This is a genomic window from Novosphingobium sp., assembly GCF_049240505.1.
In the GTDB taxonomy this organism is placed as follows: domain Bacteria; phylum Pseudomonadota; class Alphaproteobacteria; order Sphingomonadales; family Sphingomonadaceae; genus Novosphingobium.
On sequence record NZ_JBMLSM010000234.1, the window covers coordinates 1 to 55,339 of the forward strand.

The following is a 55,339-nucleotide window of genomic DNA, read 5'->3' on the forward strand; positions in this document are numbered from 1 at the left end:
CTCCTTCCCTTGTCACGGACTCGCCGGTGGTCTTCGGGCCATCGACAAACGTAGCCGACTGCCCGGTTCGCGCCGTGCAGTCATTTGTGAAGGAAAAAGGCATGGATCGTTCGCAGAAAGCCGAATCGGTCGCGTTCCTGAACGGCGTCTTCAACGAGGCTGGCGCGGTGGTGATCACCCGCAACCTCGGCATGACGGTGGCCCAGTCCACCGCCCTGCGCACGAAGATCCGCGAAGCGGGCGCGACCTACAAGGTTGCGAAGAACAGTCTTGCCAAGCTTGCCATCGCAGGCACCGATTACGAAGGTCTGGGTGATCTCTTCACCGGTCCGACCGCAATCGCTGCATCGGTCGATCCGGTTGCTGCCGCCAAGGCAGTGGTCGAATTCGCCAAGACCACCGACAAGATCGAAATCGTCGGTGGTGCAATGGGTTCGCAGGTTCTCAACGAAGCTGGCGTCAAGGCACTTGCCTCCATGCCCAGCCTCGACGAACTGCGTGGCACGCTCATCGGCCTCATCCAGGCACCGGCAACGAAGATCGCCCAGCTCACCACTGCTCCGGCAGCGAAGCTGGCTCGCGTCTTCGGCGCCTACGCCAAGGAAGCCGCATAAGACTGTCCTTTCGATTTACGCTCGCTGCGCCAATCGGGCGTGCGGGCACCACAAGATCAGGAGTGAAATATCATGGCCGATATCGCCAAGCTCGTTGAAGAACTTTCGAAGCTGACCGTCCTCGAAGCCGCTGACCTCGCCAAGGCTCTCGAAGAAGCATGGGGCGTTAGCGCCGCTGCTGCTGTTGCTGTTGCCGCTGCACCTGCTGGTGCTGCTGCTGAAGCTGCTGAAGAAAAGACCGAATTTGACGTGATCCTCACCGGCGACGGTGGCAAGAAGATCCAGGTCATCAAGGAAGTCCGCGCGATCACCTCGCTGGGCCTGACCGAAGCCAAGGCTCTGGTCGAAGGCGCTCCGAAGGCGATCAAGGAAGGCGTGTCGAAGGCTGAAGCCGAAGACATCAAGAAGAAGATCGAAGAAGCCGGCGGCACCGTCGAAGTCAAGTAATCTTCTTTCCGGTCTTCCGGGCAGAATTACAGGAAAGGGCGGCTCCGCAAGGGGCCGCCCTTTTTGTTTGTCCTTTTCAATATTCCCCCATTCAACCGGCTTCGTCGCTCCGCGCGACAGGAACGGTCACCGTCACTTCCAGCCCGCCTTCCGCACCTCTGGCAAAGGCAAGCGCCCCGCCAAAGCGCTGAAGCAGGCGATGCGCCGTGGGAATGCCCAAGCCAAATCCCGCCGTATCTCTCGCGCGCGCCTCGTCGATGCGATAGAATGGTGCAAGGATGCGCTCGAACTGGTCTTCGGGAATACCGGGGCCGGTATCGGTGACGATCACCTGCCAGCGCCCGTCACTGTCTGGCTTCACCGCAATGCGCGCACGGCCACCGTGGTGTACGGCATTCTCGATCAACGGATGTAGTGCCAGCAACAGCGGTTCACGCCAGGTGCGCACAACCGCGCCAGGTGCTGCATCGATCGTGACCTTGCCATGCCACGCGCCTTCGCACAGATCGGTCACCGCCAGGCCAAGATCCATCATCGTTGGAATCGCAGTGATATGCTGCGCCCGCAGATATTGCTGCAACGACATCAGCATGGCTTCCATTTCGTGCGTGCTGTCGCGCACCAATCCCGCGATTTCGGCATCTTCGATCAGGTCCGCTGCAATCGTCACGCGCGCAAGCGGCGTGCGCAGATCGTGGCTGATGGCTTCAAATGACCGCGCCTGATCTTCCATCGTCGCGGCAATGCGCGCCTGCATTCCGTTCATCGAACGCGCAAGGCTGCGCAAATCGTCAGGTCCGCTTTCCCGCACAGGCACCACCATACCCTGACCGATGGCATCCGCCGCATCGGTCAGTTCCCGCAGGGGCCGCGTGATGATGCGCAAGGACAATAGCGCAAGCGCGAAACCGACCACTGCCGTGATCAGCGTAAGTACGGTAGCGCGCAAGGCAATCGGCCAGCCCGATGTGATGTCGAGCGAACGGAAGTTCAGCCAGTGGCCATTGGGCAACTGCATTGCCCCCACAAGATTGCCATAGCCGAAGCGCGAAGGCTCCAGCCCCAAAATCAGCCGCTTTCCGGCCAACGTGGGCTCCCAATGCAGGATGTGAGCATGGATTTCGCCGACCATCTCCTCGCTCGTCCCCGATATGGCGCGGGGGACGTGGGACAGTTCCACCTCAAGATGGCTGGTGCTCATCGTGCGCGCCAGATCATCGGGCGCGATTTCGTGCAGGCGATTGCTCACGACCAGCAATTCCGCCACCCGCCGCGCGTGATCCTCGCGCAGTGTCTCCTTGTCGATCACGTTGTAGAACGCGAGGCTGGCAATCGCTTGAACCGCTGCAAGCACCAGCAGAAGCGTTGCCGCGCGCACCGCCAATCGCGACAGCCTTGGGCCGTGATGCCAGTCACGCCCCATCGCGATCCGCCTGATCGCAGCGGACAACTGGCTTCGGGCGCTTGAACGCACGTCGGCCGCAGCCTTCGGCCCTTCGGCAGCATCCTGCGCTCTATCGGCGACTCTCTCCATGTTCATCAGGCTGTCACTGCATGACAATACGGTCAACAGGCATAGGGCGACGGACACGATTTGTGACACGCTGCCATTCTGCGCCTCTTCAGCTTTATCGGACGATCCAGCTTTCCATGCCGTGCTGCGCCGCCTATGCCCCGCCCCCTATGTTCGAGAAACCGCCCCATAATTGGTCCCATGAACTGCGCGCAATGCTTCGCCTTGCCGCGCCGCTGGTGGGTGCCAATCTGTTGCAGATGGCGGTTTTCGCAGTCGACGTCGTGTTTGTCGCCCGCCTCGGCCCCGAAGCGCTGGCGGCTTCCTCGCTCTCGGTTTCGCTGTTCGGCCTGTTGATATGGTCGATGACCGGGCTGGTCGGCGCGGCATCCCCTCTTATCGCCGCAGAGCTTGGCCAGCGCCGCCATGCGGTGCGCGAAGTTCGCCGCACCGTGCGCATGGCGGGATGGGCAGGCCTGCTCGCCGCCCTCTTCGCAATGGGCATCTGCCTGCTGGGCGGACCATTGATGCGCCTGACCGGGCAGGATCCCGGCGTAATCGCCCGCGCAGTGCCGTTCCTCGCCGTTCTCAGCCTTGCCTCGATTCCTGCGGTGCTATCTGCGCTTTTGCGCACGGTGGTTGCAACGCTGGGCAAGCCGGGCATCGGCACGGCGATCACCGGCATGGCCGTGGCGGTCAACGCGCTGGGGAACTGGGCATTCGTGTTCGGAAATCTCGGCGCGCCGGAACTGGGCCTGCAAGGCTCTGCGATATCCAGCGTGATCACCAGCACCGCCATGCTGGTCGCGTTCGCGCTGGTCATCCGCTTCGACCGCCAATTGCACCGCTATCACCTGCTGGGCCGGTGGTGGAAGCCCGAATGGACGCGCTTTGCCGAAGTGCTGCGCATCGGCCTGCCCATCTGCGGGACTATCGTTGCCGAGGCAGGCATGTTCAACGGCGCGGCCTTCGTCATGGGCCGTATTGGCGAGGTGGAACTGGCCGCTCACACGGTTGCCCTGCAATTTGCCGCAATCGCCTTTCAGGTGCCGTTTGGCGTAGGCCAGGCCGCCACGATCCGCGTCGGCCTCGCTTTCGGGGCGCGTGACAGTGCCGCCATCGCGCTTGCCGGAAAGGTCGCTACACAGCTTGGCATCGGGTTCATGGCGCTCTCTGCCGGCGTAATGCTGGCATTCCCCTACCCGCTGCTACACCTCTATATCGATCCCGCCGCGGCAGAGAACGCGCGGATGGTCACCCTTGCGCTGCAGTACATGGTGGTCGCCGCCGCCTTCCAACTGTTCGATGGTGCGCAAGCGGTCGCCGCCGGGATGCTGCGTGGTCTTCAGGATACGCGGATGCCCATGCTGATCGCGATTTTTGGCTATTGGGTGCCCGGCGTCGGTGCCGCACTGTTGCTGGGCCTTTTGACACCCATCGGAGGCCTTGGCGTGTGGATCGGTTTGCTCGTCGGCCTCGTGTTCGTCGCGGGATTGCTGCACTGGCGCTGGCATCAGCGTGCACGGCTCGGCCTTCTCCCGCATTGAAAAGGCGCTTCGCCGCATCTTTCATTTCCCTGAAAAGAATCTGCGCCACACCCATTGACGGTCCAGCGCCATAATCCCATATCCGCGCCGCTGGCACTCTCTGGGTGAGAGTGCCAAGCCCCATTTTTTAGTATGGAAGAGGGAACAAACCCATGACTTTCCGTCCTCTGCACGACCGCGTGCTGGTGCGCCGCGTCGAAGCTGAAGAAAAGACCGCAGGCGGGATCATCATCCCCGATAGCGCCAAGGAAAAGCCCGCTGAAGGCGAAATCGTCGCCACCGGCACTGGCGCACGCGCTGAAAACGGCACGATCACCCCGTTGGACGTCAAGGTTGGCGACCGCGTGCTGTTCGGCAAGTGGTCGGGCACCGAAGTCAAGGTTGGCGGCGAAGACCTGCTGATCATGAAGGAATCGGACATCCTTGGCGTGATCGGCTGATCACTGCTGCTGTCCTGAACCCAATTCAAGATATTCAAAGGAACACAACATGGCTGCCAAGGACGTAAAGTTCGGCCGTGACGCCCGTGAACGCATTCTGCGCGGCGTCGACATTCTCGCTGATGCCGTGAAGGTTACCCTCGGTCCCAAGGGCCGCAACGTGGTGATCGACAAGAGCTTCGGCGCGCCCCGCATCACCAAGGACGGTGTTTCGGTCGCCAAGGAAATCGAACTTAAGGACAAGTTCGAGAACATGGGCGCCCAGATGCTGCGCGAAGTGGCCTCGAAGGCCAACGACGCAGCCGGTGACGGCACCACCACTGCCACCGTTCTGGCGCAGGCAATTGTCCGCGAAGGCATGACCGCGGTTGCTGCCGGCATGAACCCGATGGACCTGAAGCGCGGCATCGACATCGCGGTCGGCAAGGTCGTCGAAAACCTCAAGGCCCGTTCGACCCCGGTCGCAGGTTCTTCGGAAATCGCGCAGGTCGGCATCATCTCGGCCAATGGCGACATCGAAGTTGGCCAGAAGATCGCTGAAGCGATGGAAAAGGTCGGCAAGGAAGGCGTCATCACCGTGGAAGAGGCCAAGGGCCTCGAATTCGAACTCGATGTCGTTGAAGGCATGCAGTTCGACCGCGGCTACCTGTCGCCCTACTTCATCACCAACCCGGAAAAGATGACGGTCGAACTCGAAAACCCGTACATCCTGATCCACGAGAAGAAGCTGTCGTCGCTGCAGGCGATGCTGCCGATCCTCGAAGCGGTTGTGCAGTCGGGCCGTCCCCTGCTGATCATCGCAGAAGACATCGAAGGCGAAGCGCTGGCGACCCTCGTGGTCAACAAGCTGCGCGGTGGCCTGAAGATCGCTGCTGTAAAGGCTCCGGGCTTCGGTGACCGTCGCAAGGCGATGCTGGGCGATATCGCCACGCTGACCGCTGGCGAAATGATCTCCGAAGATCTCGGCATCAAGCTGGAAACCGTCACGCTCGCCATGCTCGGTCAGGCCAAGAAGGTCACGATCGACAAGGACAACACCACGATCGTCGACGGCGCCGGTTCGGCTGACGAAATCAAGGGCCGTGTCGACCAGATCCGCGCTCAGATCGAAGTCACCACCAGCGACTACGACCGTGAAAAGCTGCAGGAACGTCTGGCCAAGCTGGCTGGCGGCGTTGCCGTGATCAAGGTTGGCGGTGCGACCGAAGTCGAAGTGAAGGAACGCAAGGACCGCGTTGATGACGCGCTCCACGCTACCCGCGCTGCGGTTGAAGAAGGCATCGTTTCGGGCGGCGGTACGGCCCTGCTCTATGCAACCAAGGCGCTGGAAGGCGTCAAGGGCGCGAACGACGATCAGACCAAGGGCATCGACATCGTGCGTCGCGCGATCCAGGCGCCGATCCGTCAGATCGCCGCAAACGCTGGCCATGACGGCGCTGTGGTTTCGGGCAACCTGCTGCGTGAAGACGATGAAAATCAGGGCTTCAACGCTGCAACCGACACCTATGAAAACCTGAAGGCCGCTGGCGTGATCGACCCGACCAAGGTCGTGCGCACCGCGCTTCAGGATGCAGCTTCGGTCTCGGGCCTGCTGATCACCACCGAAGCGGCGATCAGCGAACGTCCTGACGACAAGCCCGCGATGCCCCCGATGGGTGGCGGCATGGGCGGTATGGGTGGCATGGACTTCTAAGTCCAAGCCAGCCTACGCTGAAAAAATCAGAGCCGGAAGGAGCGATCCTTCCGGCTCTTTTTATATCAATTTAATGTTCGGGAACCGGGTGCGTCGAATTGCGTTTTACCTGCGATGAACTGTGCCCGCCCTTCAAAAGCAGCCGAACTTCGGCCATGATGGAGCGGGCGGCAGCGGCGTATCCATCGCTCCGCCCAGCGGCCGTGGATCGCGAAATCTATCGCATCCTGTTCGAAAATATGGATGATGGCTTTTGCGTGATCGAGTTTCTCGATGGTCCGCACGGCCCATTAAGCGATTATGTCCACGTCCTCGCCAATCCCGCCTATGAACGCCACACCGGCATCCCGAACGTGGTCGGGCAACACTTGCGCGAAATGGTGCCGGACGAGGCGGACGACTGGATTGCGTTTTACGGCAAGGTGCTGCGCACGGGCGAGCCTATCCGGTTTCGCAACGAACTCGTCGCAACCGGACGCCATCTTGAAGTCTCATCTTTCCGCATCGGAGCGTTCGAAGATCGCCTTGTGGCCGTCCTGTTCAAGGACGTGACCGAGAGGGTCACCGCCGAAAGCGCCCTTCATCAGCTTAATGAAACGCTCGAACAGCGCGTTGCCGAAGAACTGGATCAGCGCGAACGCGCTGAATCCGCGCTGCGGCAGGCGCAGAAGATGGAAGCGGTCGGCCAACTTACCGGTGGCCTTGCCCACGATTTCAATAATCTGCTGGCTGGGATTACCGGTGCGCTGGAAATGATCGGGCGGCGGGTTGATCAGGGCCGCGTGGCCGATCTGCCACGTTATGTGGAAGCGGGGCTGGGCGCTGCGCACCGCGCCGCCGCGCTTACCCATCGCCTGCTCGCCTTTTCACGCCGCCAGACGCTTTCACCGCGCCCCACACACGCCAATCGACTGCTGGAAGAGTTCATCGATCTGGTTCGTCGCACGACGGGCCCCTCCATAACGGTGAAGGTGCACGCCGACCCCGCACTATGGCCAACGCTGGTGGATGCCAACCAGCTTGAAAACGCCCTGCTCAACCTGTGCATCAACGCGCGTGATGCCATGCCCGATGGCGGAACGCTGACGATAACCACGCAGAACGCTTCGCTTTACGATGCCGAGGCCAGCAAGCGCGGGCTGGAACCGGGCGATTACGTCACGATCATGGTCGGCGACGATGGCGTGGGCATCGCACCCGAAGATATCGATCGCGTTTTCGAGCCGTTTTTCACCACGAAGCCGACCGGACAGGGCACCGGGCTGGGCCTGTCGATGGTCTATGGCTTCGCGCGGCAAAGCAACGGGCTGGTCCGTGTCCGGTCACGGCATGGACAGGGCACCGATGTGCGCATCTACCTGCCACGCCATAAGGGCGAGATCGAAGCGACAGTCCCTGCCGACGCGGCCAGTGCACCACACGCCCTGCCTGATGCGACGGTGCTGGTTGTGGACGATGAACCCACCGTGCGCATGATGATGATCGACGGACTGGGCCTGCTCGGCATTCATTGCGTTGCTGCGGCAGACGGCGCCTCGGCTCTCACCCTGCTTGATCGGATGCCACCAATCGATCTTCTGGTAACCGATGTCGGCCTGCCCGGCGGTCTGAACGGACGGCAGGTGGCTGACGAAGCACGGCGGCGCCAACCTGAACTCGGCGTGCTTTTCGTCACCGGCTATGCCGATAATGTGGTGCTTCAGAAAGGCAACGTGGAGCCGGGGATCGACGTGCTGACCAAGCCTTTCCCGATAGAGGAATTGCAACGACGGGTTGCCAACCTCCTCGCCCGAAAAACGGCTTAGAGCACTTTCAGCTCGAACAGATCGACGACCGCCCCGTCATCCAGCGGATGCTCGTCATAGCGCAAGAAACCAAGTCTTTCGGCCAGGGCTACCGACGCAGTGTTGCCGCGCTCGATCATGCAGGCGATGCGCCTGGCATCGTGCGTGCGGCCAAACCAGTCCAGCGCGGCCCGCATACCTTCCTGCGCATAGCCCTTGCCCCAATGTTCGCGCGCCACGATCCAGCCCGCCTCGACCACATCGTCCATCCCTTTGCCGAAACCACGCATGGAATGGAACATGCCCAGCTGGCCGACGAAGCCACCACTCTCCCGCTCAAACGCCAGAAACAGGCCATAGCCGTAAAGCTGCCACGATCCTGCGGCGCGCAAGGCCCGGCTGAACATGTCGGTGGTTGGATCATTCGGGCGCGGCCCCAGAAACCGATGCACCAGCGGGTCGGCCACCAGATCGCGCAGCAGGAGGTAATCCTCAGGGCCGGGCAGCCTGAGCAGAAGCCTGTCGGTTTCAATCCGTGGCGTATCGGTGTTCACAAGGTCACATCCAGCACATGCAGGAACAGGCCAACAAGGCCGCCCACCAGCGTGCCATTGATACGGATGAACTGCAGATCGCGCCCTACCGCGCCTTCGATGCGGTCGGTCACCGTGCGGGCATCCCAACGCTTCACCGTTTCGGAAACAAGGCGCACGATCTGCGCGCCATATCGGGTCGATACGCCCACCATCGTTCGCCGGGCAAAGCGGTTGACCATGCGCTGCAGACGCACATCCCGCTGCAGCGCATTGCCGAGTTCGGCCACACTTGCGCCAAGCTGCCCGCCCAAGGCACCGCCGGGATTGCGGACCATTTGCAGCAACTTGATCCTTCCACGTTCCCACAGGGCGTCAAGCCAACGCGCAAATGCCGGGTTGGCCAGCACTTCCTGCTTCATCCGTTCCACGCGCGCGCGCATTTCCGCATCGTGGACCAGATCATGCGCCAACGTCGCCAGCCCTTCCTCGATCTTCCGGCGCAGCGGATGATCAGGAACGACCAGCGTTTCCGCGAGCAATTTGTACAGTCCATCAAGGATGGCGTTTGCCAGCTTTTCGTCCAGCCCGGTCCAGCGCAGGATTGTGTTGGCGCGTTCGTGAATCGTGGATTGGATCAGAGCCTCATTGGCCTCGATCGTCTCCGCCGTCTTGCGGATCAGGCTTTCGATCACCGGCATGTGCCGCCCATCGGCAATTGCCGCGCCAAGCAACTGACCAAGCAAGGGTGAAAGCTCCAGCTTTTCAAGCTGCGCGCGCAACGCACCCTTGGCGAGGCCCCCCAGCTCTTCAGGATCGAGCGATTCCAGGACATCGGCCACCAGCCCTGCCGCGCCATCGCGCAACCGGCTTTCGCCCGTGCGCGGATCGGCAAGGAACCCGCCCAGTGCCACCGCTGCGTTGACCGCTCCCATGCGCCGCGCAACAACGGCGGGCGTGAGAAAATTGTTCTGCAGGAACGCTGCCATCGTATCGGCAATGCGATCCTTGTTTTCCGGGATGATCGCCGTGTGCGGGATCGGCAAACCCAGCGGATGGCGGAACAGTGCCGTAACCGCAAACCAATCTGCCAGACCGCCAACCATCGCCGCTTCGGCAAAAGCGCGTACGAAGCCCAGTGCCGGATGGACGCCTTCGTAATGACGTGTCACCGCATAGATGACAGCCATCGCCAGCAGCAGGCTTGTGGCAACCACGCGCATCCGCCGCGCCCTGTCTACTGGCGCACCTGTTCCCAAAGGAAGGGCGCGTCCGAACAGAGTGCGGTTCGGTCCGCGCGGGGCCGGAGCCAAAGCCCCGGCCGTATCTGAAGGTTCAGCGGTCACTCCGCCGGAAATGCCTCATGTTGCGGTTCGTTCCGCCGCGCAGGTATTGCCGGGACCGGAGCGGCTACTGGCGCCGGTTCGGGTTCATGCCCGAGGACATGCCGCGCCAGCCACGGGCCGATACGCTTTTCCAACCCGTCGGCAAGGCTGAAGCCCGCTGGCACGATCAGCAGGGTCAGCGCGGTCGAAAGCGTCAGGCCACCGATCACCACGATGCCCATCGGCGCGCGCCATCCGCCATCGCCGCCAACCGAAACCGCCGTCGGGATCATGCCCGCAACCATCGCCACGGTGGTCATGATGATCGGCTGCGCACGCTTGTGCCCCGCCTCGGTGATGGCCTCCAACTTGTTCTTGCCCGTAGCCATCTCTTCCAGCGCAAAGTCGATCAGCAGGATCGAGTTCTTGGCGACGATGCCGAACAGCATCAGGATGCCGATGAACACCGGCAGAGACAGCGCCCCCCCGGTCAGGGCAACAGCGATCAGGCCACCCAGAGGGGCAAGGAACAGCGACCCCATGTTGACAAGCGGCGAGATGAACCGGTGGTAAAGCAGCACAAGCACCGAGAAAACCAGCAGGATGCCAGCGGCCACGGCGATCATGAAGTTGTTCAGCATTTCGGCCTGGAACTTGTCTTCGCCAGCCGCGGTGTTCGAAACGCCTTGTGGCAGGTTCTGCATCACCGGCAGTTTCATGATCGCGGTCATTGCATCACCCTTGACCACGCCCGGTGGCAAGTCGGCACCTACAAAGACGCGGCGGCTCTGATTATAACGCTGGATCTGCGTCGGACCGGATCCGAAGCTGATTTCGGCCACGCGCGAAAGTGGGACCGAACCCGTGGTGGTCGGCACCGGCAGGTTGGCGATCGTCGAAAGATCGCGGCGCGATTCTTCAGGCAGCTTTACCCGGATCGGCACCTGCCGGTCGGAAAGCGAGAACTTGGCGCTGTTCTGATCGATTTCGCCCTGCGTCGCGATGCGGATCACCTGGCTCAGCGTCTGCGTCGTTACGCCCAGATTTGCGGCAAGATCAAGACGCGGCGTGATGATCACTTCAGGACGGCGCAAGTCCGCACTGATACGCGGCGCGACGACCAGTGACAGCCCACTCATCTGATCGACCAGCGTCTGCGCGGTCTTCTGCAGCAGATCGGGATCAGACCCGGCCAGCATGATGCTGATCGGACGCCCCGAACCGCCGCCCGGCCCGCCCGGCCCCTGCGCTTGGAAGTTGACTCGGACGTCCGCGATCTTCTGCAACTGCGGCGTCAGTTCGCGTTCAAAATCAAGGCTGCTGCGCACCCGGTCCTTGCGCAAGTTGACATAGATGTTGCCACGCGCCTCCCGCACGGACGCGAGTTGGGATTCCACCTCCTGCTGCTTTGCCAGCAGCGCCGAAATCTCGGCAACCTTGCGCTCGGTCTGTACCAGAGTCGTGCCCGGCACCATTTCGATGGTCACCGTGCTAGAATCGCTGTCAGTGTCAGGGAAGAATTGTGCCGGTATCGTGGCGAACATCACGAAGGTGAGCATCAGCGCAGCAAAGCCGATGCCCATCATCCACAGGCGATGGTCACGCAGTCTTGCCCGGAACCGGCGGCGCGGATGCTCGGCGCGATAGGCCTTGGCTTTCGACGTATCGAGCGACCAGCCCAGCACCTTCATGTACTTGTCCATCCACGGCCCGCCACCGTGTTCTGCCTCGCCATGTGCCTTCAGGAAATAGGCGGCGACCATCGGTGTGATCATGCGCGCCACCAGCAGCGAGAACAGCACCGAGATGACGACGGTGAGGCCGAAGTTCTTGAAAAACTGGCCCGATACGCCCGGCATAAGCGCCACGGGGAAGAACACCGCAACGATAGAGAATGTCGTCGCCACAACGGCAAGGCCGATTTCGTCGGCGGCATCGATGGAGGCCTGATAGGCCGTCTTGCCCATCCTCATATGCCGGACGATATTCTCGATCTCCACGATCGCATCGTCCACCAACACGCCTGCGACCAACCCCAAGGCCAACAGCGACATCTGGTTGAGCGTGAAGCCCATCAGATCAAGAACCCAGAACGTCGGGATCGAGGACAGCGGAATGGCGATTGCCGAAACGATCGTCGCGCGCCAGTCGCGCAGGAAGAAGAACACGACGATAACCGCCAGCACCGCGCCTTCGACCATCGCATTCATCGATGAACGGTACTGGTCCTTGGTGTAGCCTACCGAAGTGAACAGCAGTTCGAAATGAATCTTGCCGCCCTGTTCCTTCTCCAGCTTCGCCATCTCCTCAAGCGCGCCTTCGTAGACCGAGACGTCGGATTCACCGCGCGCGCGCGACATCGAGAAAGTAACGACCTGCTTGCCGTTGAACTTGGCATTGGATGTCAGTTCGCTGTAGCTGTCGCGCACGTCGGCAACATCGGCCACGCGAATGCGGCGATTGGCGCCCAGCGTGATTTCGGTCTGCGACAGGTCATAGGCCGATTGCGCATTGCCCAGCACGCGCACCGACTGGCGCGATCCGGCCACTTCGGTCTTGCCGCCCGCCGCGTTGATATTGACCTGACGCAGCGCTGCGTTGACCTGACTGGCCGTCACGCCGAGCGCATTCATCTTCGCAGGGTTGAGCGTAACCGCGATCTCGCGGCTCACCCCGCCCGAGCGGCTTACTTCGGCCATGCCGGGTACGGTCAGCAGTCGCTTGGCAATGGTATCGTCGATGAACCATGAAAGCTGCTCGATCGTCATGTCGTCAGCCGCGACCGCGAAATAGGCAATCGGATTCGACGATGTTTCGACCTTGAATACTTGCGGCTCAAGAATGCCTTCGGGCAGATCCGAACGGATCTGGTCGACCTGATTCTTCACCTCATTAACGGCAGCGTTGATATCCTGCCCGATCTTGAACTGGACCTGCGTCTGGCTGCTGCCTTCCGAAGCGGTCGAGGTCAGCGTATCGACCCCGGCGATCGAACGCACCGCAGATTCAACGCGCTGCGTGATCTGGTTCTCGATTTCGGTCGGCGCAGCACCCGGTTGCGAGATCTGGACGATCACGATCGGGAATTCGATGTCGGGATTGTCCTGCACCTTCATCTGCATGAAGGACACCAGACCCGCCAGCGTCAGGCCAAGAAAGATGACAATCGGGACGACCGGATTGCGGATGCACCAGGCCGATATGTTCTGAAAGTTCATATCCGAACCCTACTTCGCCAGTACCGGCTGAACCTTGTCGCCCGGATTGAGGAATCCGCCCGCACGCAACACAATGCGCTCGCGCCCGTTCAGACCTTCCATCACGGCAATCCCGCGCTGGCTGACCTCGCCGGTCTTCACCGCGCGACGCTGCGCCTTGTTGTCAGCATCGACCACATAGACGAACGAGCCTTTTTCGTCGCTCAGGATCGCGGATTCGGGAAGAAGCGGGGCAGTGATCGTGCCTGCGCGCAGTTGCGCCGTGGCAAACCCGCCGGGACGCAGATCCTTGTCATAGGACAGCGCGATGCGGGCAATACCTTCGCGCGTGGTCTGATCAATCGTGGGGGAAACCTGCCACACCTCACCCTTGAAGCTGCGGGTCGCCCCTACCGGTGTGATCTCGGCGGTGGCCCCCACCGAAAGCCGCGCAAGATCGGCTTCGGACAGGCGCGCCTGCATTTCCATCTGCCCGTCCCGCGCCATCGAGAACAGCACACCAGCGCTGGGGCTGACGATCTGGCCCGGCTCAGCCGCGCGCGTCAGCACAAGGCCCGCCGCCGGAGCAACGATGTTCAGCCGCGCGGCACGTTCGCGCAGTTCGCCAAGCCCGGCACGCGCCACGCCCACACGAGCCACGGCCGCATCACGGGTTGCGGTCAACCGATCCACATCAGCCTTGGAGATGAAGCCGCGCTCCACCAGTTTGAGCGCACGATCCAGATTCGCCTGCGCCAGCCGCGCATCGGCGGCAGCCACTTCGACGTTCGCAGCCTGGCTGGCAATCTGCTGGCCCTGCACCGCGCGGTCGATCACGGCCAGCACTTGGCCCGCCTGAACCCAGTCACCAGCATCCACCAGAACCCGCAGAACTTGCCCGCCTTCGCCCGCAACGCCAACCGGCATTTCGCGGCGAGCGGCGATCGTGCCGCTGGCAGTGATGGTGTTGGCAATCGTCGTCTGGCCAGGAACCACCACGGTCACGACCTGCGCCTGCGCGGCACCACCGTTCTGCGTGGTTGCAGAGTTGCTATCATGCATGAAGTACCAGGCAATCACCAGCACAGCCAGCACCACACCAGCAATCAGCCAGTTGCGCCGCCTCGCGGACTTTGCCTCGTCATCACCACCGTCAAAAGTGTTGATTTCGCGTGCTGCATCGGCGTCAATGGTCGATTCGTAGTTCATGCTTTTCTCTGCCATCCCCCCGCTACGGCAATCTACCACTTTGGCATCTTGCCGCGCTGGCATCTTAACCGCACCGGAGCGAAGGCTGGCCCCTTCTGCTCAAGTTGGTGTGTTACATTCATAACGCACTAGCCGCAAGCATTGCGGCACTGCCCCTATGGCAGGTCGGACAACAGCAATAGACTTCGATCCGACGAGGCGCAATTCAGTCTCGACGAGGGACTTACGCCAAAACGGAGCGCGTGTCTTTCTTGCACCTGTAACTTTCTGTAACGCTGAAGGCCGTGCTTTTCAGCTGATCGCATTGACCTTTCCAGATGCCCCAAAGAACAACGGCCGCCTCCCGAAGGAGACGGCCGCCGCGGATGGAGCTGGTGAAAGCGATCAGTATTTGAGCTGGCGCTCGTACAGATCACGGTAATGCTGGATACGGGTCACACGCAGCCCCTGCATCCCCGAACGGTCTACCGCGCGCTGCCATGAGGCAAATTCCTCGAGCGTCAGGCTGTAGCGTTCACAAACTTCGTCGATCGTCAGCAGACCACCGTTAACGGCAGCCACGACTTCGGCCTTCCGGCGAACGACCCAGCGGGTGGTGCTCGGCGGCGGCAGGCTGTCGACTGTCAGCGGCTCGCCGAGCGGGCCGATCACTTGTGCCGGGCGGATTTTCTGGTTCTCGATCATGTCAATCTCGTGCTTCAGCGCGGTCCGTCCAGACCCCGGTCATTGCGTCATCCGATTTGGCAAAAAGGGCTTTGCCATTCACTGAAGAGTTTGGGTTAACAGGACCTTCATACATTGCCTCCTGCGCCGGAATGCCCGAAAACCCGGCTGCAATGAGTTTGGCGGTTCCGGCATCGAAGCTGCTGGTCACTCCTGCCTCAGTCTGCACGGGCGTGTGTGCCAGCGCACGGCGCAAGTCCTGCATGGCCGTGATCTGCGCACACAGGCCGTGCCACGTCACCGGACGCAGCCCGTATGTTGCGTCGGGCGCAACATCGTTCAGTGCCCAGGCGGCAGGATTCTCAAAGCTCATGTCCATCGCCAAGCCTTCTAGGGGCGAGATGGCTAAGGTCCGGTAAAGGCCGCACTTACCTTTTGTTCAGGTCATCGCATTTTTGTGTCGCCCCAAAGGGTTGCTTCTTCGATTTTGCGCTAGGGAGGGAATCCGCCTATGGCGCGCCGATGTTCGCAGACTCCGATACCTCCAGCCTTTTCGATCTCGCCGGCCCGCTTGCCGCGCGGCGCATCGTCGTTGCCATGTCCGGCGGGGTCGATAGCTCGGTCGTTGCGGGCATGGCTGCAGCCACGGGCGCAGAAGTCATCGGCGTAACGCTGCAGCTTTACGATTACGGTGCCGCCACCGGGCGCAAGGGCGCGTGCTGCGCAGGCGATGATATCCGCGATGCACGGGCCGTGGCCGACCGACTCGGTATCGCGCATTACGTGTTCGACCACGAATCGAGCTTCCGTGAGGAAGTGGTCGAACGCTTCGCCGATGATTACCTCAATGGCCGCACCCCGATCCCCTGCGTCCGCTGCAACATGGGGCCGAAGTTCACGGACCTGCTGGCAATGGCGCGCGAACTCGGCGCAGATTGCCTCGCCACCGGGCATTACGTGCGCCGCGTGATGGCTGCTCATGGCCCCGAACTGCACCGCGCCGCCGATCCTGCGCGCGACCAGTCCTATTTCCTCTATGGCACAACCGCGGAACAGCTTGCCTTCCTGCGCTTCCCCTTGGGCGGCCTGCCCAAGACCGAAACGCGCCGCATGGCCGAAGCGATGGGCCTTGTCGTTGCTGCCAAGCCGGACAGTCAGGATATCTGCTTCGTGCCCGATGGCGATTATGCCAAGATCGTCCGCGCCGTCCGTCCCGAAGGCGAAGCGCCGGGCGAGATCGTCCACGCGGCAACCGGCGACGTGCTGGGCACCCATCGCGGAATCATTCACTATACCGTGGGTCAGCGCCGGGGCCTTGAAATCGGCGGCCAGCCAGAACCGCTCTATGTGATCGGCCTTGATGCCCCGTCGCGCCGCGTGCTGGTCGGCCCGCGCCCGATGCTGGCAGTCGGCAGCGCGATCATCACCGAAACCAACCGGATCGGCCCGCTTCCCGAAGGCCCGCTCACGGCAAAAGTGCGCTCACTGGCCAAACCGGTGCCGATCATTCTCGAAGGTCCGTTCGGCCTCGGCGCAACAACCACGATCCGCTTCACCCAACCGGAATACGGCGTGGCCCCCGGACAGGCAGCGGTCATCTATGCGGGTGAACGGGTCATTGGTGGCGGCTGGATCGATTCGACCGAACGCTGGATTTCCTCATCTACTTCCACGGCTCCAGCACGCAGCCCCAGCCTTCCTTGTAGGTAGCGGTCTGGCTGAACATCAGCGCGAAACGCGCCGTCACGTTCTTGGCGTCGCTGTCCTCGCTCAGGCTCACCAGTTCCATTCCCGGCTCGAAGTCTTTCCGGCAATCTGAAAGATCGCGCCCTCCGGCATAGCGGCACGAACAGGCAACCCGCGCACCATAGCTGGTTCCCGTCATCGCGTAACTGCGGATGGATGACCAGAATACCGCCAGCGCGATCAACACCAGCGCCAGCACGACAAGGACGATGCGCAGCCACCAGCGCCGTTTTGGTCCAATCGTCAGGGACGGAGCTGTGGGGGAACTGTGGTTGCCGGTTGCCATTACTGCCGATTCTGGTCGAAAGTACGGACCCGATGGCCCGCCGTTCGCTCTCCCTTATCCTTGCACTTGCGCTGCTGCCAGCCCTTGGCAGTTGTTCGCAGGGGACGAATGCGCCCGAAGGGCCGCCACCGCTTTCCGATCAGGCGTTGAAAGCAGTCGTAAAATCGCCGGGAACGGACCGTGAAAAGCTCGCCCGCGCGATCGATGCGCTTTTCGCACCCGAAATGGGGGAAACCCGCGCAGTGATCGTCATGCGCGGCGGTCGGATCGTGGCAGAACGCTATGCCGAAGGTTACCACGAGAATACGCGCTTCGTCAGTTGGTCGATGGCCAAATCGGTTACCGGCGTGATGATCGGTATGCTCGTATCCGATGGTCGGCTGCGTTTGGACGAAACCGCGCCGGTCCCCGCGTGGCAACGCCCCGGCGATCCGCGTGGCGAAATCACGCTGCGCCAGCTTCTTCAGATGCGTTCCGGCCTGCGTCACGCCGAAGCGATTGAACCTGTTGACGAATCAGACGAAGTGCGGATGCTGTTCCTCGACGGGCGCGATGATATGGCCCGCTATGCCGAAGACCAGCCGCTTGAGGCTGAGCCAGGCCGCAAGTTCGAATATTCCAGCGCGACCAGCGTGATCCTTGCCGACCTTGCCGCACGCGTGCTCACCCCTGCGCCCGAAGCCGAAAGTCGCCGCAATGCGGTGGCAGAATACTTGCGCACGCGCCTGTTCGAACCGGCGGGGATGAAGTCGATGTTGCCCGAATTCGATGCCACCGGAACGCTCGTCGGCGGTTCGCTGATTCACGGCAACGCGCGCGATTGGGGCAAGTTCGGCGAATTTCTGCGCAACAAGGGTTCGGTCAAGGGCGCGCAGATCATGCCGCGCCAATGGATCGAATTCATGGTCACGCCTTCCCCGCGCGAGGCCCAGTACGGCGCGCAGATCTGGCTGAATAGAAACGCGACGCACGGCGAACCGGCGCTTTTCCCGGATCGTGGCCCGAAAGACCTCTACGCCTGCATCGGCCATCTCGGCCAATATGTGCTGGTCAGCCCTTCACGCAAACTGACCATCGTCCGTCTTGGCAAGACGCAGGACGATCAGCTTGGCAAGGTGGTCGATGGCCTTGCCGATGTGGTGGCGCTTTACCGCTAAGGAAGACGGAACAGCCCTTCGACCACGGTCACACAGTCGCCGCCCAGAAGCACGCGATCCCCTGCCAGACGGCAGGCGAAATCCGCACCGCGTGCCGAAGCCTGATGCGCGGCGAACGCATCGTGCCCCAGCTTGTGCGCCCACAGCGGCGTCAGCGCTGCGTGGGCCGAACCCGTTGCCGCGTCTTCATCGACTCCGCCGCCGGGTACGAACACCCGACTGACAACATCGGCTCCCGACGGGTGCCCCATGCCCGGTGCCGTGGCGATGAACTGCACGTCCCCGAATTGCAGCAGCGCCTTGAAATCAGGTGCAAGCGCAAGGACATCGGCAGCGCTGGGATAGACGAACAGGTTATAGCCCGCGCACTGCCACACTTCGTCCGGCACCGGGGTGCCCAGCAGCGGCACAGCCGCGTCAAAGCTGCCCGGCGAAGTCGATACGACCGGTAGCGACAGGACATAGCGATCGCCATCGCGCGCCACTTCCAGAATCCCGACCTTACGCGTGGCAAAAGTCACGCGCCCGCGCATGGGGTCTTGCGCCAGCACCACGTGCCCTGATGCCAATGTGGCATGACCGCACATCACCACTTCCACGGCGGGCGTGAACCAGCGCAGTTCGAAATCGGCTTCACCGGTGTGGTCCGGCACAAGAAACGCGGTTTCGGCAAACATGTTTTCCGCGCCGATTGCCTGCAGCGTGGCATCGTCCGGCCAGGCTTCCAGCATCATTACTGCCGCCTGGTTGCCGGCCAGCGCCTTGGCAGTGAAAGCATCGATGTGGAAATAGGGAACCTTGTTATTCACTTGCCGGGCGCTCCTTGCGCAAGGATGGCAGGACTGGTGCCGTCCGGGCCGGTTTCCAGAAGGTTCTCGGCTCCGATCATGCCTTCGTCGACCAGCCCTTCGGGATCGGGATGGATAAGGATTTCAACGCCAGGAAAGGCCGCCGTCAGCTTGTCCTCGATCTCGTCCATAACCCGATGCGCCTCTGTTACCGTCATGCGCCCGTCCACCCAGACATGGAACTGAACGAAATCGCGATTGCCGCTCGTCCGCGTGCGCAGATCGTGCAGCCCTTTCAATTCGGGATGCTGCGCCACCACTTCCAGAAAGCGTTCCCGCTTTTCGAGCGGCCATTCATGGTCCATCAGCTGGTCCACCGCTTCCTGCGAAGCGCCCCATGCGCCCCACGCCAGCCACAGTGCAATGCCGAAAGCGAAGACCGCGTCCGCGCCGGTGATCCCCAGCCATGTATCGAGCACCAGCGCCGCGATGACCGCAAGGTTCAGGAACAGATCGGATTTGTAGTGCACATTGTCCGTGCTGATCGCAAGGCTGCCGGTCTGCCGGATCACATGGCGCTGATAGGCCAGGAGCGCCACCGTGGCACCAAGCGCAATGGTCGAAACGATCACGCCCGATTCCGCTTCGGCCACTTGCGCCTGCCCCAGAAACTGGCCGATGGCCCGGAAGGCAAGGCCGATGGCCGATATCGAGATCAGCACCACCTGAAACATCGCCGCCAGCGCCTCGGCCTTGCCATGCCCGAAGCGGTGATTGTGATCGTCCGGTTGCGAGGCGACCCACACGCCCAGCAGCGTGGCAATACTCGCGACCAGATCCAGCGCCGTATCGGCAAGGCTGCCGAGCATGGCGGTCGAGCCGGTAGAAATGACCGCCCACGCCTTCATACCCACCAGCAGCACGGCAACGGCGATGCTGGCAAGCGCGGCTTTCCTGTTCAGGTCATTGTGATGTGCGGTCATGGCGCATCCTTAGGGATAAAGCAGGCTGCTGGTCCACCCACCTGCGCCATCGGCAACAAACCGGCGGCGTTCGTGCAGGCGATAGTCGCGGTCCTGCCAGAACTCGATTGCTGAAGGCCTCACGCGATAACCAGACCAATGCGCGGGCCGCGGCACGTTGCCATCGGGATATGCGGCCCGCAGCGCCGCAACGCGATCAAGATAGGCCTGTCGATCAGGCAGCGGGCGCGACTGGTCCGATGCAGCAGAGCCGAGCCGCGATTCGGGATGGCGGCTGGCGAAGTAGGCATCGGCTTCGGTCGCGCTGACCTCTGCAATCGCGCCTTCGATGCGAATCTGGCGGCGCAGCGACTTCCAGTGAAACAGCAGCGCAACATGGCCATTCGCCGCCAGTTCACCGCCCTTGCGGCTGTGGAAGTTGGTGTAGAACACGAAACCGTCCGGGCCGTGGCCCTTCAGCAGCACCATCCGCACCGAAGGCAGGCCATCTGGCGTGGCTGTCGCCAGCGCCATCGCGTTCGGGTCGTTCGGTTCGGCCAGTTTGGCTTCCGAAAACCAGGATTCGAAGATCGCAATCGGATCGGCGTGCGGAATGGCATCGGAATTCTGTTCAGGTTTCACGGGCTTTTCCTGAAAGGGTTTACGGGGTTTACACTGTCCTGAAAGAAACAGTCAGGAGCCTTTGGGGCATCGTACAATGTCCCTGCTTTGGCGAAGCCTCCGGCCTTGTGCACTGCGCCTCTCAATGACCGGGATCAATTGCATGGTCCCGGCCTACTCCCTCATCGCGAAGTAGGAAAGCCAGCCTTGCGGGCGGGCTTTGCGCGCCCTAGCTATGCGCACATGGCAGATCCGTATTCAATTCTGGGCGTTCCCCGCAGCGCGAGCGAGAAGGACATCAAGTCCGCCTATCGCAAGCTGGCCAAGGAACTGCACCCGGATACCAACAAGGATAACCCCAAGGCGGCCGAACGCTTCTCCGAAGTGACGCGCGCCTATGACCTGCTGTCCGACAAGGACAAGCGGGCCAAGTTCGACCGGGGCGAAATCGACGCCGATGGCAATCCCGCTGGCCCGTTTGGCGGTGGCTTTGGCGGTGGTGGCGGTTTTCGCGGTCAGCAAGGCGGATTCCGCCACGATGGCGGTTTCGAAGGCGGCTTCGGCGGCGGTGCCGAAGGCATCGACATCGGCGATATCTTCGAAGGCCTGTTCGGCGGACGTGGAGGAATGGGTGGGGGCGGCATGGGCGGCGGCGCACGCCGTGGCCCACCGCCCAAGGGCGCGAACGTCAGCTATCGCCTGCAAGTCTCGTTCATCGATGCAGCGACGCGCGCGAATCAGCGCATCACCTTGTCCGATGGCAAATCCGTCGACCTCAAGCTGCCTGCTGGCCTTGAAAACGGTCAGCAGATGCGCCTTGGCGGCAAGGGTGAACCTGGCCCCGGCGGCAGTGGCGATGCGATCGTGACCATCGAGATCGGCAGCCATCCGTTTTACGAGCGCGATGGCGACAACATCCGGCTCGATCTGCCGATCACCCTGTCCGAAGCGGTGGGCGGCGCGAAAGTGAAAGTGCCCACCGTGGATGGCGCGGTCATGCTCACGGTTGCGCCGGGAAGTTCCAGCGGGCGCACGCTGCGCCTCAAAGGCCGGGGCTTTTCCCGCAAGGACGGGACGCGGGGCGACCAGCTGGTCACACTCCAGATAGATATTCCTGCCGAAGACATGGATCTGAAAGCGCGTCTCGATGGTTGGGCCGACATGCGCAACCTTCGCGACAAACTTGGTGTCTGAGGACAGGAACAAGGCGTGAGCGAACCCGGCCAACCACCGCCGGGTGATGCTCCTTGCGAACAGCACGCGCTGCTCGACATGCCCAACCTTTCACCCGAAGCCCGTCGCGAAGAAGCGCTGCGCTGGCGCGAGGGGCTTGTCGAAGCGCGCGAACGGCTTGGTCCGGGGAGTCGCGCGTGGGAAGTGGTCAAGCGCGTATGGACCGGCGTGTTCAACGATGGTTCGATCCATGCAGGCAACCTTGCCTATATGATCGTGATCGCGCTGTTCCCTTTCTTCATCGCCAGTGCCGCACTGTTTTCCCTGATCGGAGAAGCCAGCCAGCGCGCCGCTGCCATCGATACGGTGCTGATCGCTCTCCCCCCGGTTGTTGCCGCCACCATCGAACCTGTGGCCCGCAGCGTGATCGAGGCGCGCAGCGGGTGGCTGCTGTGGATCGGCGGCTTGGTCGGCCTGTGGACCGTGGGCAGTCTGGTGGAAACCATTCGTGACATCCTGCGCCGGGCCTATGGCACGCATTGGGAACACGCTTTCTGGCGTTATCGCCTGATGTCCACGGGAATCATCATCGCATCGGTGGTGCTGATTCTGCTGGCAATCTTCGCGCAAGTGCTGATCGGCGCGGCGCAGGAAGTGATCGAGGCTTTCCTGCCGCAGTTCGGCGATCTCGTCTCCGGCCTCGCGCTGTCACGCTTCATTCCGGCCGCGGTGCTCTATGGCGCGCTATGGCTGCTGTTCATTTCGCTGACACCCGGCAGCTATCGCGGGCGCGATTATCCCAAGTGGCCGGGCGCGCTGTTCGTCACAGCATGGTGGATTGCCGTTACCACCGCGCTTCCGGGTGCATTGCGGACGTTTTTCTCCTATGATCTCACCTATGGCAGCCTTGCCGGAATCATGATCGCCCTTTTCTTTTTCTGGCTTGTCGGCTTAGGGATGGTTGTAGGAGCCGAACTCAACGCCGCACTTGCCGAAACACCGGAAGAGCGGGACATGCTGGGCCAGGTCGACAATCGCGTCCGCGCACTGCGACCGGGCGCCGGGAACGATACAAGAAGCGAGAACGAAAACGCATGACCGGACTTATGCAAGGCAAACGTGGCCTGATCATGGGCCTCGCCAATGACAAGTCGCTGGCCTGGGGCATTGCCAAGCAATTGCATGAACATGGCGCCGAACTCGCCTTCTCCTATCAGGGCGAAGCGCTGGAAAAGCGCGTGCGCCCATTGGCCGCCAGCCTTGGCAGCGATTTCCTGATCGAATGCGACGTGTCCGACATGGATGCGCTTGATCAGACGTTCGAGACTTTGAAGGCCCGCTGGCCGACGATCGATTTCATCGTCCACGCTATCGGCTATTCCGACAAGAACCAGCTGCGCGGCAAGTTCTACGACACAACGCTCGACAACTTCCTGATGACGATGAACATCTCGGCCTACAGCCTTGTCGCCGTAACCAAGCGCGCGATGGAGATGATGTCGGCAGGCGGATCGATCCTCACGCTCACCTATTACGGCGCGGAAAAGGTCGTGCCGCACTACAACGTGATGGGCGTGGCCAAGGCAGCGCTGGAAGCAAGCGTGAAATACCTCGCCAACGATTGCGGCCCTGCGGGCGTGCGCGTGAACGCGATTTCCGCTGGCCCGATCAAGACGCTGGCCGCCAGTGGCATCGGCGATTTCCGCTACATCCTGAAGTGGAACGAACTGAACAGCCCGTTGCGCCGGAACGTGACCATCGAAGACGTGGGCGGTGCAGGCCTCTATTTCCTGTCCGACCTGTCATCGGGCGTGACCGGCGAAACGCACCACGTGGATGCCGGATATCACACGGTCGGCATGAAGCAGGAAGACGCGCCGGATATCGCGCTGGGGTGATTTGGTGGCAGCGACTTCGCTGCCACCATCACAAGCTTCGTCATTCCCGCGCAGGCGGGAATCCAGCGAGCAACCGTCAGAACTGGATTCCCGCCTGCGCGGGAATGACGAAATTCTTGTAAAAGATCAGGGCTGCTGCGGTGCAGGCAACGGCTGATCGCCGCCAGTCGGCGCAGGAACGCCATCACGTTCGCGCTTGAGCCGGGCTTCATATTCCTTCTCGATCTGCTCGACACGTGCCTGTTCGGCGGCGGCATCGGCATCGATCGTGCTCAGCCGCTTTTCGCGCTCTTCCTCGATCAGCTTGCCGAACTGCACGTCGGGGCTGTTCTTCTTTTCGGCATAGGCGCGGTCGATCAGCTTGCCCAGGCAACCCGTTGCCCCGCCAGCCCCCACGGCAGAGCAGGAATTGGTGCCGAAGTTGCCCACCGTTTCATAGGCCTTCACCCGATCCGTCCATGAACGGTTGGCAGGCGCTTCAAGGTTTTCGCGGAACGGCCGGGGAATGCGGAAGCGCTCTTCCTCTTCCTTGCGTGCGCAGACGGTGATCGTGTTGCCATCGGATTTGGGGCAGGGATCATCGCCATAGACGATCAACTGGTTCACCCGCTCACCCGAAGGATCGACCAGCGGCTGATCAGCACCTTGCGCAAATGCGGGGACAGAAAGCGCGCTGGACAGCAGCAGGACGGCAGGAATCAGGCGCTTCATCGTGAAATCTCCGGTCGAGGCTTACCCTCGATATAGGGCGCGGGCGCTGTGAATGGTAGATGAAGAGCCGAAATGCGGAGGGATTTCCCTGCGCTGGATCAAATCCGCTTCGAAAGCGCAATCGCGGCCCGGCAGCCAAGGCGGATAGCAGTGAACAGCACCGGATAGGCAGGCGCCTGTTCTGCACCGGCAGCGAGCGCCGCATCCCGATGTTCGCGTTCGTCATCGCGAAATTCGCGGATCATTTCAGCGAGTTCAGGATCTTTGTTGCCCAATTGCTCAAGCTGTTCGGTATAATGCAGATCAATCTCGGTTTCGATCGCAGCCGTGCAGGCCATCGCCGCTTTCGGACCGATCAGCGCGGTTGCAGCGCCCAGCGCAAACCCTGCCACCGACCATACCGGCTGCAACGCCGTGGGGCGCACCCCACGCTTTGCGAGCAGTTCGTCGAAGCGCTTGCGGTGGTCGGCTTCCTGTTCGGCCATCGCCGCGATCTCTGCCGAATGGGGCGCGCGATTGCCCATGACGGCAAGCTGCCCGGCATAGATGCGCGTGGCACCATATTCTCCGGCCTGATCCACACGCAGCATTTCAGCGGTCTTGGCGGTCATCTCAGGCTCCCTTCCGGCCTTTTCCCAGAAGCGCGAACACCAGCACCGCGCCCGTAAGCGAAATCAGGAAGTTGAACCCGGCAAGGCTCACGCCGAAGAGGGACCAAGGGGCAACATCGCAGCGGATAACCGGCGCATTCATGATCGCATCCAGCGCATTGCCGCCGCTTTCCGCCACGGTGGCGCAGGCGGTCACGCCTTCCCACCAGCCATATTCCACGCCGGCATGAAATGCGCCGATCAGACCGGAAATGCTGGTAGCCGTGGCGGCAAGGATCACCGCCATGTCGCCCGCGCCTTTGCCTTTCATCGTGAAGGCCAGCAGCGCCAGCACGATGGCCGCGATGTGCGGATAGCGCTGCCACCAGCACATCTCGCAAGGGAAAAGCCCGAACACGTATTGCGATATCAGCGCGCCCGCCATCAGCGCGGCGGGCACGGCAAGAGCAAGCGAATAGGCGGCATTGCGGGCCTGAAGCGGTGTCATGCCGCCTGCCCTATTACCGCTTCGACTTTGCCGCAAGCGCCGTGCGCGGCGCGGTGCGGCCCAGCGTCTGCACCGCGTAATAGAGCTGGAAATCCTTGATGTTCTTGGCCTTCAGCTCTTCCGCCGTCATCTTGAAACGGGGATCGTCGATCTTGTCCTTTTCAAGATCCTTGTCCTCCATCTTGATCTCGTTGATCAGATGGCCGCGCAGATCGCTTTCACGATAGGACCGCGCCTGCCGCTTGCGCAGGTCGGGATCGGAAATCTGCGGCACGGCGATATCGGGATCGATGCCGCCTTCCTGCACCGAACGGCCCGATGGCGTGAAATAGCGCGCCGTCGTCAGCTTCACCGCCGTATCCTTGGTCAGCGGAATCAGCGTCTGCACGCTGCCCTTGCCGAAACTGCGCTGGCCCATCACCACGGCGCGATGCTGGTCCTGCAACGCACCAGCGACGATTTCGGACGCGGAGGCAGAACCTTCGTCGATCAGCACGATCATCGGCGTGCCCTTAGCGATATCGCCCTTGGTGTCGATTTCTGCCGGATAGACTTCGGTGTCGCGGGCATAGCGGCCTCGCTGCGAAACGATGTTGCCCCGTTCGAGGAACAGGTCCGACAGCGCAATCGCTTCGTCCAGCAATCCGCCGGGATTGCCGCGCAGGTCGAGCACCAGACCGGTGACCTTGCCCCCCGACTTTGCTTTCGCCTCGACCCAGGCCTTCTTGACCGAAGCGCCGACATCGGCGCTGAAACTGGAAACGGAAATCACCGCAACGCTGCCCTGAAGCTCCCACTCCACCGGCTTCAACTCGATGATCTGGCGCGTGATCGTCACGTCGAAAGGCTCGTCACGGCCGGGGCGGAATACGCTCAGCTTGATCTGCGTGCCCGGTACGCCCCGCATCTGGTCGACCGCTTCGTCCAGCGAGCCGCCATAGATCAGCTTGCCATCCAGATGCGTGATGTAGTCGCCCGCCTTGACGCCAGCCACATCGGCAGGGCTGCCCTTGGTCGGCGCGATGACCTTGACCGCGCCATCATCCAGCGTGACCGAGAGGCCAAGGCCGCCGTATGACCCTTCGGTCTGCGTGCGCAGATTCTCGAAATCGCGCGCGTCGAGATAGGCGCTGTGCGGATCGAGCGTAGCTAGCATCCCATCGATCGCGCCTTTCAGCAGCTTGTCGTCCTCTACCGGTTCGACATAGTTCGATTTGATGCGTTCATAGACCGCCAGCAGCTTGCCGAATTCCGGCCCGGTGCGCGAATCGACCGCAGCAAGGCCAGACGTGGCGGCGGGGATCAAAGCCACGGCAGAAACCAGCGCGGTGGCGCGAAGCAGATCGGCGAACTTCATTGCCCAGGGGGCCTTTCGCGAGGAAGCGTTCATTGGGGCGATTGTATAACCGCCGTCGAATTAACGCCAGATGAGGTTTTGCAGCAGGGTGAGACACCGTGATCGACGAACGGCGAACCCTGTTCGATCAACCACCCTGCTGCTCCAGCGGATTGACCGGCGCACCATCGCGCCGCAATTCGACGGTCAGCACCGGACGCCCCGGACCTGCCGTGCCAAGCGGCGATCCCTGCACAACCGATTCTCCAACCCGTGCCGCGATTCGGCCCAGATTGGTGACGAGCGTGGTCCACCCGCCATCGTGTTCAACGATAACGATCGTACCGTAACCGCGATACGGCCCGGCAAAGGCCACGCGGCCATCGGCGGGCGAAACCACTTGCGCCCCAGCCGCCGGAGCAAGCGTGATACCCGTGGTTGCGCCTGTGGGCGAACTTGCACCAAAACCTGAAACCAGCCGCCCGCTGACGGGCATGATCCACGGCAGCTTCGGCGCATTGGTGACAAGCATCGCGGGCGGCGCATCGACCACCTGCAGCACATCGCCGGGGCGGCTTGGCGGCAGGACCGGGCCGGGCAATGCCGCGAGCTGCTGCCGCAGCGAGCCGTCTTCCTCCAGTTGGTCGAGCAGCGATGACAGATCGCGCGTCTGCTCTGCCAGCGCCATCGCGCGATCAGCCTCGCGGCTCGCCACCCCTTGCGCCTCGCGTGAGGCAAGGCGCTGGCGGCTTTCGAGCGCGGCAAGTTCCGTGCGCCGGGTCAGCAGCGACTTTTCGCCGTCCTTCTGCGCGTTGGCGGCCAGTTGCGCCTCGGCCTGAAGTTTGCGGCTGCGCTCGATCTCGCCACGCAGGCCAGCCGTGCGGCGGCGCACTTCGGGCAGCATCGTTTCCATCACCGCGCGCAGATGCACCGTATCGCGCAGGGACTCGGCCCGCACCAGACTGAAGGCCAGCGGACGGCGCGCCATCATCTGCAAGGCAGCGGTCAGCCGCACGATCGGCTCCTGCCGCTGCGCCATGCGATTGCGCAACCGCTCGCGCTGGCGTTCGATCAGCGCGATCTTCGCTTGTGCGACGGCGATCTCCGCTTCGGATTGCTGGATGCGTGCGGCCACGGCGGCAATTTCCTGCGCCGTGCGATCCGCCTCCGCCGTTGCCTTGCGCGCGGTCTGTTCAAGCTGTTCGGCCCGCGCGCGTGACTGGGCCAGCGCCTGCCCCGCGCGGCGCAGAACTTCGCCCGCCTCCCCCGCATCGGCATAGGGGCTGGCCTGTTGCGCGGTCACTTGCCACCCGGCAACGCCCGCCAGAGCCAAGGTCAGGAAAATAAACGCAACACGTGACGTCATGCCGCCGCTTATCCCTCGCGATGATAGGGATGGCCAGCAAGAATGCTGGTGGCCCGCCAGAGCTGCTCAGCCAGCATTGCCCGCGCCATCATGTGCGGCCAGGTGGCCTTGCCGAAAGCGATCAGCAGATCGGCGGATTCGCGCAAGGGATCGTCGTGCCCGTCCGCCGCCCCAATCAGGAACCGCGCCTCACGCACGCCATCATCGCGCCAGCGGCCAAGGATTGCGGCAAATTCGCTTGAGGTAAGCTGCCTCCCCCGCTCATCCAGCGCCACGGTGCGGAACGGCGTCTGCGAAGGCGGCGGCACGGTTCCGCCCCGGTCGGGCAGCTCGGTAACCTTCCACCCCCACGAAATCCGCTTCGCATAACGATCCACCAACTCCGCCTCGGGCGAACGGCCGATCTTTCCGCGAGCGATAATGTGCAGGAGCATGGGCGGGGTCTAGCGGGGATTTGCGAGGAAATGAATCCCTCATGCGCGGCACCGGCCCGCTTCCCCGCCCGGCTACCTTACCGGGTAGGCTCTGGGTGGCCGGGCGGGGGAGCGGGCTGGTGCCGCAAGCCCTCGGCGGATGCCGAGGGCGTACCCAACAAACTAAGCCGCGCCGGCATCTCCGAACGCCCACATGCGTTCGAGGTTGTAGAACGTGCGCACTTCGGGGCGGAACAGGTGGATCACCACATCGCCCGCGTCCACCAGAACCCAGTCCGCCGCAGGCAGACCTTCGATCCGCACGTGGCCAAAGCCCGCGTGCTTGATCCGCTCGGACAGCTTCTGCGCCATCGTGGCGACCTGCCGGGTCGAACGGCCCGACGCGATCACCATGAAATCGGCGACGGAGCTTTTGCCTTCGAGCGGGATGGAAACCACCTCCTGCGCCTGATCGTCGTCAAGCGACTGCAGCACGAGATCGTGCAGCGCGGCGGGGGTGTAGGGGATCTTCTGGGCTGTGTCGGCCTTGGCCGACAGCGGTTGAACGCTGGTCATGTTGCGCGAAATGGCCTCCGTGGCTCAAGAGTCAAGCAATAACGGTTCTCACGAACAAGAGTTTCGCCTCCTCGCCCTGTGGCGAATGGGGCGAAAAGGCCTTGCACGGTCAGGATTTTCCTCTTCCGATCAGGCGATGCGTCACGGCATCGCGCAGGCCTGCCGTGCGAAAGGCATTGGCCCAATCAGGGTCGGCGGCGCGAATCGCGCTGGCCGAACGGCCATCAGGATCGAAGCGAAGAAAAGTCAGCGCCGGAGCGCTCCGCCTTGCGCCGGAAACAAACTGTCCGGGCCGCTGGCGCCAGCGGCGCAGCCAGGCATTGGCAGGGCTTGCCATTGCAACTGCATCATACCCCGGACGCGCGATCACTGCAATCGGCATAAGCCGCGCGATATCGCGCCAGGCCTTCCACTTGTGGAACTGCGCCAGATTGTCGGCCCCCATGATCCACACGAAGCGCCGCTTGGGATAACGCCGCAGGATTGCGCGCAACGTGTCAACGGTGAAGCGCGTGCCGAGGTCACGCTCTATCGCCGTGGCGCGGATCGGCGCGTTGCGGCTCATCGCACGGGCCGACGCCAGCCGGGCCTCCAGCGGCGCCATGCCTTTCGCAGGTTTCAGCACGTTCCCCGGCGAAACCAGCCACCAAACTTCGTCCAGCCCCAGCGCTTCCATCGCAAACAGCGTGACACGGCGATGCCCACCGTGCGCAGGATTGAAGCTTCCGCCGAAAAGGCCAGTCAAAGGACCAATCAGGGCCGCACCTGCCCGGCCCCGCGAACCAGCCACTTGTAGGTGGTCAGCCCTTCAAGCGCCACCGGCCCGCGCGCGTGCAGCCGCCCGGTGGCGATGCCGATTTCCGCGCCCAGCCCGAACTCGCCGCCATCGGCAAACTGGCTGGAAGCGTTGTGCATCACGATGGCGCTGTCCACTTCGGTCAGGAAGCGGTCGGCCACGGCCTGATCCTCGGTCACGATGGCGTCGGTATGGCCAGAGGCGTGGGCGGAAACATGCGCCAGCGCCTCGTCCAATCCGTCCACCACGGCGACAGACAGGATCGCATCGAGATATTCGGTGTCCCAATCGTTCGCCGCCACCGGCACGATGCGCGGATCGATGGCGCGGGCACGGGCATCGCCGCGCAGTTCGCAACCGGCATCGAGCAGCGGTTCCACCAACCCGTGCGGATCAGGATAAGTCGCGTCGATCAGCAAGGTTTCCATCGCCCCGCAAATCCCGGTGCGGCGCATCTTGGCATTGAGCACGATGGCCTGCGCCATCGCCGGCTCGGCAGCAGCGTGAACGAATGTGTGGTTGATCCCGTCAAGATGCGCCAGAACCGGCACGCGCGCATCGGTCTGCACCCGCGCGACAAGGCTTTTGCCCCCGCGCGGCACGATCATGTCGATCAGGCCCGCCGCCGCCAGCATGGAACCCACGGCAGCACGATCCTGCGTGGGCAGAAGCTGCACGGCATCGGCAGGCACGCCACCTTCGACCAGGCCCGATACCAGCGCCTTGTGAATCGCACGGTTGGAATGCACCGCTTCCGATCCGCCCCGCAAAATCGCCGCATTGCCCGACCGCACGCACAGCGCGGCGGCATCGGCGGTGACGTTCGGACGGCTTTCATAGATAATGCCGATCACGCCCACGGGAATGCGCACACGTTGCAGCACCATGCCGTTGGGCCGCTCGCTTTGCGAAATCACCTCGCCCACCGGATCGGCCAGCGAAGCCACCTGCTCCACCGCATCGGCCACCCCGGCCAGGCGTTCCGGCGTGAGCTTCAGGCGGTCCAGCAGCGCAGCCGTCAGCCCGTTGGCAGCGCCATTGGCCATGTCCTGCGCGTTTGCCGCCAGAATGTCCGCCTCTGTCGCGCGCAACGATGCTGCGGCAAGTTTCAGCGCGCGCTCTTTCGCTGGCGCATCCATGCGGGCCAGCGTGCGCTGCGCGACGCGCGCGGCACGGGCAAGGCCTTCGACCAGATCGGTTGCGGATTCGGCGGACGATACGGGCTGCGTAGACATGCCAGCGCCCTAGCATCGGGCATGGGCAATGTCATCCATCGCGGCGACTCGAAGCCGCGCGACGCAGCATAAGGTGCGCCCAATCACACCATTGCAAACGATTCATCGGGGGACTCACACGCTTCGGCGCGCTTGGCGGGAATCGGATTCGCCAGCCGGGAACCGGACGGTTAGTGCGCGCCGCGACGGGAACAATACAAGCTGTTAATCATTACCGGGGGTCGCCTGCCTGTGTCATCGACAAAGCCTGCCCGCTTGCGGATGAGAGACGCCGTGGCCACGGCGATCGTGCAAGTGCGTGCATGGTTTCCCGAACGCGAATTCTTCATGCGCTCGCACGGGCATGTCCGTTTCATTCGCGTATCGTCGCGCCTGCAGATGGGTGTTGCCGGCGGAATCGCTGCCGCCGTGCTCGTCTGGCTTGGCGCAATGGGCGTGACGCTTGTCTCGCAGTTCACCGCCGCGCGCGAACATGCCGCACTTCTTGAACGCGAAGCCGCTGTCGCCACTGCCGAAAGCCGCGTGGCCAAGTATCGCGGCGGGCTGGAAGGCGTGGCCGATGATCTGGCCCGGCGGCAGGACTTCATTGAAAAGGCCATCGAAGGCACGATTGGCGAACTGCCGAAAGACCTGCCGCAGGGCACGGTTTCAGACAGCAGCGCCGAAAGCGCCAAGACCGTGCAGAAAATCTCTGCCGTCCTGCCAGAAGCAAGGCGCCTGGCCGAAGTCGAAGCGCGCCAGCTTGCCTTTATCGAACGGCTCACCCGCTTTGCCGATGCACGCGCCACGCAGGCCGAAACTGCCATCCGCCGCGTCGGGTTGAACCCGGCCATGCTGCGCGCCTCGGCGCGCGAAGCTCAGGGTGGTCCGCTGATCCGCCTGTTTACCGGGGCTGACGAAAGCGTCGATCCGCGCTTTGCCCGGCTTGGTGCCAGCCTTGAACGCATGGCCGCGCTGGAAAAGGGTCTGCGCCGCATTCCCAGCACGCTGCCTGCCAGCCTCGAATATATCTCCAGCGGCTTCGGCTATCGCTCCGATCCGTTCACCGGCGGCGCGGCATTCCACGCAGGTCTGGACTTCCGTGGCCCCATCGGCGCACCGATCTATGCCGCGGCTGCGGGCACCGTCAGCTTCGTGGGCGTGAAGCAGGGCTATGGCAATGTCGTCGAAGTCAGCCACGGCAATGGTCTGATGACGCGCTACGCCCATATGTCGCGCACCGGCGCGAACGTTGGTCAGAAAATCGATGCCGGGGCCGTGATCGGCCAGATCGGCAACACGGGCCGCTCCACCGGTCCCCATCTCCATTTCGAAGTGCGGATCAATGACCGTCCGGTCAATCCGCGCCCGTTCCTTGAGGCAAACAGGCATGTTCAGGAAATCCGCGCCGGAAACGCGCAACACGATCAGCACGGGGAGTAATACGGGCATGGCTGCAACCTTTTCCGTTCTGGGTGCCGACGTTTCGGTAAAGGGCGATCTTTCCGCCACGGCCGACCTGCACATCGATGGCAATGTGGAAGGCGACATCACTTGCGCCGCCTTGGTGCAGGGCGAAAAAAGCACCGTGACCGGCGCGATCAAGGCACAGAGCGCACGCCTTTCGGGCACGGTCCACGGATCGATCGAAGCTGCCGAACTGGTCATCCTGAAGACGGCGCGCATCCACGGCGATGTCAGCTATGATGCGCTGACCATCGAACAGGGCGCGCAGGTGGACGGACGCTTCGCCCACCGCGTTCGTGCGGGCGAGGAACCGTCGCTGACGCTGGTGAGCTAATCTAACCAAACAAAAACTTGCCGATTCGCCTTTCCCGGCTTACATCGGCGAGGTTACAGGCCGCTCCGCGAGGGGCGGCCCTTATTGTATCCGCTTTTCGGGTTGCATCCGCCACTGGCCGGATCGCCCCTTCGGGAGATTGTCCGTGAGCAACCAGCCCACGTATCCGCTGATGCCGCACGCAACCGCGTCGTGGCTTGTTGACAACACCGCGCTGACGTTCGAGCAGATCGCCGAATTCTGCGGTCTGCACATTCTTGAAGTGCAGGCGATGGCCGATGATCTGGCGGGCCAGAAGTACACCGGGCGCGATCCGATCCATTCTGGCGAGTTGAACCAGGCCGAAATCGACAAGGGTCAGGCGAACTCGGAATACAAGCTCAAGATGCAGCGCGCGCCGATCTCGGTCAGCCGCACCAAAGGACCGCGCTATACGCCGGTGTCCAAGCGTCAGGACAAGCCCGATGGCATCGCATGGATCCTGCGCAACCACCCCGAAGTGTCGGATGCGCAGATCGGCAAGCTGATTGGCACCACCCGAACCACCATCGCCGCGATCCGCGATCGCAGCCACTGGAACATCGGCAACATCAACCCGAAAGACCCGGTGACTCTGGGCCTGTGTTCGCAGCGCGAACTCGATTCGCTGGTCGCAAAGGCCGCGAAAAAGGCCGGTATCGAAGATGATGGCATGGCCGACCAGCGCCTTGGTTCGGATCGTGACGCCCTGATCGAAGAACTGCGCGCCGAACGTCAGGCGACGGCAAAGGCCGCATCGGAAGCCGCGCAGGAAGCCGAAGCCGCCGCATGGCTGGCCGCCCGCCGTGCCGAAGGTATCTCGGACAGCTGATCTTCGGCGTAATGCTGAAAACGAAAAAGGCCGCCCTTGCAAAAGGTGCGGCCTTTTTGCTGCCAAATCAGCCGCCTGCCTCTACCAGTATCAGTACGGCGAACAGGCTGAGCGCGGTAAAGGCGAACATGCTGAGAAACCACGTCCGCCACCATGCGCCGAACCACGAAAGGTTATAGGCCCCGCGCAACTGCACCAGCATGTGCAGCGGCGGCACCAGCGCCAGCAGGCCGAGCGAGGGCGTGCCGATCCGCACCAGCAGCATCGTGACCACCGCCAGCAGTGTCATGAAGCAGAGCGAATAGGTGACGAACACGGTGTGGTCATATAGCCCGAATCGGCGGCTGAACGGGAACAGCAGCCACAGGAACGGCACCGAAATCGGGATCAGCGCCCAGCTCAATTTATAACTGTAGGTCTGGACCTTGTAGAGCGCGAGACTGGGATTGTCGCGCCAGACCTTGACCGCCTGATAGATCAGCGGCGATGATTTCAGGCCTTCGATATCGGTATTGTCGTTGCCGAAATTGAAGTTCAGATCATTGGCCTTGAGCTTTTCCAGCCCTTCGATGCTGGCCTTGGCATCAACGATATCGCCATCGATTTCAGCCGTTTGCGCGGGATCGGTCACTGTCACCCGTTTCGCTTCAAGCGCTTTCAGCTCGTCGCGCTGCTGCTGCGCCATTGCGTCCATCGCGGTGGCGCTCGACGGCATCAGGCTGCTGCCCAGCGAATTGATCGTGGTGAACATCAGGAACACGCAGAACAGGAACAGCGCAATGGGCGAGACATAGCCGGCCCGCCGCCCGTCGATATATTCGCGCGTCAGCGTGCCGGGCTTTGCGATCAGCAGTGGCAGCGTGCGCCAGATCTTGCCTTCGAAATGGAACACGCCGTGCAGCAGATCGTGGAAGAAGGCGCCCAGCGTGCGGTGGACATGCGCGGCCTGCCCGCAGGCGTGGCAGTGGCTGCCGATCAGCGCGGTGCCGCAATTGAGGCAGGCGCTTTCATGCGTGTGGCCCGGCACGATGTGATCGCCTGCCGCAGGTTCCACCACGCGCGCCGTCGCCAGCGCTTCGGCCATGCCGCCAAATGTTTCGGTTCCGCTCAAACCCGTTCCCCCATTTTAGCGGCACCATAACCGCGCATCGGCACGCCTGCCACACCCTTGAGACAGCGCGATTTCACGGAAGATTAACCTTGTCCGTGCAGTCCGGTGGCGAAGAGGCTATGGGGCGGACGTGTTTACACCGCGTGATCAGATGCTGGCATTTGCCGGAGCGGGAGGAGGTAGCGGTTTCGGCCTGCGCACCACGCCCCCGATTGCGCCTGAAACTGCACACGAATCAAGCGCAGTTCTGAACAGCACCAAGATGCACCTAGGCGCACTTAGACGCACTTTGGTGACACCAATCGAGCGCTGGTGCGCCGCAAAAGACCTTGCACCCGACCTTGCCGAAGACATCGGCAGCGCTCGCTGGTTTCGCGGCTTCGGCACGATGCTTGGCCTGGGTGCTGCCGCCGTTCTGATGTGGCCAAACTTCGCCCCGCTGCAGGCCGCACCGCTCACCGCAATGGACGAATCCGCCGTCGATGAATTCCGCGTGCAGGGAATCCGTCCCTTGAGCCTTGGCGCCGACAACGGGCGGCAGATGACCGCGACCGCCGCCGTCATCCCGCTTGCCGCCGCGCCGGAAAGGCCGAGCATCGATCTGACCGCGACGCTGGGCGCGGGCGATACCTTTCCGCGCATGTTGCAGCGCGCAGGGCTTGCCAGCAGCGATATCGTGCAAGTGCTTGATATGGTGGGCGGACAGATCAAGCCCGGCACGATCCCGCCCGGCACCCGCTTTGCCATCCGCCTTGGCGCGCGCACCAGCCCTGCACAGCCGCGCCCGCTGGAGCAATTGTCGTTCCGCCCGCGCTTCGATCTGGCGCTGGATATCAAGCGCAGCGGTGGCGGGCTGGCGCTGGCGACCAACGCCATTGCGGTAGACACCGCCCCGATGCGCATTCGTGGAATCGTCGGCGGCAGCCTTTACCGTTCCGCCCGCGCGGCGGGCGCGCCGCCTTCTGCCGTGCAGGACTATCTGCGCACGATCGACGAACACATGGCCTTCGAGGAAATCGCGCCGGGCGACGAGTTCGACCTCGTATTCGCTAATCGCCGCGCCGCCAGTGGTGAACAGCAGGCGGGCGACCTGATTTATGCTGGCGTGGTCCGCGCGAACAAGCCGGTGTTGCAATTGCTGCGCTGGGGCAAGGACGGGGAATTCTATTCGCCGCAGGGCATGGCCGAAGGTTCGCAGGAAACCACCGGGTTCCTCGGATCGCCGGTCAATGGACGGATCACATCCCATTTTGGCGCGCGCCGCCATCCCATCCTGGGCTATGTGCGGATGCACGCAGGCGTGGACTTTGGCGCAAGCTGGGGCGCGCCGATCTACGCCGCCACCGATGGCCGGGTGAGCATTGCCGGATGGCACGGCGGACACGGCAATTACGTGCGGCTCGATCATGGCGGCGGCATCGGTACGGGCTATGGCCACATGAGCCGCATCGCCGTTTCTGCCGGGATGAGCGTGCGGCGCGGGCAGGTTATCGGCTATGTCGGATCGACCGGCCTTTCGACCGGACCGCACCTTCATTACGAGATGTATCGCAATGGGCAGACGGTAAACCCGCTGTCGATGACATCGATCACCCAGCGCGCCACGGTTGATCCCGCGCAGCTTGCGGCCTTCAAGGCGAAGCTGGCGCAAGTTACCGCGATCAAGGCCAATACCTTACGGTGATTGCGACAAGTGGGCCAGTTCGCTAGGCCTGCCGCCCATGACCAGCTATCCCATGACTCGCCTGCGCCGCACCCGTTCCACTGCATGGAGCCGCGCCATGCACCGCGAAGTGCGCGTCACCCCTGCCGACCTCATCTGGCCGCTGTTCGTGACCGAGGGTGAAGGCGTGGAAGACCCGATCCTTTCGCTGCCGGGCGTATCACGGTGGTCGGTTGACGGCATCGTGGCACGGGCGAAGGAAGCCGTTGCACTAGGCATCCCCTGCCTTGCGCTGTTTCCCAATACCCAACCCGAACGCCGCAGCGAAGATGGCAAGGAAGCGCTGAATCCCGACAATCTGATGTGCCGCGCCATCCGCGCGATCAAGGACGCTTGCGGTGACGATATCGGCGTGCTGACCGATGTGGCGCTCGATCCCTATACCAGCCACGGGCAGGACGGACTGATCGACGGCGAAGGCTATGTGTTGAACGACGCGACGGTGGAAGTGCTGGTGGGCCAGAGCCTGAATCAGGCCGCTGCCGGGGCCGATATCATCGCCCCGTCCGACATGATGGACGGCCGCGTCGGCGCGATCCGCGAAGCGCTGGAAGATGGCTGCCACGTCAATGTGCAGATCATGTCCTATGCCGCGAAATATGCCTCGGCGTTCTATGGCCCGTTCCGCGATGCCGTGGGTTCGCGCGGGCTGCTGAAGGGCAACAAGAAGACCTACCAGATGGACCCCGGCAATGCCGAGGAAGCGCTGCGCGAGGTGGAAATGGATCTGGCCGAGGGTGCAGACAGCGTCATGGTAAAGCCGGGCCTGCCCTATCTGGATATCGCAGTGCGCGTGAAGGAAGCCTTCGGCGTGCCGGTCTTCGCCTATCAGGTGAGCGGCGAGTACGCGATGATCGAGGCGGCGGTGGCCGCAGGCGCGGCGGACCGTGATGCGATGGTGCTGGAAACGCTGCTGGCGTTCAAGCGTGCGGGCTGTTCGGGCGTGTTGACCTATCACGCGGCCCACGCCGCGCGGCTGATGGGGGCCTGATCGGGCGTTGAGCTTCCTTCTGGAAACACCGCGTCTTGTCTTGCGGGAATGGCAGGACGCTGATGCCGCGCCATTTCATGCGATGTGCAACGATCCACGCGTGATGGAATTTCTCGGCGCTCCCATGACGCGCGAGGATATTGGCGCAGCAATCGCTCGACAGCGCGAATATCAGCGAAATCAGGGCTATTGCTTCTGGGCGCTGGAGCGGCGCGAGGACTCGGCATTCATCGGTTTTTGTGGGATCAAGCCGGGGCCTGATGAAACCCCGCTTCAGGGCTATGCCGAGATCGGCTGGCGGCTGGCCCATCACGCATGGGACAGGGTTATGCAACGGAGGCGGCTGCGGCTTGCCTCGACTGGGGCTTTGGTGAGTTCCGCCTGCCGGAAATTCGCGCAATGACGGTGCCCGGCAACATGCGTTCGTGGGGCCTGATGAAGAAGTTGGGCATGGAAAGAATGCCAGAGCTGGATTTCGATCATCCCGCGCTCGCCCAAGACGATCCCTTGCGCCCACACATCGTCTATCGCAAGCTGGCGCGATCATGATCCAAGGACAGAGGATGACACACTACCCCGACGTTTCCATCATCACGCTGAACGGCAAGACGCCGCGCATTCACGAATCTGCGTTCATTGCGCCGGGATGCCGGATCATCGGTGATGTGGAGATCGGGCCGGATGTGTCCATCTGGTATAACTGCGTGCTGCGCGGCGACGTGAACCACATTCGCATCGGTGCGCGCAGCAACGTGCAGGATGGCACAGTGATCCATGTCGACAGCCCTGCGCCGGGCAAGCCCGAAGGTTTTCCCACCATCATTGGCGAGGATGTGCTGATCGGCCATCTGGCGATGGTTCATGGGTGCGTGGTCGAAGATCGCGGTTTCATTGGGCTGGGCGCCATCGTGATGAGCGGCGCGCATATCGAAAGCGATGGAATGCTCGCCGCAGGTGCCATGCTGACCGGGGGGAAGCGCATCGGCGCACGGCAGCTTTGGGGCGGACGCCCGGCGGCCTACATGCGCGACCTGACCGACGCTGCGCTGGTCGATATGCAGCGCGGTGTGCAGCACTATGTGCAGAACGGCTACGCGCACAAGGCAGCTGTTCTTGGCACGCCCGAAAGCTGAACTTCCCGCCGCCGACGATCTGCGCGCGCTGGCCGATGACAAAGGCCGACTGGCGGTGCGCGTAACGCCGGGCGCGCGCAGCGAAGGCGTGGAAATCGTTGACGGGCGGGTTCTGGTGAAAGTGCGCACCAAGCCGGAGGACGGCAAAGCCACCGCTGCCGTGATCGCGCTGCTGGCGCAAGCGCTGGGCACTGCGCCATCGAACGTGGAAATGTTGCGCGGCGCAACTTCACGCGAAAAGCTGCTGCGCATACCAATGGGCTGACCAGCTATCCTTTTGCGCGATTGCTGCAATTGCTGTTCAGCCTAGGTTCTTCGGCAAATCAAGGGAGCGGCAGATATGAGCAGGCAACTGGCCGGGAAGACCGCCCTCGTCACCGGCGGATCACGCGGGATCGGACGCGCGGTGGCGCTGCGGCTTGCACGCGATGGCGCGCGGGTGGCGGTCAACTATCGCAGTGACGCCGATGCTGCGCGACAGGTTGTGGCGGATATCGAGGGGCTGGGCGGCAGTGCCTTCGTGCTTCAGGCCGATGTGGGCCGGATCGACCAGATTGAGGCAATGTTCGCCGCGTTCGACGCGCAGGCGGATGGGCTGGACATTCTGGTCAACAACGCGGGCATCGGCACGATGGCTTCGCTGGCTGAAACAGACGAAGACTGTTTCGATCGGCAAATGGCGGTCAACGCCAAGGGGCCATTCTTCGTTACCCGCGCCGCCCTGACGCGATTGCGCGATGGGGGGCGGATCATCAATCTTTCATCGATGGTGGCGCAGGCGGCCTATCCGTCGTGCCTTGCCTATGCGATGAGCAAGGCGGCGATCAACCATTTCAGCCTGTCCCTGGCCGCCGAACTCGGCCCGCGCGGCATCACGGTCAATGCCGTGGCACCGGGCGCGACGATCACCGATTTTGCGCCCGATCTGTTCAACGATCCCGCGACGGTCGAACATCTGGCAGGCATGGCGGCCCTGCGCCGTGTGGGCCAACCCGATGATGTGGCGCGGGTGATTGCGATGCTGGCAGGTCCGGATGCAGGATGGGTGACCGGGCAGGTGATCGAAGCTTCGGGCGGGATGCACCTATAACGCGGGATCGGGCGGCAGGCGCAGCGCAACGCCGACCATCAGAACCGCCCAGCCCGATGCGATCCACAGGCAGCCCATCGGCATCCGGTCTTGCACGAATGCCCCCAGCACGGCTCCGCACAGCAAGCCGCCCCACAATGCGGCCCATGCGGTCCACCCGCTGTTTGACTGGCCAGCCAGCGCATTGGCAAGGCCCTGCCCCAGCTTGACCAGAGCGCCGGTCATATAGGTAAGCCCCACGCTGACCTCCCCCCCGCGCTGGAACGTGTTGTTGAGCGCACCCATCGCCATGACCATACCGCCGAGCATCAAAGCCGGAAGCGCAAACAGGCGGCCTGCGGCAGCGCACAGCAGCAGCAGCGCCACGAACGCCAGCACCACCGGCTTGCGCAAATTGCCCGCCCACCGCGCCAGCAACGCGCCGCCGGTCACGCCACCCAGAAACCCTGCGATCAATATGGCGGGCATGGCGGCGCTGGCAGGATCGGTGCCGAGCGAAACGCCGAGCCGCGTGGAATTGCCCGACATGAACGAGACGAAATAGCCGTCCGCCGACAGGAACCCGACCGCATCGATGAAACCGGCCATTGCGGCAAGCGCGATGGCGAAGCGGCGGCGCGGGCGATCATACTGGATCATCGGCGCAAGGGTAGCGCTGGAACTAGTCGCGCGCCATGCCCTTGGCCATGCGGGCGAGAACTTCGGTCATGGCGTCAGCGATCTCGCGGTCCTCGGGCGCGGCATCGGCAATCGCGCGGGTCATGCAATCGGCCCATTGCCCGGCGGTTTCGCGCGTGATCGGGAAAGGTTTGTGCATCGACATCATGCACTTTCCGGGATTGGCATCGAACCACTGACGCGGGCCGCCACACCATCCGGCCAGAAAGCCCGGCAGCGATTCACGCATCGGCGAAAGGTCGGCAGCGTGCATATCGCGCAAGGGTTTGTAGGCCGGGTCGGTGTCCATCAGATCGTAGAACCGATCAGTGATGCGGCGCAGCGAATCTGCTCCGCCGATGCGGTGGTAGGGCGTCTGGATTTCGGCTTCGCTGGCCACGGTTTCGCTCCGGCTGGGAATCGGGAGCCTTGGCTGTGCCGCATGGCGGGGCCAGCGACATTGATGCCAATCAAGTTTTTGCAGGCAGCGCCTTGGCCGCGAGGCGAGCCGCCATGCCGCCCAGCACGGCACCGATGGCAAGGTTGGTAGCGGCTGCATCCCACTGCCGATAGCGGGTCCAATCGCCGCCAGTGCGCAAGGAGACCCACGCAAGTTTTCCCAGCACTGCCGCAGGTGCCACGAACAGAATATTGGACATTATCGTTCTCTCCCCGTTGTTTATCGCACAACGGGGATTGTCTTTCGGGGTTCCATCCCGGCCTCCGCTCATCCTGAGCCTGCCGAAGGATGCTTGCGCTACGGAACGGCCCCCTTCGACAGGCTCAGGGTGAGCGGGGTTGAGAAATCAGTCTGCAATCATAGCCTTGAGTGTGTCGAGCCGGTCCGCCTCATGCGCGGGCTTGTCGGTGCGGATGCGGCTGATGCGGGGGAAGCGCATGGCGACGCCGGATTTGTGGCGCTTGCTGGTGTGGACCGAATCGAAAGCAACTTCGAAAACCAGCGATTTGTCGGTTTCGCGCACCGGGCCGAACTTGCCCACGGTGTGCTGGCGGACGTGGCGGTCTAGGAACTTCAGTTCCTCATCGGTGAAGCCGAAGTAGGCCTTGCCCACGGGCAGCAGTTCCGCCCCGGAATCAGGATCGCCGTTCCAGCAGCCGAAAGTGAAATCGGAATAGAACGAGGAGCGTTTGCCGCTGCCCCGTTGGGCATACATCAGCACGCAATCGATCAGCAGCGGATCGCGCTTCCACTTGTACCACAGGCCGGTGCGGCGGCCAGCGACATAGCGGCTGTCCCGCCGTTTGAGCATGACTCCTTCGATAGCATCGTCGCGCGCACGGCTGCGGATCTCGGCAAGATCGTCAAAGTCCTTGGCCGGAATGACCTGGGATATATCGAAACGGGTGGCGTCAAGACGCGGGACGAGTTCTTCCAATCGGGCGCGGCGCTGTTCCCATGCCCATTCGCGCAGATCTTCGCCGCCGTCGATCAGCAGGTCGTAGAGGCGGACGAAGGCGGGGAATTGCGCCAGCATGGCTTTCGAAACGGTCTTGCGGCCAAGGCGCTGTTGCAGCGCGTTGAAGCTGGCCGCGCCTCCGGTTTCGCCGCCCTGATGCGCACCGCGCACCAGCAGTTCGCCGTCCAGTACGCAAGGGGTGGTCAATGCGGCGGTGACTTCCGGGAAAGTCGCGGAAATGTCGTCTCCGCTGCGGGAATAGACGCGGGTTTCGCCTGCGACGTTTACGATCTGCACGCGGATGCCGTCCCACTTCCATTCGGCGGCATATTCGGACAGGTCGAGACTTTCTGCCTCAAGCGGGTGGGCTAGCATGAAGGGTCGGAACAGCGGCAGCAGATCGGTGCGCGGCGGGGCTGCGCCGTTTGCGGCCCAATCAAACAGCGGCGTGTAGGGCGGCGATTGACCGTGCCAGTATTCCTCAACGTCCTCCACATTGACATCGAAGGCCTGCGCGAAGGCGACTTTGGCGAGGCGCGAGGAGATGCCGATGCGCATCGCACCGGTTGCAAGTTTCAGAATTGCATAGCGACCGTTGACGTCAAGACGGTCAAGCAGATCGGCCAGAATGGCGGGCGCGGTGGTGCGGGTGGTGGCGTGGAGCGTTTCGACGACTTCGGCTACGGTGGGGGCGGGAAGGCTTTCGCCGAGCGGTTCGGGCCAGAGCAGGCTGGCGGTTTCGGCGGTATCGCCCACGTAATCGCGGCTCAATGTCCACAGCACCGGATCGACGCGCTCGGCCATCAGGCTGCGGATCAGGCTGGCTTTGACTGCAGGGAAGTCCAGTCCATCGGTCAATGCGGCGAGCGCCCAGCCCCGGTCGGGATCGGGGGTTTCGCGCAGGTAGTCTGCCAGCAGCGCCAGCTTGGCATTGCGCGACGGGGTGAGCACGAGCGCGTCGAGCAGGGCGGCGAAGCGGTTCATGGCGCGGCCCTTGTGCGGTATGCTTCGACAAGCTCAGCATGAGCGGAGTTGTAAGGCCCTGAAAAGAGCCGCTCAGCCTGAGCTTGTCGAAGGCCCCCAGCGCTACGCATTAGTCGTCCTCGTCCTCATAGCCGACCAGCGCCAGAGCGCGGGCCTTTCGCTGGGTGAGTTCGCACCAGCGCAGGAGCGCTTCCTCGCGCCCGTGGGTGACCCAGGTTTCGGCGGGGTTTACCTCGGTTATGGTCTGGGTCAGTTCGTCCCAGTCGGCGTGGTCCGATATGATCAGCGGCAGTTCGACACCGCGCTGGCGGGCGCGCTGGCGGACGCGCATCCAGCCCGATGCCATCGCGGTGATGGGATCGGGCAGGCGGCGGCTCCAGCGGTCATTCAGCGCGGACGGAGGGCAGATGACGATGCTGTTGGCTAGCGCGGCTTTAGGCACGCCCGCCACGCCTTGCAGATCCCCCAGATCGACGCCGTGGTCTTCATAAAGGCGGCACATCCGCTCCATCGCACCGTGCAGCCAGATGGTGTCGCGATGGCCAGCAGCGCGCAGTTCCGCGATCACGCGCTGCGCCTTGCCCAGGGCATAGGCGCCAACGAGAACGCAGCGACCCCGATCATTTTCGCGCGCGGCGAGGAGTTTGGCCATTTCATCGGCAATCGGCGGATGGCGGAAGACGGGGAGGCCGAAGGTCGCCTCGGTGACGAACACGTCGCACGGGGTGACTTCGAACGGCGGGCAGGTGGGATCGGCGCGACGCTTGTAATCGCCCGTCACTATTACACGTTCACCTGCGTGTTCGAGCAGGATCTGGGCCGAGCCAAGGACGTGGCCTGCGGGGATATAGGTGGCACGGACGCCGCCCTTCAGCGTCACCGTCTCGCCATAGGCAACGGGCGTGCTGCTTGTTTCCTGCACGCCATAGCGCAGCGCCATGATGGCGAGCGTTTCGGGCGTGGCGACAGTAAGGCGGTGGCCGCCCCGTGCGTGATCCGCATGGCCGTGGGTCACAAGCGCGAGATCGACAGGGCGCGCCGGATCTATCCATGCGTCAGCAGGCACGACATGGAGGCCGTATGGTTCGGGTTTCAGCCAAGAGAAAGGAGCGGCCATCGTGTGAACAATGGCCGGATGCCGTGCGCGGTTCCAGTGCCCTTCATGCCGTGAAGTTGCGCCGCGCAACTTTGGCCCAACGAAAAAGGCCCACCCGAGAGGGCAGGCCTTTATCCTTTACGCTTGCGCTGAAGTCTATTCGGCTTCGTCGGTGCTCGGCTGCGAAGCGGCCTTGCCCTTTTTCGCCTTGCTCTTCACCAGCTTGGGCGCGGCAGGCGTCAGTTCAAAGGAAAGCACGTCTTCCTTCAGGCTGACATGGACTTCGCCGCCATTGGCCAGTTTGCCGAACAACAGTTCTTCGGCCAGCGGCTTCTTGACCTTCTCCTGAATCAGGCGGGCCATCGGGCGGGCGCCATAGAGCTTGTCGTAGCCCTTCTTCGCCAGCCAGTTACGCGCATCGGCATCGAACTGGATGTGGACGTTCTGGTCGGCCAACTGAAGTTCAAGCTGCAGCACGAACTTGTCGACGACGCGGCTGACGACTTCGGGCGGCAGGTAGCTGAACGGAACGATCGCATCGAGACGATTGCGGAATTCGGGGGTGAAGAGCTTCTTTACCGCTTCGTCGCCCGCGTCGGCCTTGGACACATCGCCAAAGCCGATGCCCTGCCGCGTCATATCCGATGCGCCCGCGTTGGTGGTCATGATCAGAACCACGTTGCGGAAATCGACAGTCTTGCCGTGGTGGTCGGTCAGGCGCCCATTGTCCATCACCTGCAGCAGGATGTTGAACAGATCGGGGTGAGCCTTTTCGATTTCATCGAGCAGCAGGACGCAGTGCGGCTGCTGATCGATCGCATCGGTGAGCAGACCGCCCTGATCGAAACCGACATAGCCCGGAGGCGCACCGATCAGGCGCGAAACCGAATGCCGTTCCATATATTCCGACATGTCGAAACGCTGCAGCGGGATGCCCATGATCTGGGCAAGGCTGCGGGCGACTTCGGTCTTGCCGACGCCGGTAGGGCCGCTGAACAGGAACGAGCCAATCGGCTTGTCAGGATCGCGCAGACCGGCGCGTGACAGCTTCATGGCCGAGGACAGCACTTCGATGGCCCTGTCCTGCCCGAAGACGAGGCGTTTCAGATCGCGTTCGAGGTGTTCCAGAACCTTCTTGTCGTCGCTCGACACCGATTTGGGCGGGATGCGGGCCATCGTGGCGATGACCTGTTCGATCTCGCGCGCGGTGATGGTCTTCTTGCGCTTCGAAGGCGGCACCAGCATCTGCATTGCGCCCACTTCGTCGATCACGTCGATCGCCTTGTCGGGCAGCTTGCGGTCATTGATGTAGCGCGCCGAAAGCTCGACCGCGGTCTTGATCGCATCGGGGGTGTACTTGACCTTGTGGTGATCCTCGAAGGCCGTGCGCAGGCCTTTCAGGATCTTGATCGTGTCCTCGACGGTCGGCTCGTTCACGTCGATCTTCTGGAACCGGCGCAGCAGCGCGCGGTCCTTTTCGAAGTGGTTGCGGAACTCCTTGTAGGTGGTCGACCCGATGCAACGGATCGTGCCACCCGAAAGCGCAGGCTTGAGCAGGTTCGACGCATCCATTGCACCGCCGCTGGTGGCTCCGGCACCGATGACGGTGTGGATTTCATCGATGAACAGCACGGCGTGCGGCATCTTTTCCAGTTCGGAAACGACCTGCTTCAGGCGCTCTTCAAAGTCACCGCGATAGCGCGTTCCAGCCAGCAGACTGCCCATGTCGAGCGAATAGATCACCGCTTCGGCCAGCACTTCGGGCACTTCGCCTTCAACGATCTTGCGCGCGAGGCCTTCGGCAATCGCCGTCTTGCCCACGCCGGGATCACCCACGTAGAGCGGGTTGTTCTTCGACCGGCGGCACAGAATCTGGATCGTGCGATCCACTTCGGGACCGCGCCCGATCAGAGGATCGATCTTGCCGGTGAGGGCCTTCTCGTTGAGATTGACGGTGAACTGGTCGAGCGCCGTTTCCTTCTTCTGGCTCTTGGCGTCGGTCTTTTCTTCCTGCTGCTTGGGCGCTTCTTCCTCTGCCCCCTTGGGATTGCGACCTTCGACCTGACGGCCACCCTTGCCAATGCCGTGGCTGATGAAGCTGACCGCATCAAGACGGCTCATGTCCTGCTGCTGCAGGAAATAGACGGCGTAGCTATCGCGTTCGGAAAAGAGCGCGACCAGCACGTTGGCCCCGGTCACGGTGTCCTTGCCCGAGGACTGCACGTGAAGGATGGCACGCTGGATCACCCGCTGGAAACCGGCCGTCGGCTGCGGATCGGCCTTTTCCTGCGTTTTCAGCGACTGATATTCCTGATCGAGATACTGGCGCACAACGTCACCCAGATCGCCCAGATCGACGCCGCAGGCCTGCATGACCTGCGCCGCATCTGCATCATCGATCAGAGCCAGCAGGAGATGTTCGAGAGTCGCGTATTCATGGCTGCGCTCAGACGCATTGGCGAGCGCGGTGTGCAGCGTTTTTTCGAGACTCTGGGCAAAACTGGGCATGTTTTGGCTACTTTCTGGCTTGCGCCGGTGGGTTCTCCATCAAGGAGAGTGCACACACGTTATTAACCACGGCTAAACCATGTGTGAGGGTGAAAACAGATGGCCCAAAGGCATCCGTATATCGAGCGATATGGGAACGCCCTTCGGCAAAGGGAAGGGCGCGAAAATTCATCCTGCGCTGCCTGAAGGCGGCGGCTTGCCGAACAGCGCTTCGGCAGCGGCACGATGCGCGCTGGCCTTGTCGCGGTGGGCGACAGTGCGAACAATTTCGAGTTCCAGCAGACGGATACGTTCGTTCAGCTCGTCATGCGAATAGGGGTCGAGCAGTTCGGTTGCCAGCTGGCTGGCCAGATCCCCTTTCGGGCGAGGGCGCTCATCCATATCCATTGCGGTCCACTTTGTGCGCCGCAATGCCTTGCTGTCAACGCCCTGCGTGGCTAACCCAAGCGCTAATTGGTATTCGATGACGACAGGGGCTGATTGATGACCGGCGTTCCCGCAACGATGACGGCAATCGGATGGGACGCGCCCGGTGGGCCGGAAGTGCTTCGCCCGGAAACAGTGGCAGTGCCGCAGCCGGGGTCGGGCCAGGTTCTGATCAAGGTGGCTTTTGCCGGGGTCAATCGGCCCGATGTGATCCAGCGGCAGGGTTTCTACCCACCGCCGGCCGATGCATCGCCCCTTCCCGGTCTGGAGGTTGCCGGGCAAGTTGTGGCGATGGGCGAAGGAGTGACCTGGCCCTTTATCGGCACGCCGGTATGCGCGCTGGTGGCAGGTGGCGGCTATGCCCAATATTGCATTGCGGAAGCCGCGCAGTGTCTGCAGGTGCCGACAGGTCTTTCGCTGGCAGAGGCTGCGGCGATCCCCGAAACGCTGTTCACCGTGTGGCACAACGTGTTCGAACGCGGCATGGCGGCCCCCGGTGAGACCATCCTCGTTCACGGCGGAACCAGCGGCATCGGATCGATGGCTATTCTGCTGGGCAAGCTGTTCGACGTGAAGGTGATTGTTACCTGCGGCGGCGCAGACAAATGCGCGCAGGCGCTGGAAATCGGCGCGGCCCATGCGATTGACTACAAGGCTGTGGATTTCGTCGAAGAGGTAAAGCGCCTGACCGATGGCCGGGGCGTGGACATGGTGCTCGATATGGTCGCGGGCGATTATGTGGCACGCAACATCAAGTGCCTTGCCGATGACGGGCGGCATGTGACCATCGCCGTGCAGGGCGGGGTGCGGGCAGAGATCAACATGGCTGAAGTCATGCGCCGCCGACTGACGATGACGGGATCGACGCTGCGCCCGCGCTCGAAAGCGTTCAAGGCGGCGCTGGCGTCCGAAATCCGCGAGACGGTGTGGCCGCTGGCAGCAACGGGGGAATTGCGCCCGATCATGGACCAGAGCTTCCCACTTTCCGAAGCCAGCGCTGCGCACGCGCGGATGGAACAGGGTGCGCACATCGGAAAGATCGTTCTGGCGGTGGCGTGACCGAAGAAGTGCAGAAATACGAATCGCTTCCGCATCGGATTTCGCGCGACATTCCCAAAGCGCACGCATTAGGCTAGTCCCATGCCCATGCTTAGCGCCGTGACCGCCGCCCGCCAGATCCTTACCTCGCTGCATGAGGTCATGGCGTCACGTGCCGGGGCGCAGGCCAAGCTGAACCAGATCGTTGAAGTGATCGGCGAAAACCTCGATTCAGAGGTCTGCTCGATCTACCTCTTGCGCGAAGGAATGCTCGAACTTTTCGCCACGCGCGGCCTCAATCAGGCAGCCGTGCACGTTACCCGTCTGGCCGTGGGCGAAGGTCTGGTCGGCACGATTGCGGGCAATGTCGAAACGCTGAACCTTGCAGAAGCCGCTGCACACCCCGACTTTGCCTTTCGCCCGGAAACGGGGGAAGAAAAGTTCCACTCCTTTGCAGGCGTGCCCATCGTGCGGCGCGAACGGGCCGTGGGCGTTGTTGCCGTGCAGCATGTCGAGCCGCGCCGGTATGAAGAGGTCGAGATCGAGGCGTTGCAGACGGTGGCGATGGTGCTGTCCGAACTCATCGCCAACGCCGAGCTGATCGACGACGAAGAAACGCTGGGCGTGCCTGCGCACCTCACCGGGCCGGACAGACTGAATGGCCTTACGCTGGTAAAGGGCCTCGCCAGCGGCGTCGCGGTATTCCACCAGCCCCGCGTGACGATCGAACATGTCGTGGCAGAAGATACCGAGGCCGAGCGCCAGCGCGTGTACCTCGCTTTCGACAAGATGCGCGAACAGATCGATCGCATGGCCAGTCAGGCCGAGTTCGGCATGGGCGGAGAGCATGAGGAGGTTCTCGAAACCTATCGCATGTTCGCATACGACGAAGGCTGGTCGCGCCGGATCAACGAGGCGATCGATTCCGGGCTGACGGCGGAAGCCGCGATCGAGCGGGTGCAACAGCGCACGCGGATGCGGATGCGCCAGATCGACGATCCGCTGCTGGCGGACCGGATGCACGATCTGGAAGACCTGTCAAACCGGCTTCTGCGCATCGTATCGGGCCAGCTTGGCACGGCAGCGAGCATGGGGCTGAAGGGCGACGCCATCCTGATCGCGCGGAATCTCGGCCCGGCCGAGCTGCTGGAGTATGACAGGCGACGGTTGAAGGGCGTGATCCTTGAAGAAGGCTCGCTTACCGCGCACGTGGTGATCGTGGCACGCGCTATGGGCATTCCGGTGCTGGGACGGATGCGCGCGCTGCGCGGCAAGGTGCGCGAAGGCGATCATCTGCTGCTGGATGGCGATCAGGGCGTGGTCGATGTGCGTCCGGCGCCTTCCCTGATCGAAGCGTTCGAAGCACGCTTTGCCCGCAATCGCGAACGGCAGGCGCACTATGCCACGATGCGCGATGTCGAACCTTTCACGCGCGACGGAACCCGCGTGACGGTGCTGATGAACGCGGGCCTGCGCGACGATACGCCGATGCTGAATCTGACCGGGGCGGACGGCATCGGCCTGTTCCGCACCGAATTCCAGTTCCTTGTTTCGGCCACCCTGCCTTCGCGTGAGCGGCAGACCCGGCTCTATCGTGATGTACTGGACGCTGCTGGTGACAAACCGGTGGTATTTCGCACGGTCGATATCGGCGGGGACAAGGTGCTGCCCTACCTCCGCCACAACGATGGCGAAGCTGAGGAAAACCCGGCGATGGGCTGGCGCGCGCTGCGCGTTGCGTTGGAGCGCGATGGGCTGCTGAAAGTGCAGGCCCGCGCGCTGCTGGAAGCTGCCGGGGGGCGCACGCTCAACGTCATGTTCCCGATGGTGACCGAGCCGTGGGAATTCGATGCCGCAAAGGCCGTGTTCGACAGCCAGCTTGCCTTCCTGCGCCAGCGCAAGAAAGTGTTGCCCGAAGCCCTCCGCTATGGCGCGATGCTGGAAGTTCCGGCACTGGCCGAATGCCTCGACATTCTGGCACCCAAGCTTTCGTTCCTGTCAATCGGCACGAACGACCTGACGCAGTTTCTGTTCGCCGCCGATCGCGCCAACCCCAAGCTGGCTGAACGCTATGACTGGCTTTCGCCCGCCATCCTGCGCTTCCTGCGCCGCGTCGTCAGCACAGTCAGCCCGTTCGGCACCGACGTGACCGTGTGTGGGGAAATGGGCGGACGCAGGCTTGAAGCTCTCGCCCTGCTGGGCCTTGGCATCACGCGCCTGTCGATCACGCCTGCAGCAGTCGGCCCGGTCAAGGAACTGGTGCGCAAGGTGGATATCGAGGACATCCGCGCCGCGATGAACGCCTGGCTGGCCGAGCCGAGCGTGAGCCTGCGAACGACGCTGGCCAACTGGGCGGCTGAGCGCGGGATCGAATGCGATTGACGCGGGACAGAGGGCATTTCATCGCCGTTTAGGGTCATTCCCCGCTTTACATCGTTGACTTTCACCGCATTGCAGCGAACCTTCGGCAAACGGTTGCCAAGCACGAAATGAAAATGACGGGAGTCGCGTTTTGACCGAAGCCGGCGGTCTGCAGGCCATTACCAATTCGACCGATGCGCAATTCCCCGCAGGTGAGCCGCGACGTCCCGCCGTGGGCCAGACGCTGCGCGCCGCGCGTGAAGCCGCAGGCCTTGATATAAAGCAGCTTTCACAGCTCACGCGCGTGACCGCGCGCCATCTGGAAGCTTTGGAAAGCGGTGATTACGCCGCGCTTCCGGGCCGCCCTTATGCCCTAGGCTTTGCCAAGAGCTATGCGCGCGCCGTGGGTCTGGACGAAAAGGTCGTGACCGATGGCATCCGCGCCGAACTTGATAGGCAGGCTCCGCCCCCACCGCCGCGGGTGATCAACCAGTTCGAAGTGGGCGACCCTGCCAAGACACCGACGAAGCTGACCACATGGCTCGCGCTCGGCCTTGCCGTGGCTATCGCACTGGCCGGGCTGGTGTTCTGGCGCAGCTACTACGTGCCTTCGGCCGATCTGCCGTCGCTGGTGGGCGCCGAAGAGCAGGCCCCTGCGCCGGGCGCTTCGGGGCAGGTTGCAGTCGTTCCCCTGCCCAGCGCAGCACCTTCCGGCCCGGTGGTATTCACCGCCACGGAAAATGCGATCTGGGTGAAATTCTATGACGGACAGGGCCAGCAGATCCTGCAAAAGCAACTGGCGATGGGCGAAAGTTTCACGGTGCCCGAAACCGCGCAGAATCCACAACTGTGGACCGGACGCCCCGATGCGCTGAACATCACCATCGGCGGTCAGCCGGTGCCGCGTATCGCCGAGCGCGAAGGCATCGTGAAGGACGTGCCCGTCAGCGCCGTCGCGCTGCTGGGCCGCAATACTCCTGCCCCGGCAGGATCGCAGCCCGTTGCCGCGCCCGCAACATCTGCGACCACCGCCGCCAATGTGCCGCAGCGCCGTCAGACGAGCCGCCCTGCCATTCGCAACCGCGCCCCTGCGGCAAACAACGCGCCCCTCGCCGCCGAGGTTCAGCCTGCATCGGCAGAAGTTCCGGCCGCCGAAAATCCGCCCGCATCCACCGGTTTGCGCTGACCGCATCTCGACTTGGGTTACGCGCTGAGGCATTGATACCGAACGGTTAACGCCAAACGGTCAAAAGGCGCGCGCAGGGATCGTGCGCGCCCGCGAAACGGGAATGACGATGACTTTGAAACTTCGCGGCGCGCTGCCGCTTACCGCACTCCTTCTTGGCATGGTGGCTCCGATCGCCACACCGGCTTTCGCGCAAACGACGACGCAGACTGATGGCGAAGTGCGCCTGCGCCGGATCGAAGCCGAAGTCCGCGCGATCCAGCGCAAGGTCTTCCCCGAAGGCGCCGGCAAGACGTTTGTTCCTGAAATCACCGCAGGGCAGACCGCGACCACCCCTGCCGGCACGCCAGCGGCCTCTGCTGTCACCGACATTCTTGCCCGGATCGACGCGATGGAAGCGCAGATGACGCGGCTCACCGCGCAGGTGGAAGAAGGCCAGAATCGCGCGGCCAAGCTGGAAGAGCGCCTTGCCAAGCTGGAAGCTGCCGCCCCGGCGGCAGACGCGCCTGCACCGGCAGTAAGTACGGCGCCGAGCACGGCTGCACCACTTGCGACCACACCGAAACCCGCGACCACCGCGCCTACCGCGCCCAAGCCTGCAGCGACGGCTCCGGCCAAACCTGCCACGCCAGCAGCTTCGCGGGTTGCGGCGGTTCAGGCCATCGAAAAACCTGCGACGGGCGATGCCGGGCTGGATGAATACAACTATGGCTTCCGCCTGTGGGAAGCGAAGTTCTATCCCGAAGCGCAGCAGCAGTTGCAGATCTATGTCGATCGCTATCCAAAGCACAACATGATCAGCTTTGGCCGCAATCTGCTGGGCCGTGCGTGGATGGACGATGGCAAGCCCGGCACTGCCGCGCAGTTCTTCCTGCAGAACTATCTGGCCGACAAGAAGGGCGCGCGTGCGCCTGACAGCCTGTTGATGCTGGGCACGGCGATGGTCAAGCTCAAGGATACGGAGAAGGCCTGTGGCGCCTTTGCCGAAATGGCCGCCAGCTATCCCACCGAGATCGCCGGTCGCCTGAAGAGCCAGTATGATGCCGCGCGCGCTTCGGTGAAGTGCAAGTGACGGTATCGGGGATAGTCTGACCGCCGCCGCTGCGCGTTTCCGCGCGCAGTGGGAGGCGGTTGCTCCTGACGGGAAAGTGGGCCTTGCCGTTTCTGGCGGGCCGGACAGTCTTGCCCTGCTTGCGCTGGTCCACGAAGTTGCGCCACGCAACTTTGCGGTTGCCACGGTCGATCACGGACTACGGCCAGAAGCAGCGCAGGAAGCGGCCGTTGTTAGCGCGATCTGTGCCAATAGGGGCATCCCTCATCACACGCTCACACTCTCGCTGCCCAAAGGCAGCGCGGTGCAGGAACGCGCCCGCACCGCGCGTTATGGCGCGCTTTCGCAATGGTGTGCCGACCAAGATCTTGCCGCGCTGGCAACAGCGCACCACGCCGATGATCAGGCAGAAACGATGGTTATGCGCCTTAACCGCAAAGTGGGCCTTCGCGGTCTTGCCGGGATGCGGGCAGTAGCCGTTGTGCCCGGCACGCCCACGCTGCCCCTGATCCGCCCACTGCTGGAATGGCGGCGCACAGACCTCGCCACAATCGTCGAGGATGCAGGGCTATGTGCGGTCCATGATCCGTCAAACTGCGACACCGCTTATGAGCGCGTGCGCGTGCGCGCCGCCTTGACGTCATCTAATGCCTTTGATGCCAGCGCCTTTGCTGCAACCGCCCACCATCTGGCCGAAGCCGACGAAGCGCTGGAATGGGCAGTCGCCCAGCTTTGGCAAAGTGTTGGTCAGCAAGACCAGAGTTTCACGTGGAACCCTCCCGCCGATTTGCCGCAAGTTCTTGCCTTGCGGATTCTGGAGCGCATTCTTGCCGAGTTTGAAAGCGCCGTTCCGCGTGGGGCGAGCCTGTTGCATTGGCTGGCAACCCTGCGGTCGAATGGTGTTGCCACGCTCGCAGGCGTAAAGGGCGACGCGCGGCGTGCGCCGTGGCGTTTCACCCGCGCGCCGGAACGCAAGACCAGATCCTGATCCAACTTCGGTTCAGGTCGCTGAAAAACCAGACCTGCGTTATATTGCGATTCACCCGGCTCATCCTACATTGTTCGGGCAACTGCTGTTTACGGCGCCATTAACGGCGATTCCAGAAAGACCCTCGATGAACGACGACCAGCCTCAGGGCAATCCGTGGATCAAGAGCCTCCTCGTCTGGGGCGGTATCTTCCTCGCACTCCTGCTCGTGGTTTCGATGTTCGGATCGCGGGTCGATCAGAACGCGACGACGATCCCCTATTCGGCGTTCCGCAGCCAGGTGGCCGAAGGCGCGGTCCGTTCGGTGGAAATCGCGCCTGACCGGATCAGCGGTACACTGAAGAACGGTGGGCAGTTCACCACCGTGCCCGTGCCCGGTGATTCCGATCTGCCCAAGCTGCTGCAGGACAACAGTGTGCAGTATGCGGGCAAGGCTGCCGAACAGCCCAACATGCTGATGTGGATCATCGCCAATTCACTGCCGTTCCTTTTGATTTTGGGCGTGGCGTTCTTTGCACTGCGTCAGGTCCAGAAGGGCGGCGGTTCGGGCGCGATGGGCTTTGGCAAATCGAAGGCCAAGCTGCTGACCGAGCGGTCGGGCCGGGTGACGTTCGATGATGTCGCCGGTATCGATGAAGCGCGTGAGGAACTGGAAGAAATCGTCGAATTCCTGCGCGATCCTTCGCGTTTTTCGAAGCTGGGCGGCCAGATTCCCAAGGGCGCGCTACTGGTCGGTTCGCCCGGCACCGGCAAGACTCTGCTTGCCCGCGCCATCGCGGGTGAAGCGGGCGTGCCGTTCTTCACCATCTCTGGTTCGGACTTCGTGGAAATGTTCGTGGGCGTAGGCGCAAGCCGCGTGCGCGACATGTTCGAACAGGCCAAGAAGAACGCGCCCTGCATCGTCTTCATCGACGAAATCGACGCGGTGGGCCGCCATCGCGGCCACGGCCTCGGCAATTCGAACGACGAGCGCGAACAGACGCTGAACCAGCTTCTGGTCGAGATGGACGGGTTCGAAGCCAACGAAGGCATCATCATCATCGCGGCCACCAACCGCCCCGATGTGCTTGATCCCGCCCTGCTTCGCCCGGGTCGTTTCGACCGTCAGGTGGTGGTGCCGATCCCCGATATCGAAGGCCGTGAAAAGATCCTGTCGGTTCACATGAAGAAGGTGCCGCTGGCCCCTGACGTGAACCCACGCACCATCGCGCGCGGCACGCCCGGCTTTTCGGGCGCAGACCTTGCCAACCTTGTGAACGAAGCCGCCCTGCTTGCGGCACGCCGCAACAAGCGCCTTGTTGCCATGCAGGAGTTCGAAGACGCCAAGGACAAGGTGATGATGGGCGCGGAACGCCGGTCGATGGTGATGACCGACGACGAGAAGAAGATGACCGCCTATCACGAAGCCGGTCACGCTATCGTCTCGGTGCATGAACCTGCGTCCGATCCGATCCACAAGGCCACGATCATCCCGCGCGGCCGTGCGCTTGGCATGGTCATGCGCCTGCCGGAGCGGGACAGTTATTCCTACCACCGTGACAAGATGCACGCGAACCTGTCGGTCAGCATGGGCGGGCGCGTGGCCGAGGAAATCATCTTCGGGCATGACAAGGTTTCGTCAGGCGCATCTTCCGACATCCAGTACGCGACTTCGCTGGCCCGCTCGATGGTGACCAAGTGGGGCATGTCCGACAAGCTGGGACCGTTGCAATACGAAGAGCAGCAGGAAGGCTATCTCGGCATGGGTGGTTCGGCCCGTCTCTTCGCATCGGACGAGACGAACAAGCTGATCGATACCGAAATTCGCGGGTTGGTGGATGG

54 protein-coding genes and 1 pseudogene (1 of these 55 cut by a window edge) are annotated in these 55,339 nt (G+C 62.8%); 27 read left to right on the forward strand and 28 right to left on the reverse strand.

Features of this window, described 5'->3' with window-relative positions; all coding sequences use genetic code 11:
• The first annotated feature begins 101 nt into the window (after window positions 1-101).
• Both rplJ and rplL read left to right on the forward strand, forming a co-directional pair.
• Window positions 102-614 (forward strand): 50S ribosomal protein L10, encoded by a 513-nt coding sequence (gene rplJ, locus ACOVQ0_RS19355; RefSeq protein ID WP_421888442.1) that lies wholly within the window; start codon window positions 102-104, stop codon window positions 612-614.
• Window positions 615-686: 72 nt separating this feature from the next.
• Window positions 687-1,061: a 50S ribosomal protein L7/L12 gene (gene rplL / locus ACOVQ0_RS19360; RefSeq protein WP_168851019.1), complete on the forward strand. Its 375-nt coding sequence runs from the start codon at window positions 687-689 to the stop codon at window positions 1,059-1,061.
• A gap of 91 nt (window positions 1,062-1,152) precedes the next feature.
• On the opposite strand, the gene ACOVQ0_RS19365 is transcribed toward rplL, so the two are convergent.
• Complete coding sequence (locus tag ACOVQ0_RS19365; protein ID WP_421888445.1) at window positions 1,153-2,595, reverse strand: ATP-binding protein; 1,443 nt, start codon at window positions 2,593-2,595, stop codon at window positions 1,153-1,155.
• A gap of 194 nt (window positions 2,596-2,789) precedes the next feature.
• Here ACOVQ0_RS19365 and ACOVQ0_RS19370 point away from each other — a divergent pair, with 194 nt between their 5' ends.
• The 4 genes from ACOVQ0_RS19370 (at window position 2,790) to ACOVQ0_RS19385 (ending at window position 8,059) form a co-directional block, all read left to right on the forward strand.
• On the forward strand, window positions 2,790-4,121 hold the full coding sequence (locus ACOVQ0_RS19370) for an MATE family efflux transporter (RefSeq protein ID WP_421888447.1): 1,332 nt from the start codon (window positions 2,790-2,792) through the stop codon (window positions 4,119-4,121).
• Between the two features lie 152 nt (window positions 4,122-4,273).
• Complete coding sequence (groES, locus tag ACOVQ0_RS19375) at window positions 4,274-4,561, forward strand: co-chaperone GroES (RefSeq protein ID WP_421888450.1); 288 nt, start codon at window positions 4,274-4,276, stop codon at window positions 4,559-4,561.
• A 49-nt stretch (window positions 4,562-4,610) separates the two neighbouring features.
• Window positions 4,611-6,254 carry a chaperonin GroEL gene (gene groL, locus ACOVQ0_RS19380; RefSeq protein ID WP_421888453.1) on the forward strand — a complete coding sequence of 548 codons (1,644 nt, stop codon included), beginning with the start codon at window positions 4,611-4,613 and terminating at the stop codon, window positions 6,252-6,254.
• 203 nt (window positions 6,255-6,457) lie between these two features.
• Window positions 6,458-8,059 carry an ATP-binding protein gene (locus tag ACOVQ0_RS19385; RefSeq protein WP_421888456.1) on the forward strand — a complete coding sequence of 534 codons (1,602 nt, stop codon included), beginning with the start codon at window positions 6,458-6,460 and terminating at the stop codon, window positions 8,057-8,059.
• On the opposite strand, the gene ACOVQ0_RS19390 is transcribed toward ACOVQ0_RS19385, so the two are convergent.
• From ACOVQ0_RS19390 to ACOVQ0_RS19415, 6 genes are all read right to left on the reverse strand, one after another.
• Complete coding sequence (locus tag ACOVQ0_RS19390; protein ID WP_421888460.1) at window positions 8,056-8,592, reverse strand: GNAT family N-acetyltransferase; 537 nt, start codon at window positions 8,590-8,592, stop codon at window positions 8,056-8,058. The genes ACOVQ0_RS19385 and ACOVQ0_RS19390 overlap by 4 nt on opposite strands.
• Window positions 8,589-9,794 carry a DUF445 domain-containing protein gene (locus ACOVQ0_RS19395; protein WP_421888595.1) on the reverse strand — a complete coding sequence of 402 codons (1,206 nt, stop codon included), beginning with the start codon at window positions 9,792-9,794 and terminating at the stop codon, window positions 8,589-8,591. Before ACOVQ0_RS19395 ends, ACOVQ0_RS19390 begins: the two co-directional genes overlap by 4 nt.
• A 119-nt stretch (window positions 9,795-9,913) precedes the next feature.
• Complete coding sequence (locus tag ACOVQ0_RS19400) at window positions 9,914-13,114, reverse strand: efflux RND transporter permease subunit (protein WP_421888463.1); 3,201 nt, start codon at window positions 13,112-13,114, stop codon at window positions 9,914-9,916.
• A 9-nt stretch (window positions 13,115-13,123) separates the two neighbouring features.
• The gene (locus tag ACOVQ0_RS19405; protein ID WP_421888597.1) at window positions 13,124-14,302 is read right to left on the reverse strand and encodes an efflux RND transporter periplasmic adaptor subunit; all 1,179 of its coding nucleotides are present in this window, start codon (window positions 14,300-14,302) and stop codon (window positions 13,124-13,126) included.
• A gap of 384 nt (window positions 14,303-14,686) precedes the next feature.
• Window positions 14,687-14,986, reverse strand: coding sequence for a DUF1153 domain-containing protein (locus tag ACOVQ0_RS19410; RefSeq protein ID WP_054106994.1), 300 nt, complete (start codon window positions 14,984-14,986; stop codon window positions 14,687-14,689).
• 1 nt (window position 14,987) lies between these two features.
• The gene (locus ACOVQ0_RS19415; RefSeq protein WP_421888466.1) at window positions 14,988-15,338 is read right to left on the reverse strand and encodes a hypothetical protein; all 351 of its coding nucleotides are present in this window, start codon (window positions 15,336-15,338) and stop codon (window positions 14,988-14,990) included.
• 149 nt (window positions 15,339-15,487) lie between these two features.
• Here ACOVQ0_RS19415 and mnmA point away from each other — a divergent pair, with 149 nt between their 5' ends.
• Window positions 15,488-16,675, forward strand: coding sequence for a tRNA 2-thiouridine(34) synthase MnmA (mnmA, locus tag ACOVQ0_RS19420; protein ID WP_421888468.1), 1,188 nt, complete (start codon window positions 15,488-15,490; stop codon window positions 16,673-16,675).
• Here the strand turns inward: mnmA and ACOVQ0_RS19425 are convergent.
• The gene (locus ACOVQ0_RS19425) at window positions 16,629-16,997 is read right to left on the reverse strand and encodes a hypothetical protein (protein WP_421888470.1); all 369 of its coding nucleotides are present in this window, start codon (window positions 16,995-16,997) and stop codon (window positions 16,629-16,631) included. The genes mnmA and ACOVQ0_RS19425 overlap by 47 nt on opposite strands.
• Window positions 16,998-17,029: 32 nt before the next feature.
• Here ACOVQ0_RS19425 and ACOVQ0_RS19430 point away from each other — a divergent pair, with 32 nt between their 5' ends.
• Window positions 17,030-18,154 carry a serine hydrolase domain-containing protein gene (locus tag ACOVQ0_RS19430; protein ID WP_421888471.1) on the forward strand — a complete coding sequence of 375 codons (1,125 nt, stop codon included), beginning with the start codon at window positions 17,030-17,032 and terminating at the stop codon, window positions 18,152-18,154.
• On the opposite strand, the gene ACOVQ0_RS19435 is transcribed toward ACOVQ0_RS19430, so the two are convergent.
• From ACOVQ0_RS19435 to pdxH, 3 genes are read right to left on the reverse strand one after another with little or no spacing between them, the layout of a single operon-like run.
• Window positions 18,151-18,963 carry a PhzF family phenazine biosynthesis protein gene (locus ACOVQ0_RS19435; protein WP_421888472.1) on the reverse strand — a complete coding sequence of 271 codons (813 nt, stop codon included), beginning with the start codon at window positions 18,961-18,963 and terminating at the stop codon, window positions 18,151-18,153. The genes ACOVQ0_RS19430 and ACOVQ0_RS19435 overlap by 4 nt on opposite strands.
• Window positions 18,960-19,925 (reverse strand): cation diffusion facilitator family transporter, encoded by a 966-nt coding sequence (locus tag ACOVQ0_RS19440; RefSeq protein ID WP_421888474.1) that lies wholly within the window; start codon window positions 19,923-19,925, stop codon window positions 18,960-18,962. Before ACOVQ0_RS19440 ends, ACOVQ0_RS19435 begins: the two co-directional genes overlap by 4 nt.
• A gap of 9 nt (window positions 19,926-19,934) precedes the next feature.
• Window positions 19,935-20,546, reverse strand: coding sequence for a pyridoxamine 5'-phosphate oxidase (gene pdxH / locus ACOVQ0_RS19445; protein WP_421888476.1), 612 nt, complete (start codon window positions 20,544-20,546; stop codon window positions 19,935-19,937).
• Between the two features lie 222 nt (window positions 20,547-20,768).
• Here pdxH and ACOVQ0_RS19450 point away from each other — a divergent pair, with 222 nt between their 5' ends.
• The 3 genes from ACOVQ0_RS19450 (at window position 20,769) to fabI (ending at window position 23,596) form a co-directional block, all read left to right on the forward strand.
• Window positions 20,769-21,719 (forward strand): DnaJ C-terminal domain-containing protein, encoded by a 951-nt coding sequence (locus ACOVQ0_RS19450; protein WP_421888477.1) that lies wholly within the window; start codon window positions 20,769-20,771, stop codon window positions 21,717-21,719.
• Between the two features lie 78 nt (window positions 21,720-21,797).
• The gene (locus tag ACOVQ0_RS19455; RefSeq protein WP_421888599.1) at window positions 21,798-22,796 is read left to right on the forward strand and encodes a YihY/virulence factor BrkB family protein; all 999 of its coding nucleotides are present in this window, start codon (window positions 21,798-21,800) and stop codon (window positions 22,794-22,796) included.
• A complete protein-coding gene (gene fabI, locus ACOVQ0_RS19460) occupies window positions 22,793-23,596 on the forward strand; it encodes an enoyl-ACP reductase FabI (protein ID WP_421888479.1) in 804 nt (267 codons plus the stop codon). The genes ACOVQ0_RS19455 and fabI overlap by 4 nt, the downstream gene beginning before the upstream one ends.
• A 126-nt stretch (window positions 23,597-23,722) precedes the next feature.
• Here the strand turns inward: fabI and ACOVQ0_RS19465 are convergent, their stop codons facing one another.
• From ACOVQ0_RS19465 to ACOVQ0_RS19505, 9 genes are all read right to left on the reverse strand, one after another.
• Window positions 23,723-24,307 (reverse strand): hypothetical protein, encoded by a 585-nt coding sequence (locus ACOVQ0_RS19465; RefSeq protein WP_421888481.1) that lies wholly within the window; start codon window positions 24,305-24,307, stop codon window positions 23,723-23,725.
• A gap of 98 nt (window positions 24,308-24,405) precedes the next feature.
• Window positions 24,406-24,918 (reverse strand): demethoxyubiquinone hydroxylase family protein, encoded by a 513-nt coding sequence (locus ACOVQ0_RS19470; protein ID WP_421888483.1) that lies wholly within the window; start codon window positions 24,916-24,918, stop codon window positions 24,406-24,408.
• 1 nt (window position 24,919) lies between these two features.
• Window positions 24,920-25,405, reverse strand: coding sequence for a disulfide bond formation protein B (locus ACOVQ0_RS19475; protein WP_421888484.1), 486 nt, complete (start codon window positions 25,403-25,405; stop codon window positions 24,920-24,922).
• A gap of 13 nt (window positions 25,406-25,418) precedes the next feature.
• Window positions 25,419-26,762 (reverse strand): S41 family peptidase, encoded by a 1,344-nt coding sequence (locus ACOVQ0_RS19480; protein WP_421888485.1) that lies wholly within the window; start codon window positions 26,760-26,762, stop codon window positions 25,419-25,421.
• 127 nt (window positions 26,763-26,889) lie between these two features.
• Window positions 26,890-28,107, reverse strand: coding sequence for a murein hydrolase activator EnvC family protein (locus ACOVQ0_RS19485; protein WP_421888487.1), 1,218 nt, complete (start codon window positions 28,105-28,107; stop codon window positions 26,890-26,892).
• A gap of 8 nt (window positions 28,108-28,115) precedes the next feature.
• Window positions 28,116-28,541, reverse strand: coding sequence for a 23S rRNA (pseudouridine(1915)-N(3))-methyltransferase RlmH (locus ACOVQ0_RS19490; RefSeq protein ID WP_421888489.1), 426 nt, complete (start codon window positions 28,539-28,541; stop codon window positions 28,116-28,118).
• Window positions 28,542-28,703: 162 nt separating this feature from the next.
• Window positions 28,704-29,096, reverse strand: coding sequence for a ribosome silencing factor (gene rsfS / locus ACOVQ0_RS19495; protein ID WP_421888491.1), 393 nt, complete (start codon window positions 29,094-29,096; stop codon window positions 28,704-28,706).
• A gap of 109 nt (window positions 29,097-29,205) precedes the next feature.
• Window positions 29,206-29,886: a nicotinate-nucleotide adenylyltransferase gene (locus ACOVQ0_RS19500; RefSeq protein WP_421888493.1), complete on the reverse strand. Its 681-nt coding sequence runs from the start codon at window positions 29,884-29,886 to the stop codon at window positions 29,206-29,208.
• Entirely contained in the window at window positions 29,850-31,127 is a 1,278-nt protein-coding gene (locus ACOVQ0_RS19505; protein ID WP_421888495.1) for a glutamate-5-semialdehyde dehydrogenase, read from the reverse strand. The genes ACOVQ0_RS19500 and ACOVQ0_RS19505 overlap by 37 nt, the downstream gene beginning before the upstream one ends.
• Before the next feature lie 261 nt (window positions 31,128-31,388).
• On the opposite strand from ACOVQ0_RS19505, the gene ACOVQ0_RS19510 reads away from it, so the two are divergent.
• The 3 genes from ACOVQ0_RS19510 (at window position 31,389) to ACOVQ0_RS19520 (ending at window position 33,757) form a co-directional block, all read left to right on the forward strand.
• Window positions 31,389-32,549: a peptidoglycan DD-metalloendopeptidase family protein gene (locus ACOVQ0_RS19510; protein ID WP_421888496.1), complete on the forward strand. Its 1,161-nt coding sequence runs from the start codon at window positions 31,389-31,391 to the stop codon at window positions 32,547-32,549.
• A gap of 7 nt (window positions 32,550-32,556) precedes the next feature.
• On the forward strand, window positions 32,557-32,907 hold the full coding sequence (locus tag ACOVQ0_RS19515; RefSeq protein WP_421888498.1) for a bactofilin family protein: 351 nt from the start codon (window positions 32,557-32,559) through the stop codon (window positions 32,905-32,907).
• A gap of 145 nt (window positions 32,908-33,052) precedes the next feature.
• Window positions 33,053-33,757 (forward strand): DUF1013 domain-containing protein, encoded by a 705-nt coding sequence (locus ACOVQ0_RS19520; RefSeq protein ID WP_421888500.1) that lies wholly within the window; start codon window positions 33,053-33,055, stop codon window positions 33,755-33,757.
• A 67-nt stretch (window positions 33,758-33,824) separates the two neighbouring features.
• Here ACOVQ0_RS19520 and ACOVQ0_RS19525 read toward each other — a convergent pair whose 3' ends face one another.
• Window positions 33,825-34,868, reverse strand: coding sequence for a DUF3667 domain-containing protein (locus ACOVQ0_RS19525; RefSeq protein ID WP_421888502.1), 1,044 nt, complete (start codon window positions 34,866-34,868; stop codon window positions 33,825-33,827).
• A gap of 130 nt (window positions 34,869-34,998) precedes the next feature.
• On the opposite strand from ACOVQ0_RS19525, the gene ACOVQ0_RS19530 reads away from it, so the two are divergent.
• The 7 genes and pseudogenes from ACOVQ0_RS19530 (at window position 34,999) to ACOVQ0_RS19560 (ending at window position 39,805) form a co-directional block, all read left to right on the forward strand.
• Window positions 34,999-36,552 (forward strand): peptidoglycan DD-metalloendopeptidase family protein, encoded by a 1,554-nt coding sequence (locus tag ACOVQ0_RS19530; RefSeq protein WP_421888504.1) that lies wholly within the window; start codon window positions 34,999-35,001, stop codon window positions 36,550-36,552.
• Window positions 36,553-36,589: 37 nt separating this feature from the next.
• Window positions 36,590-37,582: a porphobilinogen synthase gene (gene hemB, locus ACOVQ0_RS19535; protein ID WP_421888506.1), complete on the forward strand. Its 993-nt coding sequence runs from the start codon at window positions 36,590-36,592 to the stop codon at window positions 37,580-37,582.
• An 82-nt stretch (window positions 37,583-37,664) separates the two neighbouring features.
• A pseudogene (locus ACOVQ0_RS19540) lies at window positions 37,665-37,978 on the forward strand (GNAT family N-acetyltransferase); the annotation flags it as partial.
• A 3-nt stretch (window positions 37,979-37,981) separates the two neighbouring features.
• Window positions 37,982-38,131: a hypothetical protein gene (locus tag ACOVQ0_RS19545; protein WP_421888603.1), complete on the forward strand. Its 150-nt coding sequence runs from the start codon at window positions 37,982-37,984 to the stop codon at window positions 38,129-38,131.
• 14 nt (window positions 38,132-38,145) lie between these two features.
• The gene (locus ACOVQ0_RS19550) at window positions 38,146-38,715 is read left to right on the forward strand and encodes a gamma carbonic anhydrase family protein (RefSeq protein WP_421888508.1); all 570 of its coding nucleotides are present in this window, start codon (window positions 38,146-38,148) and stop codon (window positions 38,713-38,715) included.
• On the forward strand, window positions 38,696-38,980 hold the full coding sequence (locus ACOVQ0_RS19555; protein WP_421888510.1) for a DUF167 domain-containing protein: 285 nt from the start codon (window positions 38,696-38,698) through the stop codon (window positions 38,978-38,980). Before ACOVQ0_RS19550 ends, ACOVQ0_RS19555 begins: the two co-directional genes overlap by 20 nt.
• A 75-nt stretch (window positions 38,981-39,055) precedes the next feature.
• Window positions 39,056-39,805, forward strand: a complete 750-nt coding sequence (locus ACOVQ0_RS19560) for an SDR family oxidoreductase (protein ID WP_421888511.1) — start codon at window positions 39,056-39,058, stop codon at window positions 39,803-39,805.
• On the opposite strand, the gene ACOVQ0_RS19565 is transcribed toward ACOVQ0_RS19560, so the two are convergent.
• The 7 genes from ACOVQ0_RS19565 to ACOVQ0_RS19595 form a co-directional block, all read right to left on the reverse strand.
• Complete coding sequence (locus tag ACOVQ0_RS19565) at window positions 39,800-40,444, reverse strand: YoaK family protein (RefSeq protein WP_421888513.1); 645 nt, start codon at window positions 40,442-40,444, stop codon at window positions 39,800-39,802. The two genes, ACOVQ0_RS19560 and ACOVQ0_RS19565, sit on opposite strands and share 6 nt — an antisense overlap.
• 22 nt (window positions 40,445-40,466) lie before the next feature.
• Window positions 40,467-40,862, reverse strand: a complete 396-nt coding sequence (locus ACOVQ0_RS19570) for a group II truncated hemoglobin (protein ID WP_421888515.1) — start codon at window positions 40,860-40,862, stop codon at window positions 40,467-40,469.
• A gap of 70 nt (window positions 40,863-40,932) precedes the next feature.
• The gene (locus tag ACOVQ0_RS19575) at window positions 40,933-41,121 is read right to left on the reverse strand and encodes a hypothetical protein (protein WP_421888517.1); all 189 of its coding nucleotides are present in this window, start codon (window positions 41,119-41,121) and stop codon (window positions 40,933-40,935) included.
• Window positions 41,122-41,268: 147 nt separating this feature from the next.
• Window positions 41,269-42,864 carry a cisplatin damage response ATP-dependent DNA ligase gene (locus ACOVQ0_RS19580; protein WP_421888519.1) on the reverse strand — a complete coding sequence of 532 codons (1,596 nt, stop codon included), beginning with the start codon at window positions 42,862-42,864 and terminating at the stop codon, window positions 41,269-41,271.
• Between the two features lie 109 nt (window positions 42,865-42,973).
• The gene (locus ACOVQ0_RS19585) at window positions 42,974-43,981 is read right to left on the reverse strand and encodes a ligase-associated DNA damage response exonuclease (RefSeq protein ID WP_421888521.1); all 1,008 of its coding nucleotides are present in this window, start codon (window positions 43,979-43,981) and stop codon (window positions 42,974-42,976) included.
• A 135-nt stretch (window positions 43,982-44,116) separates the two neighbouring features.
• Window positions 44,117-46,468 carry an ATP-dependent Clp protease ATP-binding subunit ClpA gene (clpA, locus tag ACOVQ0_RS19590; RefSeq protein WP_421888523.1) on the reverse strand — a complete coding sequence of 784 codons (2,352 nt, stop codon included), beginning with the start codon at window positions 46,466-46,468 and terminating at the stop codon, window positions 44,117-44,119.
• 168 nt (window positions 46,469-46,636) lie between these two features.
• On the reverse strand, window positions 46,637-46,849 hold the full coding sequence (locus ACOVQ0_RS19595) for a DUF1192 family protein (RefSeq protein ID WP_421888524.1): 213 nt from the start codon (window positions 46,847-46,849) through the stop codon (window positions 46,637-46,639).
• Window positions 46,850-46,951: 102 nt separating this feature from the next.
• On the opposite strand from ACOVQ0_RS19595, the gene ACOVQ0_RS19600 reads away from it, so the two are divergent.
• From ACOVQ0_RS19600 to ftsH, 6 genes are all read left to right on the forward strand, one after another.
• A complete protein-coding gene (locus ACOVQ0_RS19600) occupies window positions 46,952-47,953 on the forward strand; it encodes an NAD(P)H-quinone oxidoreductase (RefSeq protein WP_421888526.1) in 1,002 nt (333 codons plus the stop codon).
• An 81-nt stretch (window positions 47,954-48,034) separates the two neighbouring features.
• Window positions 48,035-50,314: a phosphoenolpyruvate--protein phosphotransferase gene (gene ptsP / locus ACOVQ0_RS19605; protein WP_421888528.1), complete on the forward strand. Its 2,280-nt coding sequence runs from the start codon at window positions 48,035-48,037 to the stop codon at window positions 50,312-50,314.
• Window positions 50,315-50,444: 130 nt separating this feature from the next.
• Window positions 50,445-51,479, forward strand: a complete 1,035-nt coding sequence (locus ACOVQ0_RS19610; protein ID WP_421888530.1) for a helix-turn-helix domain-containing protein — start codon at window positions 50,445-50,447, stop codon at window positions 51,477-51,479.
• Window positions 51,480-51,588: 109 nt separating this feature from the next.
• Entirely contained in the window at window positions 51,589-52,551 is a 963-nt protein-coding gene (locus ACOVQ0_RS19615; protein WP_421888532.1) for a tetratricopeptide repeat protein, read from the forward strand.
• A 76-nt stretch (window positions 52,552-52,627) separates the two neighbouring features.
• Complete coding sequence (gene tilS, locus ACOVQ0_RS19620) at window positions 52,628-53,518, forward strand: tRNA lysidine(34) synthetase TilS (protein ID WP_421888534.1); 891 nt, start codon at window positions 52,628-52,630, stop codon at window positions 53,516-53,518.
• A 127-nt stretch (window positions 53,519-53,645) separates the two neighbouring features.
• Window positions 53,646-55,339, forward strand: partial view of an ATP-dependent zinc metalloprotease FtsH gene (ftsH, locus tag ACOVQ0_RS19625; RefSeq protein ID WP_421888536.1) — the 5' portion only. Its footprint extends 241 nt past the window's final position; 1,694 of the gene's 1,935 nt are visible here — the first part of the coding sequence; its start codon is at window positions 53,646-53,648; its stop codon lies beyond the right edge, outside the window.

What these genes read in the sequence shown, in the direction of transcription:
- rsfS (WP_421888491.1), bottom strand. Translation starts at nt 29,096, where the DNA reads ATGACCAGCGTTCAACCGCTGTCGGCCAAGGCCGACACAGCCCAGAAG.
- ACOVQ0_RS19450 (WP_421888477.1), top strand. Translation starts at nt 20,769, where the DNA reads ATGGCAGATCCGTATTCAATTCTGGGCGTTCCCCGCAGCGCGAGCGAG.
- ACOVQ0_RS19430 (WP_421888471.1), top strand. Translation starts at nt 17,030, where the DNA reads ATGGCCCGCCGTTCGCTCTCCCTTATCCTTGCACTTGCGCTGCTGCCA.
- ACOVQ0_RS19370 (WP_421888447.1), top strand. Translation starts at nt 2,790, where the DNA reads ATGCTTCGCCTTGCCGCGCCGCTGGTGGGTGCCAATCTGTTGCAGATG.
- ACOVQ0_RS19480 (WP_421888485.1), bottom strand. Translation starts at nt 26,762, where the DNA reads ATGAAGTTCGCCGATCTGCTTCGCGCCACCGCGCTGGTTTCTGCCGTG.
- groES (WP_421888450.1), top strand. Translation starts at nt 4,274, where the DNA reads ATGACTTTCCGTCCTCTGCACGACCGCGTGCTGGTGCGCCGCGTCGAA.
- rplL (WP_168851019.1), top strand. Translation starts at nt 687, where the DNA reads ATGGCCGATATCGCCAAGCTCGTTGAAGAACTTTCGAAGCTGACCGTC.
- ACOVQ0_RS19510 (WP_421888496.1), top strand. Translation starts at nt 31,389, where the DNA reads ATGAGAGACGCCGTGGCCACGGCGATCGTGCAAGTGCGTGCATGGTTT.
- ACOVQ0_RS19365 (WP_421888445.1), bottom strand. Translation starts at nt 2,595, where the DNA reads ATGGAGAGAGTCGCCGATAGAGCGCAGGATGCTGCCGAAGGGCCGAAG.
- ACOVQ0_RS19600 (WP_421888526.1), top strand. Translation starts at nt 46,952, where the DNA reads ATGACCGGCGTTCCCGCAACGATGACGGCAATCGGATGGGACGCGCCC.
- ACOVQ0_RS19490 (WP_421888489.1), bottom strand. Translation starts at nt 28,541, where the DNA reads ATGCTCCTGCACATTATCGCTCGCGGAAAGATCGGCCGTTCGCCCGAG.
- ACOVQ0_RS19505 (WP_421888495.1), bottom strand. Translation starts at nt 31,127, where the DNA reads ATGTCTACGCAGCCCGTATCGTCCGCCGAATCCGCAACCGATCTGGTC.
- ACOVQ0_RS19595 (WP_421888524.1), bottom strand. Translation starts at nt 46,849, where the DNA reads ATGGATGAGCGCCCTCGCCCGAAAGGGGATCTGGCCAGCCAGCTGGCA.
- ACOVQ0_RS19405 (WP_421888597.1), bottom strand. Translation starts at nt 14,302, where the DNA reads ATGAACTACGAATCGACCATTGACGCCGATGCAGCACGCGAAATCAAC.
- ACOVQ0_RS19455 (WP_421888599.1), top strand. Translation starts at nt 21,798, where the DNA reads ATGCCCAACCTTTCACCCGAAGCCCGTCGCGAAGAAGCGCTGCGCTGG.
- ACOVQ0_RS19465 (WP_421888481.1), bottom strand. Translation starts at nt 24,307, where the DNA reads ATGAAGCGCCTGATTCCTGCCGTCCTGCTGCTGTCCAGCGCGCTTTCT.
- ACOVQ0_RS19475 (WP_421888484.1), bottom strand. Translation starts at nt 25,405, where the DNA reads ATGACACCGCTTCAGGCCCGCAATGCCGCCTATTCGCTTGCTCTTGCC.
- ptsP (WP_421888528.1), top strand. Translation starts at nt 48,035, where the DNA reads ATGCCCATGCTTAGCGCCGTGACCGCCGCCCGCCAGATCCTTACCTCG.
- ACOVQ0_RS19545 (WP_421888603.1), top strand. Translation starts at nt 37,982, where the DNA reads ATGACGGTGCCCGGCAACATGCGTTCGTGGGGCCTGATGAAGAAGTTG.
- ACOVQ0_RS19485 (WP_421888487.1), bottom strand. Translation starts at nt 28,107, where the DNA reads ATGACGTCACGTGTTGCGTTTATTTTCCTGACCTTGGCTCTGGCGGGC.
- ACOVQ0_RS19395 (WP_421888595.1), bottom strand. Translation starts at nt 9,794, where the DNA reads ATGCGCGTGGTTGCCACAAGCCTGCTGCTGGCGATGGCTGTCATCTAT.
- clpA (WP_421888523.1), bottom strand. Translation starts at nt 46,468, where the DNA reads ATGCCCAGTTTTGCCCAGAGTCTCGAAAAAACGCTGCACACCGCGCTC.
- groL (WP_421888453.1), top strand. Translation starts at nt 4,611, where the DNA reads ATGGCTGCCAAGGACGTAAAGTTCGGCCGTGACGCCCGTGAACGCATT.
- ACOVQ0_RS19515 (WP_421888498.1), top strand. Translation starts at nt 32,557, where the DNA reads ATGGCTGCAACCTTTTCCGTTCTGGGTGCCGACGTTTCGGTAAAGGGC.
- mnmA (WP_421888468.1), top strand. Translation starts at nt 15,488, where the DNA reads ATGTTCGCAGACTCCGATACCTCCAGCCTTTTCGATCTCGCCGGCCCG.
- ACOVQ0_RS19440 (WP_421888474.1), bottom strand. Translation starts at nt 19,925, where the DNA reads ATGACCGCACATCACAATGACCTGAACAGGAAAGCCGCGCTTGCCAGC.
- fabI (WP_421888479.1), top strand. Translation starts at nt 22,793, where the DNA reads ATGACCGGACTTATGCAAGGCAAACGTGGCCTGATCATGGGCCTCGCC.
- ACOVQ0_RS19550 (WP_421888508.1), top strand. Translation starts at nt 38,146, where the DNA reads ATGACACACTACCCCGACGTTTCCATCATCACGCTGAACGGCAAGACG.
- ACOVQ0_RS19565 (WP_421888513.1), bottom strand. Translation starts at nt 40,444, where the DNA reads ATGATCCAGTATGATCGCCCGCGCCGCCGCTTCGCCATCGCGCTTGCC.
- ACOVQ0_RS19410 (WP_054106994.1), bottom strand. Translation starts at nt 14,986, where the DNA reads ATGATCGAGAACCAGAAAATCCGCCCGGCACAAGTGATCGGCCCGCTC.
- ACOVQ0_RS19575 (WP_421888517.1), bottom strand. Translation starts at nt 41,121, where the DNA reads ATGTCCAATATTCTGTTCGTGGCACCTGCGGCAGTGCTGGGAAAACTT.
- ACOVQ0_RS19425 (WP_421888470.1), bottom strand. Translation starts at nt 16,997, where the DNA reads ATGGCAACCGGCAACCACAGTTCCCCCACAGCTCCGTCCCTGACGATT.
- hemB (WP_421888506.1), top strand. Translation starts at nt 36,590, where the DNA reads ATGACCAGCTATCCCATGACTCGCCTGCGCCGCACCCGTTCCACTGCA.
- ACOVQ0_RS19615 (WP_421888532.1), top strand. Translation starts at nt 51,589, where the DNA reads ATGACTTTGAAACTTCGCGGCGCGCTGCCGCTTACCGCACTCCTTCTT.
- rplJ (WP_421888442.1), top strand. Translation starts at nt 102, where the DNA reads ATGGATCGTTCGCAGAAAGCCGAATCGGTCGCGTTCCTGAACGGCGTC.
- ACOVQ0_RS19580 (WP_421888519.1), bottom strand. Translation starts at nt 42,864, where the DNA reads ATGAACCGCTTCGCCGCCCTGCTCGACGCGCTCGTGCTCACCCCGTCG.
- ACOVQ0_RS19415 (WP_421888466.1), bottom strand. Translation starts at nt 15,338, where the DNA reads ATGAGCTTTGAGAATCCTGCCGCCTGGGCACTGAACGATGTTGCGCCC.
- ACOVQ0_RS19585 (WP_421888521.1), bottom strand. Translation starts at nt 43,981, where the DNA reads ATGGCCGCTCCTTTCTCTTGGCTGAAACCCGAACCATACGGCCTCCAT.
- ACOVQ0_RS19470 (WP_421888483.1), bottom strand. Translation starts at nt 24,918, where the DNA reads ATGACCGCCAAGACCGCTGAAATGCTGCGTGTGGATCAGGCCGGAGAA.
- ACOVQ0_RS19400 (WP_421888463.1), bottom strand. Translation starts at nt 13,114, where the DNA reads ATGAACTTTCAGAACATATCGGCCTGGTGCATCCGCAATCCGGTCGTC.
- ACOVQ0_RS19560 (WP_421888511.1), top strand. Translation starts at nt 39,056, where the DNA reads ATGAGCAGGCAACTGGCCGGGAAGACCGCCCTCGTCACCGGCGGATCA.